This window comes from Tannerella forsythia (assembly GCF_001006485.1).
Lineage (GTDB): Bacteria > Bacteroidota > Bacteroidia > Bacteroidales > Tannerellaceae > Tannerella > Tannerella forsythia.
Genome location: NZ_JUET01000070.1, coordinates 57,672 through 115,342 on the forward strand (window position 1 = coordinate 57,672; position 57,671 = coordinate 115,342).

At 47.8% G+C, this 57,671-nt stretch carries 42 protein-coding genes and 1 pseudogene (2 of these 43 cut by a window edge); 18 read left to right on the forward strand and 25 right to left on the reverse strand.

Annotated elements, in window-relative coordinates; genetic code table 11:
- The 3 genes in view from dxs to Tanf_RS05550 are tightly spaced (at most 6 nt apart) and all read left to right on the forward strand, a layout consistent with a single transcriptional unit that may run on beyond the window.
- Positions 1 to 1,590: the 3' portion of a 1-deoxy-D-xylulose-5-phosphate synthase gene (gene dxs, locus Tanf_RS05540; protein ID WP_014223970.1), read on the forward strand. 339 nt of this gene lie to the left of the window's left edge; 1,590 of the gene's 1,929 nt are visible here — the last part of the coding sequence; the start codon falls outside the window, past its left edge; it ends in the stop codon at positions 1,588 to 1,590.
- Positions 1,587 to 2,927: a Trk system potassium transporter TrkA gene (gene trkA, locus Tanf_RS05545; protein WP_014223971.1), complete on the forward strand. Its 1,341-nt coding sequence runs from the start codon at positions 1,587 to 1,589 to the stop codon at positions 2,925 to 2,927. Before dxs ends, trkA begins: the two co-directional genes overlap by 4 nt.
- 6 nt (positions 2,928 to 2,933) lie before the next feature.
- Positions 2,934 to 4,391, forward strand: a complete 1,458-nt coding sequence (locus Tanf_RS05550; RefSeq protein ID WP_046825189.1) for a TrkH family potassium uptake protein — start codon at positions 2,934 to 2,936, stop codon at positions 4,389 to 4,391.
- Between the two features lie 143 nt (positions 4,392 to 4,534).
- On the opposite strand, the gene Tanf_RS05555 is transcribed toward Tanf_RS05550, so the two are convergent.
- The 3 genes from Tanf_RS05555 to Tanf_RS05565 form a co-directional block, all read right to left on the reverse strand.
- Positions 4,535 to 5,023, reverse strand: a complete 489-nt coding sequence (locus Tanf_RS05555) for a DUF4625 domain-containing protein (RefSeq protein WP_041590593.1) — start codon at positions 5,021 to 5,023, stop codon at positions 4,535 to 4,537.
- On the reverse strand, positions 5,020 to 7,176 hold the full coding sequence (locus tag Tanf_RS05560; protein WP_371706629.1) for a TonB-dependent receptor: 2,157 nt from the start codon (positions 7,174 to 7,176) through the stop codon (positions 5,020 to 5,022). The genes Tanf_RS05555 and Tanf_RS05560 overlap by 4 nt, the downstream gene beginning before the upstream one ends.
- Positions 7,177 to 7,955: 779 nt before the next feature.
- A complete protein-coding gene (locus Tanf_RS05565) occupies positions 7,956 to 8,282 on the reverse strand; it encodes a hypothetical protein (RefSeq protein WP_052449021.1) in 327 nt (108 codons plus the stop codon).
- 307 nt (positions 8,283 to 8,589) lie between these two features.
- On the opposite strand from Tanf_RS05565, the gene Tanf_RS05570 reads away from it, so the two are divergent.
- Together Tanf_RS05570 and Tanf_RS05575 are read left to right on the forward strand one after the other, a co-directional pair.
- A complete protein-coding gene (locus Tanf_RS05570; RefSeq protein ID WP_014223976.1) occupies positions 8,590 to 9,108 on the forward strand; it encodes a L,D-transpeptidase family protein in 519 nt (172 codons plus the stop codon).
- A 481-nt stretch (positions 9,109 to 9,589) separates the two neighbouring features.
- Positions 9,590 to 10,963 carry an ATP-binding protein gene (locus Tanf_RS05575; RefSeq protein WP_046825190.1) on the forward strand — a complete coding sequence of 458 codons (1,374 nt, stop codon included), beginning with the start codon at positions 9,590 to 9,592 and terminating at the stop codon, positions 10,961 to 10,963.
- A gap of 882 nt (positions 10,964 to 11,845) precedes the next feature.
- Here the strand turns inward: Tanf_RS05575 and Tanf_RS14210 are convergent.
- A pseudogene (locus Tanf_RS14210) lies at positions 11,846 to 12,103 on the reverse strand (transposase); the annotation flags it as partial.
- A 575-nt stretch (positions 12,104 to 12,678) separates the two neighbouring features.
- Between Tanf_RS14210 and Tanf_RS05580 the strand changes: the two are divergent.
- The 5 genes from Tanf_RS05580 (at position 12,679) to Tanf_RS05600 (ending at position 15,968) form a co-directional block, all read left to right on the forward strand.
- A complete protein-coding gene (locus Tanf_RS05580; RefSeq protein ID WP_041590594.1) occupies positions 12,679 to 12,999 on the forward strand; it encodes a helix-turn-helix domain-containing protein in 321 nt (106 codons plus the stop codon).
- Between the two features lie 3 nt (positions 13,000 to 13,002).
- The gene (locus Tanf_RS05585; protein ID WP_014223982.1) at positions 13,003 to 14,271 is read left to right on the forward strand and encodes a type II toxin-antitoxin system HipA family toxin; all 1,269 of its coding nucleotides are present in this window, start codon (positions 13,003 to 13,005) and stop codon (positions 14,269 to 14,271) included.
- 215 nt (positions 14,272 to 14,486) lie between these two features.
- Complete coding sequence (locus Tanf_RS05590) at positions 14,487 to 14,711, forward strand: helix-turn-helix transcriptional regulator (protein WP_043895383.1); 225 nt, start codon at positions 14,487 to 14,489, stop codon at positions 14,709 to 14,711.
- Positions 14,708 to 15,043, forward strand: coding sequence for a HipA N-terminal domain-containing protein (locus Tanf_RS05595; RefSeq protein ID WP_046825191.1), 336 nt, complete (start codon positions 14,708 to 14,710; stop codon positions 15,041 to 15,043). Before Tanf_RS05590 ends, Tanf_RS05595 begins: the two co-directional genes overlap by 4 nt.
- A complete protein-coding gene (locus Tanf_RS05600; protein ID WP_046825242.1) occupies positions 15,033 to 15,968 on the forward strand; it encodes a HipA domain-containing protein in 936 nt (311 codons plus the stop codon). Before Tanf_RS05595 ends, Tanf_RS05600 begins: the two co-directional genes overlap by 11 nt.
- Positions 15,969 to 16,071: 103 nt before the next feature.
- On the opposite strand, the gene mnmE is transcribed toward Tanf_RS05600, so the two are convergent.
- From mnmE to uvrB, 3 genes are all read right to left on the reverse strand, one after another.
- The gene (mnmE, locus tag Tanf_RS05605; RefSeq protein ID WP_052449022.1) at positions 16,072 to 17,481 is read right to left on the reverse strand and encodes a tRNA uridine-5-carboxymethylaminomethyl(34) synthesis GTPase MnmE; all 1,410 of its coding nucleotides are present in this window, start codon (positions 17,479 to 17,481) and stop codon (positions 16,072 to 16,074) included.
- A gap of 80 nt (positions 17,482 to 17,561) precedes the next feature.
- Positions 17,562 to 18,413: an N-acetylmuramoyl-L-alanine amidase-like domain-containing protein gene (locus Tanf_RS05610; RefSeq protein WP_046825192.1), complete on the reverse strand. Its 852-nt coding sequence runs from the start codon at positions 18,411 to 18,413 to the stop codon at positions 17,562 to 17,564.
- The gene (gene uvrB, locus Tanf_RS05615) at positions 18,410 to 20,443 is read right to left on the reverse strand and encodes an excinuclease ABC subunit UvrB (RefSeq protein ID WP_046825193.1); all 2,034 of its coding nucleotides are present in this window, start codon (positions 20,441 to 20,443) and stop codon (positions 18,410 to 18,412) included. Before uvrB ends, Tanf_RS05610 begins: the two co-directional genes overlap by 4 nt.
- Positions 20,444 to 20,666: 223 nt before the next feature.
- On the opposite strand from uvrB, the gene Tanf_RS05625 reads away from it, so the two are divergent.
- Positions 20,667 to 22,337 (forward strand): choice-of-anchor Q domain-containing protein, encoded by a 1,671-nt coding sequence (locus tag Tanf_RS05625; protein ID WP_080948566.1) that lies wholly within the window; start codon positions 20,667 to 20,669, stop codon positions 22,335 to 22,337.
- Positions 22,338 to 22,697: 360 nt separating this feature from the next.
- Here the strand turns inward: Tanf_RS05625 and Tanf_RS05630 are convergent, their stop codons facing one another.
- A complete protein-coding gene (locus tag Tanf_RS05630; RefSeq protein WP_046825196.1) occupies positions 22,698 to 23,429 on the reverse strand; it encodes a copper homeostasis protein CutC in 732 nt (243 codons plus the stop codon).
- Positions 23,430 to 23,444: 15 nt separating this feature from the next.
- Positions 23,445 to 24,758, reverse strand: a complete 1,314-nt coding sequence (locus Tanf_RS05635; protein WP_046825197.1) for a UDP-glucose dehydrogenase family protein — start codon at positions 24,756 to 24,758, stop codon at positions 23,445 to 23,447.
- Between the two features lie 127 nt (positions 24,759 to 24,885).
- Here Tanf_RS05635 and Tanf_RS05640 point away from each other — a divergent pair, with 127 nt between their 5' ends.
- From Tanf_RS05640 to Tanf_RS05660, 5 genes are read left to right on the forward strand one after another with little or no spacing between them, the layout of a single operon-like run.
- Entirely contained in the window at positions 24,886 to 26,217 is a 1,332-nt protein-coding gene (locus Tanf_RS05640; RefSeq protein WP_046825198.1) for an O-antigen ligase family protein, read from the forward strand.
- An 11-nt stretch (positions 26,218 to 26,228) separates the two neighbouring features.
- Positions 26,229 to 27,467 carry a hypothetical protein gene (locus Tanf_RS05645; RefSeq protein WP_046825199.1) on the forward strand — a complete coding sequence of 413 codons (1,239 nt, stop codon included), beginning with the start codon at positions 26,229 to 26,231 and terminating at the stop codon, positions 27,465 to 27,467.
- Position 27,468: 1 nt separating this feature from the next.
- Positions 27,469 to 28,656, forward strand: coding sequence for a glycosyltransferase (locus Tanf_RS05650; RefSeq protein ID WP_046825200.1), 1,188 nt, complete (start codon positions 27,469 to 27,471; stop codon positions 28,654 to 28,656).
- On the forward strand, positions 28,646 to 29,707 hold the full coding sequence (locus tag Tanf_RS05655; RefSeq protein ID WP_046825201.1) for a radical SAM protein: 1,062 nt from the start codon (positions 28,646 to 28,648) through the stop codon (positions 29,705 to 29,707). Before Tanf_RS05650 ends, Tanf_RS05655 begins: the two co-directional genes overlap by 11 nt.
- Complete coding sequence (locus Tanf_RS05660) at positions 29,704 to 30,822, forward strand: glycosyltransferase family 4 protein (RefSeq protein WP_046825202.1); 1,119 nt, start codon at positions 29,704 to 29,706, stop codon at positions 30,820 to 30,822. The genes Tanf_RS05655 and Tanf_RS05660 overlap by 4 nt, the downstream gene beginning before the upstream one ends.
- Here Tanf_RS05660 and Tanf_RS05665 read toward each other — a convergent pair.
- The 13 genes from Tanf_RS05665 to Tanf_RS05725 form a co-directional block, all read right to left on the reverse strand.
- Complete coding sequence (locus Tanf_RS05665) at positions 30,811 to 32,007, reverse strand: glycosyltransferase family protein (RefSeq protein ID WP_046825203.1); 1,197 nt, start codon at positions 32,005 to 32,007, stop codon at positions 30,811 to 30,813. The two genes, Tanf_RS05660 and Tanf_RS05665, sit on opposite strands and share 12 nt — an antisense overlap.
- An 8-nt stretch (positions 32,008 to 32,015) precedes the next feature.
- Entirely contained in the window at positions 32,016 to 32,795 is a 780-nt protein-coding gene (locus Tanf_RS05670) for a LicD family protein (RefSeq protein ID WP_046825244.1), read from the reverse strand.
- 10 nt (positions 32,796 to 32,805) lie between these two features.
- Positions 32,806 to 34,212 (reverse strand): lipopolysaccharide biosynthesis protein, encoded by a 1,407-nt coding sequence (locus Tanf_RS05675; RefSeq protein ID WP_046825245.1) that lies wholly within the window; start codon positions 34,210 to 34,212, stop codon positions 32,806 to 32,808.
- Positions 34,209 to 35,036, reverse strand: coding sequence for a glycerophosphodiester phosphodiesterase (locus Tanf_RS05680; RefSeq protein ID WP_080948568.1), 828 nt, complete (start codon positions 35,034 to 35,036; stop codon positions 34,209 to 34,211). The genes Tanf_RS05675 and Tanf_RS05680 overlap by 4 nt, the downstream gene beginning before the upstream one ends.
- Positions 35,037 to 35,047: 11 nt before the next feature.
- Entirely contained in the window at positions 35,048 to 36,649 is a 1,602-nt protein-coding gene (locus tag Tanf_RS05685) for a GumC family protein (protein ID WP_014224004.1), read from the reverse strand.
- Between the two features lie 8 nt (positions 36,650 to 36,657).
- A complete protein-coding gene (locus Tanf_RS05690) occupies positions 36,658 to 37,467 on the reverse strand; it encodes a polysaccharide biosynthesis/export family protein (protein ID WP_046825205.1) in 810 nt (269 codons plus the stop codon).
- 308 nt (positions 37,468 to 37,775) lie between these two features.
- The gene (locus tag Tanf_RS05695; protein WP_041590597.1) at positions 37,776 to 38,237 is read right to left on the reverse strand and encodes an ATP synthase subunit C-like protein; all 462 of its coding nucleotides are present in this window, start codon (positions 38,235 to 38,237) and stop codon (positions 37,776 to 37,778) included.
- 41 nt (positions 38,238 to 38,278) lie between these two features.
- Positions 38,279 to 40,162, reverse strand: coding sequence for a V-type ATP synthase subunit I (locus Tanf_RS05700; RefSeq protein ID WP_046825206.1), 1,884 nt, complete (start codon positions 40,160 to 40,162; stop codon positions 38,279 to 38,281).
- Positions 40,159 to 40,779 carry a V-type ATP synthase subunit D gene (locus Tanf_RS05705; protein WP_046825207.1) on the reverse strand — a complete coding sequence of 207 codons (621 nt, stop codon included), beginning with the start codon at positions 40,777 to 40,779 and terminating at the stop codon, positions 40,159 to 40,161. Before Tanf_RS05705 ends, Tanf_RS05700 begins: the two co-directional genes overlap by 4 nt.
- A gap of 31 nt (positions 40,780 to 40,810) precedes the next feature.
- Complete coding sequence (locus Tanf_RS05710) at positions 40,811 to 42,136, reverse strand: V-type ATP synthase subunit B (protein WP_046825208.1); 1,326 nt, start codon at positions 42,134 to 42,136, stop codon at positions 40,811 to 40,813.
- Between the two features lie 6 nt (positions 42,137 to 42,142).
- Positions 42,143 to 43,900 carry a V-type ATP synthase subunit A gene (locus Tanf_RS05715; protein WP_046825209.1) on the reverse strand — a complete coding sequence of 586 codons (1,758 nt, stop codon included), beginning with the start codon at positions 43,898 to 43,900 and terminating at the stop codon, positions 42,143 to 42,145.
- Between the two features lie 3 nt (positions 43,901 to 43,903).
- On the reverse strand, positions 43,904 to 44,773 hold the full coding sequence (locus Tanf_RS05720; RefSeq protein ID WP_046825210.1) for a DUF2764 family protein: 870 nt from the start codon (positions 44,771 to 44,773) through the stop codon (positions 43,904 to 43,906).
- Positions 44,773 to 45,363, reverse strand: coding sequence for an ATP synthase subunit E (locus tag Tanf_RS05725; protein WP_046825211.1), 591 nt, complete (start codon positions 45,361 to 45,363; stop codon positions 44,773 to 44,775). The genes Tanf_RS05720 and Tanf_RS05725 overlap by 1 nt, the downstream gene beginning before the upstream one ends.
- A 264-nt stretch (positions 45,364 to 45,627) precedes the next feature.
- On the opposite strand from Tanf_RS05725, the gene Tanf_RS05730 reads away from it, so the two are divergent.
- Positions 45,628 to 48,789, forward strand: a complete 3,162-nt coding sequence (locus Tanf_RS05730) for a ligand-binding sensor domain-containing protein (RefSeq protein ID WP_046825212.1) — start codon at positions 45,628 to 45,630, stop codon at positions 48,787 to 48,789.
- A gap of 208 nt (positions 48,790 to 48,997) precedes the next feature.
- Positions 48,998 to 49,639, forward strand: a complete 642-nt coding sequence (locus Tanf_RS05735) for a response regulator (protein WP_046825213.1) — start codon at positions 48,998 to 49,000, stop codon at positions 49,637 to 49,639.
- Positions 49,640 to 50,303: 664 nt separating this feature from the next.
- On the opposite strand, the gene Tanf_RS05740 is transcribed toward Tanf_RS05735, so the two are convergent.
- The 3 genes from Tanf_RS05740 to Tanf_RS05750 all read right to left on the reverse strand — a co-directional run.
- A complete protein-coding gene (locus Tanf_RS05740) occupies positions 50,304 to 52,301 on the reverse strand; it encodes a fibronectin type III domain-containing protein (RefSeq protein WP_046825214.1) in 1,998 nt (665 codons plus the stop codon).
- A gap of 81 nt (positions 52,302 to 52,382) precedes the next feature.
- Positions 52,383 to 52,814 carry an endonuclease domain-containing protein gene (locus tag Tanf_RS05745; RefSeq protein ID WP_046825215.1) on the reverse strand — a complete coding sequence of 144 codons (432 nt, stop codon included), beginning with the start codon at positions 52,812 to 52,814 and terminating at the stop codon, positions 52,383 to 52,385.
- A gap of 276 nt (positions 52,815 to 53,090) precedes the next feature.
- On the reverse strand, positions 53,091 to 57,671 hold the 3' end of the coding sequence (locus Tanf_RS05750) for a TANFOR domain-containing protein (RefSeq protein ID WP_052449025.1). Its footprint extends 4,656 nt past the window's final position; 4,581 of the gene's 9,237 nt are visible here — the last part of the coding sequence; its start codon lies beyond the right edge, outside the window — the gene reads right to left on this strand; its stop codon occupies positions 53,091 to 53,093.

A 57,671-nucleotide genomic window follows, 5' to 3' on the forward strand; every position in this document is an offset into this window, starting at 1 on the left:
TACGACGCCTTTATCGCAGGACATGCCTCCAATTCCATCTCGGCGGCGCTCGGTATGGCAACCGCTTTTGAGATAAACAACGAACCCGGCCGTCACGTCGTAGCAGTCATCGGGGATGGCGCCATGACAGGAGGATTGGCCTTCGAAGGATTGAACAACGCATCGGCCAATCCCAACAATCTGCTGATCATTCTGAACGATAACGACATGTCCATCGATAACAGCGTCGGCGGACTGAGCCGCTATCTCGTCGACATCACGACAAGCCAAACATACAACAAGATTCGCTACGATGTATACCGTAAACTCCGAAAGCTTAATTTAGTCTCCGAAGACCGGCGGGAAAATATCCTGCGTTTCAACAACAGTCTGAAAGCATTGATCAATCGGCAGCATAACCTGTTCGAAGGATTCAGTATCCGCTATTTCGGCCCGGTCGACGGACATGACGTAAACAATCTGGTGCAAAAACTCAAAGACATCAAAGATATGCAGGGGCCAAAGCTATTGCATCTCAAGACCAGGAAAGGGAAAGGCTTTGAGCCGGCCGAACAGTCTGCAATCGAGTGGCACGCACCCGGTTGTTTCGACAAGGAAACGGGAAAACGCATCATTCCCGCACGGCTGAACCAACCGCAACTCTATCAGGATGTGTTCGGACATACGTTAGTAGAACTGGCTGAAAAAGACAAACGCATCGTAGGAATCACTCCTGCCATGCCAACAGGTTGCTCAATGGGCTTCATGATGAAAGCTTTCCCCGACCGCGCCTTTGACGTCGGCATCGCCGAAGGACATGCTGTGACATTCTCCGCAGGATTAGCCAAGGAAGGAATGATTCCCTTCTGCAATATCTATTCTTCGTTTATGCAACGCGGATACGATGAAGTGATTCACGACGTAGCCATCCTGAAATTGCATGTCATCTTTTGCCTCGATCGGGCGGGATTAGTGGGCGAAGACGGCATGACACATCACGGCGCCTTCGATCTGGCTTATCTGCGTCCGATACCCAACCTTGTCATCGCTTCGCCACTGAACGAAATCGACTTGCGCAACTTGATGTACACGGCGTATCAAACCTCGGACAGGCCTTTCGTTATCCGCTATCCGCGCGGCAAAGGCGAACTGGAGAACTGGCAAAATACGATGGAATTACTTCCCGTCGGAAAAGGCAGACAACTGCACGAAGGAAGCGATATAGCCGTGCTTTCGATCGGTTCAATCGGCAACGAAGTGATCAAAGCGGTCAAGACGGCCGAGAAAGAAGGCATATCGGTCGCTCATTATGATATGATTTTTCTCAAACCACTTGACGAAACGCTCCTGCACAACATCGGAAAACGATTTGCGCACATCATCACCGTCGAGAATGGGACCGTTATCGGTGGATTGGGTACAGCCGTTGCCGAATTTATGTGTGAACACGGCTATACGCCGCGCATCAAACGCATCGGCATTCCAGACGCATTCATCGAACATGGAAGTATTCCGGAACTGTTTCAGCAATGTGGTATGGATGCCGAGAGCATTCTCAAGGCAATCCGTCAGAGTCGGAAACGAAACGAACCAATTACGGAAGAACCATGAGAGTCCTTATTGCAGGTGCAGGAGAGGTCGGCACTCATCTGGCCAAGATGTTGTCGAGAGAAAGGCATGACATCACCCTCATGGATACGGACGAACAAAAACTGGCTTTTGCTCGCTCAGGAATGGAAATCCTGCCGTTTACAGGAAACCCGACATCTCTTCACGACCTCGAAGAAGCCGGTGTAGACAAGGCCAACTTGTTTGTCAGCGTGACACCGGAGGAAACCGCAAACATCACAGCCTGTATGTTAGGGCACAACTTGGGCGCCGAAAGGACATTTGCCCGAATCAACAACTATGAATATCTCTTGCCCAAGAACAAAGAACTGTTTCAGAAAATCGGCGTCGATTCCATGATTTACCCGGAGATGCTGGCAGCCAAAGAGATTGTGGAGGCCATCAAACGCCCGTGGACACGTCAGTATTGGGAGTTGTTCGGAGGGAATCTGATCCTGCTCGGCATCAAGGTACGTGACGACGCACCGATCATCAACCAAACCCTCATACAACTGCTATCGAACAACCGGAAGCTTTATCATATCGTCGCGATTCAGCGAGGACACGAGATGATCATTCCCGGCGGAGGAGACCATATCGAATCGGGCGATCTTATTTTTGTCACGACAACACGTGAATGGATCGAAGAAGTACGGATAAAGACCGGCAAACAAAATCCGGAAGTAAAGAATATCATCATCATGGGAGGAGGACGCATTGCCATCCGGGCCAGCCAGTATATGCCGGATAACATCCACATCAAGATCATCGAAACCGACCGGGAAAAGTGTGTGCAGATATCGGAAAAAGTACCTAAGAACGTGCTGATTATCCATGGCGACGGCCGCGATACCGACCTACTGCGACAAGAGGGCATCCTCAATACACAGGCGTTTATCGCCCTGACGGAAAATTCGAGCACGAATATTCTGGCTTGTCTGGCAGCCAAACGATTTGGGGTTTATAAAACCATCGCACAAGTCGAGAACCTCGATTATGTTCCGTTGGCTTCGAAGATGGATATCGGTTCAGTCATCAACAAAAAACTGATCGCAGCCAGCCATATCTATCAGTTTCTTCTCGACGCCGACGTCTCGAATGTCAAATGTCTCGCTTTCGCAAATACCGATGTGGCGGAGTTGGTAGCCAAGCCCGGCTCGCGTATCACAAGAAAGCCGGTGAAAAACCTGCATCTGCCCAAAGACATGACGCTCGGAGGATTGATCCGCAGCGGCGTCCCGATGATGGTGGAAGGCAGTACACAGATTCAGGCCAACGACCGTGTGATGGTCTTCTGTTTCGAATCGGCCATGCGTAAACTCAAAGACTATTTCAACTGAGAAACGATGTTTAAACTGAATGTCCGGTATATTGTCAAGCTACTGGGGATGACTCATCTCCTTGAAAGTTTTTTTATGCTGGCCGCAACCGGAGTCGCCTTCGGATATGGCGGACGCGATTTCTACCCGTTACTCATCTCGACGGGGATCATGTCCGGCACCGGGCTCCTCCTGTATCTGATCGGGCGGAAAGGAAATGATTATCGTTCCGGACGCCGGGAAGGGATGCTCAGCGTGTCATTTATGTGGACGATGTTTTCCTTTCTCGGCATGCTGCCTTACCTGATAAGCGGCTATATTGACAACGTCACGGATGCCTTCTTCGAAACGATGTCCGGCTTCACTACTACCGGAGCAACCATCCTGACCGACATCGAGGCCCTGCCGAAAGGACTGCTGTTCTGGCGCAGCCTGACCCAATGGCAAGGTGGTATCGGGATCATCGTGTTTACCGTTGCCCTGATGCCGATTTTTGGCGGTACCGCCTCGCAGCTGTTCGATGCTGAGACCCCGAGCATCACACACGAGCGCTTCCTGCCACGCATCACGCAGGTAGCCAAACGCCTTTTCGGAATTTATCTGTTGATCACAGGCGTTGTCTTCGGGTTGCTCTGGATCGGCCCGATGAATGCCTACGATGCGATCAATCACGCACTGACCACCGTTTCGACAGGAGGATATTCAACTAAAAATGAAGGTGTTGCGTATTGGCAATCGGCGTATACCGAGTACATCATCTGTTTCGGGATGTGCCTCGGCGCAACAAACATCACGCTGCTTTATTTCTCGTTACGCAGACACTGGCATAAGCTCGTGCGCGATGAAGAACTCCACTGGTTTTATGGTGTGATCGCTACGGCCACTGTCATTGTAACGATTTGGTTGTTGGTTCACCAGCACGAAACGAGTATCGAAAAAGCATTTCGTCAATCACTCTTTCAAGTAGCCTCGCTGATCTCGACAACCGGCTATCTGACGGCCGACTATTCAACCTGGGGCGCTTTCTTTACCTTCATCATGCTCTTTATTTCGGTCGTGGCCGGATGCGCCGGATCAACCAGCGGCGGACTGAAGATGGGACGTTTTGTCATCCTGATCAAGAACATGCTCAACGAGTTTAAGAAGCAAACGCATCCGAATGCCGTGCTTCCGATCCGAATGAGTGGTCAAATCATCCCATCCCATATCGTACAGCGGGTTTCAACCTTTGCATTCGTCTATATGGGCTTGATTCTGCTCGGAGGAGTCGTATTGGTCCTCGACGGGCTGAACTTTGAAGAGGCACTCGGCATATCCGTCAGTGCAGTGGGCAATGTAGGGCCTGCCCTCGGGCAATATACCGATGGCAATTTCTCCGCCCTGTCGGCTTTCCCCAAATGGATCCTCTCGTTCCTGATGATGATCGGACGTCTGGAAATTTTTACCGTCTTGACGATTCTCCTACCCGGCTTCTGGAAGCGATAAACCCAAAGTGGCAATGTGTAAAAAAGGGGGCCAAACATTTTGTTTTGATCCCCCTCCTCTTTTTGAAGTTGTCACAGAATCTTCCGAAGGCGGAAGCCCCCATAACAGCTACTATCGCTACGTTTATTGACTGTTACGCCCGATTAATGTTCATGATGATGACCGTCATGATCGGGCGCGTCTTTGCTCAGTACAATATTACGTTCGGGAATCCGCTGTTCGTTTCCGGCAGCATCGGTACAATACACCATCAGGTGATATTTCCCCGGTGTGGCGTTCTCCGGAATTTGGATATCGTGATGATGGATATGTGCGTTTTTCTTCCCCGACACATCATAGCTTTTCTTAAAGGAAAACGCCACCGTGCCATCACCCGATTTAGTATGGGTATGATTGTCGAAATTACTATGTATTTCGATCAGATACGACTTCAGCATCACATCGTCCGACAAATCCATGTCGAAATGCACACCGTGCTTATCGCCGATTTTTAACACCGCACCCTCTTTGGGAGCATTCAACTTGATCTCCGGTTTCGTTACATCCGCTTTCTCGTCTTTGTCGCAAGACACGAGCATGAATGAACTGGCTGCCAATAGACAGACTGCTGAAAAATAAAACTTTTTTCTCATTTTAATAGTTGGTTAAATGGTACTTTAATATATAATTGGAAGTTTCGTCCCGGTTCGGGGATTTCAACCTTCCGATAAAAACTTAAATGATTAAAATATTTCGCATCGAATAGATTGCGAATGCTTAGCGACAGCTCGACCATCATGCCTGCTACAGCAAAGTCCATGCTCGCTCCGGCATGGAGCAGCTGAGCGCCCGGTGTCGCGTCTTCATTGCGGGCGATGCGGTGCTGAGCAACAATGTTCTGCCACTCGACATACGAGCGGAAGCGTTTGAAGCCCCAACTCAGTGTTTGACGTATGGAGAGCGGCGGCGAAAAGTTGAGTGCCGTATGCGTATCACGATTGCGGGTATAAACATACTCACCGGCGAAACGGTAGTGTAACCCGCGCGACAGATCGAGATCGAACGCAATTTCTCCACCCGCAAACAATGCCCGCGCGGGGGTATAACGGTAAACCTGCCCGGCATGAGGTAGCGCTGACCACTCGCCCGTGGGCTGAAGATAGATGTAACAGTCGAAGAGGCTGACGAAGGGCGACACGGTCAGTTCAAGCCCTGGCCGAGTAAGGCTGTAGGAGGCATCGAATTGCCAGCCGCGCTCGGAGCGGAGGGTCACATCGCCCTGCTCGTGACGGAAGGTACCGTGATGGACACCGTTCGAGGCCAGTTCGTTGGCGCCGGGCAGGCGAAAGCTGCGCCCGATGTTCGCCTTGAACAGATGAAGCGGCGACGGATTCCACACGATGCCGGCCGAGAAAGAATAATCACCGAAAATACGGTTTACATCATAACTTCTTTGTTTATATCGTTTTACCTGTTCATTAATATACCCTTGGCGACGCAGATATTCGCCCAGAAAAGGATCGTCGGAGGGAGCGATATCTATCTTCCCGAAGTCATAACGCGCACCGCCGTTGAGCGCAAATTCATGGGTGGGACGGTAAGTCGACAGCCAGTATCCGCCCGCGGCAAAACGCGTATACTCGGGCAACAGAAAGGCGTATCCGGCGATATCGTTCTTTTGCGCCTGCACATCGAGCCCGGCCGTATGCTCCCACGACAGATGATGCAACAGACGCGCTTTGAGTGCACCACTGAATGTATGCAGACGAAATTCCAGCTCCTTATCGGGGTCTTGCGCAGGCGGAAGTTGCGCATCGTAATGGGTGTGAAAGGCACTCCATTCTTCGCGATGATTATACTGATAGCCAAAGTCGGCCGAGAGGATGAGATCGTCGGGCGTGTATTGTTGATGTGTCATCACTTTGAAGTGATTGACGAGGCTGTAGGGCAACGCAATGTCACGGCTGTTGCCGTCGTCCTGCAAACGTGAGAGGTCCGGGGCACCGTGTGCACCAGGAAAAAAGCCCATCTTCTGAAAAGCGTTGCTGACCGTCACATTCATCCGATAACGGTTTCTTCGGTATCCCCCGAAGAAAGAAGCGTTACGTTCCATGCCGGCCGTATTCTTGAGCCTTCGACCATAGACGGGGATTTTGCGTGTGAGGTAGACAATTGTGTCGGCAGGTATACGATAGTCGCCGTAGCGCTGTTCGGAGAAGCGTGCCCTGACGAGCCACGCGCCTTTGCGCAGGCCAAGCATCAGCGATCCTCCCAGCGTGCCGTTGAGCGATTTGCTGAGTATCACGGCCTCACCGAAAAGCTGATCCACTGCCGGCCACGTGGCCGGCAGAATTTCGATGACGCCTCCCATGGCATCACTGCCGAAGATGAGCGACGACGGACCTTTGCGCACCCTGATTTCTTCGACATTAAAAGCATCGATCTCTAATCCGTGGTCGCTGCCCCATTGCTGCCCTTCCTGCTTGATCCCGTTCTCGGACACGACAATACGATTGAAGCCGAGGCCACGAATGGCGGGCTTGGAGAAGCCTGCACCGATATCCATCGAACGGACGCCGGGAATCTTCTCCATCGTTTGCACGAGGTTTCCCGTGAAATGACGGTTAAGAAAGTCTTTCCGCACCACGTCGATCGTGAGAGCGGTCATCTTCTGCTGTTGCCGATGATACGATTCCGAGACTACAACTTCGGACAAGGACACGTGCTTCATACTGTCGGGCGCTTCGCTCTGGGCGTCGACCGAGCATACCGCAAAAAGAATCAGCAGCAGCAAACTATATCTGATATTCATACAAAATTATTACGTTAGCGATCGGATAAACCGCAAGTTTCACTCATTTAATGGTTAATGGTTATTCTTTACTACCTTGACGACCTTGTTACTTTTTTTCATTTTACCACAAGTTTTCATTCAGCGGTCAGCATTCGTCATTCTTCGTTTTTCTGTTTTTAGTCTATCAGCCAAACAAATCAACATCCAAAACAATCATTACATCGGCTTACAACCCTGCGCCGAGATGTGTACCCTTTTTCTCCCAACGCTTCGCATTGAGCTGAATTAACACACCTCTATTTATTAATTGTTAATTGTCATGCAGGGTACATGATTGGGGCTGTACCACGCATAACCATTGACGATTAAACATTAACAGTTAACCATCGAAATTATTTCCACCTGCGAAGATTAAACGCCCCAGGGGCATACATGGGCTGAAAGTCCGTTCTATTTCAGCCCCATCCCATAAAGGGTAGGGTATCGATTCCCCTGTCTTGTTTTTGAGGGCTGTAAGCCTGATGCAATTTATCAGTTAGCATTCAGCTTTCAGTCAACAATCGAAACATTTCAACAATTAAACAACTCAACATTCAAATGCCCAAAGGGCAGGCATCTAATACTCAAAAGGCTGAAAGCCCGATTTAGTTTAATGGTTAATTGTTAACGGTCAAGAGTTATCTTCCGGGTACATGACTTGGCATGCATTATGCATAGCCAACTAACAATCATCTATTTACAATTATTATATCGTGTATCACGCATAACAATTGACAACTGACCATTAATAATTAAATGTACGGTGGGGCACGCAGAGCGTAAGCGTAAAGAAGCGGACGGATGGTTTCACAAACAGCTGCCACCGGTTTACGCTCAGCGGTGAGAAGGGTAAAGAGACGAATCCGGAATATTTCACTTTGTGTGAAAGGCAGGAGATTGAAGAGGCAGATGAAGCAATCGTCATCCGACGAGGTGGTTTGCGGATTCTCTCCGTGCGTGCAACACATATCATACCCACACGCCTCGTGACGGTGAAATGCTTTCACCACAAAGACGGGTAGCAACGCAGCCAGCAGCAACGTCGCGATGACATATCTTCCTTTTGCACCTGTTATCACAATCTTCCTGCAAAGTTGAAAGCGCAAAGTAAAATAATATTTTTCAATGATGCAAATCTATCCAACCGTCAGTTGGAAACAAAAGGCGAGACCTCTGCAAAATACCTCTTTTATTTGCCCAATTCAACTATTTTTAATATAAGAGCTACGCAAAAACCATTCTCTCGGCACCGATAAAGACTGAAAGCAACGTGTCTGAAGCAACGATTCGTTTTCATTGCATATCTTTGCAGAGATTAATTGCCAATACCCGGTGCAGATATAGGCTGGGTAGGGTGTTTTCTGTCGGTTCTATAAGACATTGAATATGAAGTGCGGATGGATAATAGGAGTAACGATCGTCGCAGGGATGGCGGGGCTGTGGCTCTTGGGAATGCATGATAAACCGCTCGCCCCATCGCTCACGGTCAATAAGATTGTCGTCGAGAAAAGCAAACGGCGACTGAGTCTCTACTCCGGTGAGACTTTGTTGAAGACGTATCCGATCTCACTCGGAAAGTATCCTCTCGGACATAAAGCATTTGAAGGAGATCAGCGTACGCCCGAAGGAAAGTATGTGATTCATGATAAAAACCCTCACAGCGGCTATTACAAGAATCTGGGAATCTCCTACCCCAACAAACGGGACATCGCACATGCGAAAGAAATCGGGAAAGCTCCCGGCGGACATATCAAAATACACGGACTGAAGAACGGCTGGGGCTGGATCGGAAAAATACACCTGCTCAAAGACTGGACAGCCGGCTGCATCGCCTTGACAAACGAAGAGGTGGAAGAGCTCTATCAAGCCGTACCGATAGGAACCCCGATCGAGATTAAACCGTAAATATATTCTCACCGAAACCTTTGCAGTGTTTTTTTGTCGATGAGATATGCTAATCGTTGGTAATCCCCATTTACTTGCCGATACGGCATATTAGACCAATTGACTACAATGGTTTGAAAATCAAATGATAGAAATGTCTGATTTTGCTTTTTTTTCTGCGCTGAACTTTTGCAAAGATCATGCGTTTTTCCGGTACAAGAAAACAAATGAAAAGACTTTGATAAAAAAGGCGATGTATCGGATTTTTTTGCAGTCAGCCGGATGATGATATTCTATTTACGTTTCTTTTCAGATGCTTATTTTTAAGAAACAATATGCGTTTTTGTGGCAGAAATCTGTGGACATATGCAAAAATATTCTGTAAACTATGCTTTTTGAGAGAAAATAGTATTTACAACAAGTTATTAGAAAAATACTTGGCTTGAAATTTTATATTATGCTATAAAAACATTATGTTTGCGATACATAATAGATATAGAATATGAAATTCGTTGATAGAATAGAAGAAACGGCACGACTGAAGGACACTCTTTCAAGAGAGAAGTCTTCGTTGGTCGTAATGTACGGTCGCAGACGGTTAGGTAAGTCAACGCTTATCAAAAGGGTGTTGTCGGACAGTGATGTATATTTCCTTGCCGACCGTTCAGAAGGGCAACATCAGAGGACTTTGTTTGCAAAGGTGGTAGCACAAGTATTTCCTGATTTCGATAAGTTAACTTATCCAGATTGGGAGTCTATATTTCGTGCCGTTAATTATCGAACAGACAAGCGTTTCGCTCTGTTCTTGGATGAATTCCCGTATCTGGTGGAACAATCCCCGGAACTGCCGTCAGTGTTACAGAAATTGGTTGATGAAAAGCAGTTGAAGTATAATCTCGTACTTTGTGGTTCATCCCAAAATATGATGTATGGACTCTTTCTTGATTCTACAGCACCTTTATATGGCCGTGCTGATGAGATAATGAGACTTACGCCGATACGCTTACCGTATATTCAGGAGGCTTTGCACCTTGACGCGGTGAGTGCCATTGAAGAGTATGCTGTATGGGGTGGTGTACCTCGTTATTGGGAACTAAGAGAAAACAGAAACTCACTTGACGATGCGTTGTGGCACAATATCCTCTCTGTAAATGGCACTTTTTACGAAGAGCCAGTAAAACTGTTTCAGGATGATGTAAAGGATATTGTCAAGACTTCTACAGTCATGTCTTATATCGGCTCCGGCGCAAATCGTCTTTCTGAGATTGCTGCCAGATGTAATGAGCCGGCAACTAATCTGTCACGTCCATTGAAGAAGCTGATTGACCTCGGATTTTTGGAGAAAGATGTTCCGTTCGGAATTGACGAAAAGAATGCAAAAAAGAGCCTATATAAAATAGCCGACCCATTTATGGCATTCTACTATCAGTTTGTTGTACCTAACCGTTCGTTCATCGAGATTGGTCGTCGTTTGCCATTAGAACGAGCTTTGGCAGCCCATTTCTCGGAGTATGTGAGTATGCATTGGGAAAAACTATGCAGGGATGCTGTAACGGGAAATCAGGTTAACGGAGTTGTTTACGGCAAAGCAAAACGCTGGTGGGGACCGGTTCTCAACGAGGATAAAAAGCCAGAACAAATAGAGATTGATGTAATGGCAGAATCACTTGATAAAAAGTATCTCTTAGTAGGTGAGTGCAAATGGACAAATCCAGAGAATGGTAGACAACTTACAGCCGAACTTCTCCGTAAAACCAATCTGCTGCCATTTGCCAAGAATTACACGATTTTCCCGGTCCTATTTCTTAAAAATGCACCGAAAGATGATGTCGGGAATGCGATGTTGCCGGAAAATGTTGTTGAGTTGATGAGGTAAATTCATATAACGCCTATCCATGATGGCGCGGAATCTTTTCTTCTGTCAGATAAACCCAAATTACGCGATACACTGTTCGGCGTTTACCATTAATAATGGACGTGCGAATGTACGACAAAGGTTGCGTCAGGCTTACAGCCCTCCGCCGAGACGCGATACCTTTTTCCCCAACGCTTCGCATTGGGCTGAATTAACACGCCCTTTCAGGGCTCTTACAGCAGTCAGCCGTCAGTTCCGCATTCCTCCTTGGAAGGGGGGAAGGGGGATGTTCATATCGGCGTTATGACGGGTGAACACAGAGGTTCGCCCCTACATGAACTGCCCTTTCCTCTACCCTGTCATTCAGAGCGAAGCGATGAATCTCCTTCCTTCTCCAAGTGAGATTCCTCACGGTGTTCGGAATGACAAGGAGGGGCGTTCAGAGCACTTCCCTTGTCATCCAGAACGTCAGCGATGAATCTCTTTTCCTCTTCCTCGCGGGATTCCTCACTGCGCTCGGAATGACAGGGGTACATGTTGTAGAGACACAAATCATTGCGTCTCTACGGTGCGTACTGCGTTCATTTGCGTCCATTTGTGAAATTTGTGTTCGGACACCGTGTACCTTGTACATAACCATTACCCGATAGGGCTGAAAGCCCGCTTTATTTCAGCCCTATCCCGCAAGGGTGGGGTATCCATGCCAATACCTTGGTTAAAGGGCTGTAAGCCTGACATAATCGTTAGCGGTCAGTATTCAGCAATCAGTCAACAAATCAACATGTCAACAATAATGCAATGAAGGAGGCTTATCGGCAAATTCGTATAGCAGAAATATATGCAACTCGCGTAGATTGGATGACGAGTGGCAATGATAGCGAAGAGAGTTTTCATGAACGTATAAAAACAGAACTCGTCCAGATAGTTTTGTAAAAACTCCGGCTTAATGTCATGAAATGTATTTAGTAATTGTCGCTTGGCATTGCTGATGGCGATATGAACCCAAGGGAGTCATTCTCCCACTTTTTCTTTTGGGATAACCTGAGAGTGGTGTCGTGGTACAAAGTTTTCTAACTCCACGTAAGAAGTAGAATCATCCGTGTCGATTTGATTAGCTCCGGAGGCTAACTGCTGAACCGCTGCATTAATGGTCTCTTTTTCCCAATAATGATCCGTGCCGCCGCATTTGGAACAAACAACACCTACTTAGCCGCAATACTCCTTGAATTTTTGCTTACAGCTTTCTTCATCAGGAAATTGGGATATAAAATCGATGAACGTCATATAACTTGATTTTTTTTACAAAGACAATCATTCTTGGGTAATTATACGGATATTCATATTGTTTTTATATAAATAACTAAATCTACTTGCCAATACAGCATCATTACTCCTCTATCACTTAGGCGATTAGCCATTTAATCGGTACAAGGCACCCTAAAATAAATGAAAAATCAGTTTTATATAACTGTTTTATAGGTAGTTACATACTTGTACCGCATAGCTTTGTTCTCAGTCTTTCAACCTTCTTTTTAGTGGTATTGTCTATTAATCAGCTAATTACAATACCTCCCATTTGTTTTTAGCACGCTTGCTCACTACAAAAGTACCCATTTCGGAGCATATCAAAGCAAAATGATGCAAGGAAAATACTCGACATACTTATTTTGTCCTCCAACAATTATAATAGTGAGATTAAAAGCGTATATTTGCGCACTATATGATACATTGAAGATATGGCAAAGAATACAATGGGGACTAAGTTGCCCCGAAAGTTAGAGCAGAAGATGCAGATTGTGGGAGAGCAAATCAAGTTGGCTCGACTACGTCGTAATCTTAGTGTGGCACAGATTGCAGAGCGTGCCACTTGTTCCCCTTTGACCGTCTCTCGTATTGAGAAAGGATCTCCTACTGTGTCTATCGGGATCTACTTGCGAGTACTCTATGCCCTGCAACTCGAAGACGACATCCTTCTCATCGCCAAAGACGATGAACTGGGGCGTCGCCTCCAAGACCTCTCTCTCATCAATCGCCGTCGTGCCTCCAAGAAAGAATAAACTATGCGGAAACTACTTGTATATGCTGATTTTGATTGGCTGAAAGAGCCGATGCTTGTTGGAGAGTTGAGCTACGAGTCTTTGCGAGGCACTGACAGCTATGGCTTCCGATTCGATGAAGAATGGCTACGGACACAGGGTAGTCTGTTTCTAAGTGCAGACCTTAATAATTACTCGGGCGTACAATATACAACAGGTGGAAGTGATATTTTTGGATGCTTTTCAGATGCGTTGCCCGACAGATGGGGGCGAACATTGCTCAATCGAAGGGAGCAGATTTTAGCACAAGAGGAGAAACGCCCTCTTCGTCGTCTTACTTCCTTTGATTACCTCTTAGGAATTGATGATTATTCCCGAATGGGAGGCTTTCGCTTCAAAGAAAGTGCAGATACAGAATTCATCAATAGTACACCATCGCTAAGGATTCCACCCCTGACGGATATTCGGGAATTGGAAGCTGCGAGCAAGGAGATAGAACAAAGTGAGGAACGGAATGAACTCCCTGACAAAAGATGGATTGCACAGTTGATTCAACCTGGCACTTCTCTTGGTGGAGCGCGCCCCAAAGCAAGTGTGGCAGACACTGATGGTTCTCTATGTATTGCTAAGTTCCCTTCTCGTAAGGATGATTATGATGCAGAGTTGTGGGAACATTTCTGTCATTTGCTGGCAAAGAGGGCTGGGATTACTGTTGCCGACACAAGGGTACTACAAACTTCAGAGACCTATCATACGCTAATCTCCCGACGTTTTGATAGAACAGAGCAGGGAAGACGTATTCACTTTGCCTCGGCTATGACGCTCCTTGGATTGCATGATGGTGATAATGCCATGAATGGTTATGGTTACTTGGATATTGTTGATTTTATCGTTCGTCATTGTGCGGATGTAGAACATAACCTCAGAGAACTATATCGTCGTGTTGCTTTCAACATCTGCATTGGCAATAGTGACGATCATTTCCGAAACCATGGATTCCTGCTTACTCCCAAAGGTTGGACACTTTCTCCTGCTTATGATATAAACCCGACACTAAGTAAATATCAAAGTTTGTTGCTTACGGCTACTTCTAATGTGGCGGATCTCTCGCTTCTCAGAGATGCTGCTGAGGATTATATGCTGAGCAAAGAAGCTGCTAGTAATATCATCTCAGAGGTATGCGATGCCCTGAAAGATTGGCACCCTTTGGCTGCTCAACTGGGAGTATCCAAGAGAGAAATAGCCGTCTTCACTGATCGCTGGAAACTTTCAGCAAGTCATTGTGCAAAATAAATACCCCCGAAAAGGGGTATAATTGATTCCTATTCCTTATATTTGCCACTGATAAGGTATATAATGACTTTGGCGGAGTGAGTCGTGCATAGTGATATACCTTGAATATGTACCCAAAAGAGACAAAATGGGTACATATCCTTGAGACGTGTACCCGAAAACGGCATTTTGGGTACATATTCAGAGTATGGGACTTCAAGTAATTGATATAAATGATGCAAGCAAAGACAATCATAGCGCAGTATGTGAAAGAGATGCGCAAGAAATATAAACTGACACAAGTAGACCTCTCCGAGAAAGCAGGAGTGGGGCTACGCTTTGTGCGTGAACTAGAGCAAGGCAAGACCACGCTTCGCCTCGACAAGGTCAATAAAGTATTCGAACTCTTCGGCTCGGAGTGTGGTCCTGTGCCGATTAAACGAGATGGAGATGACGTATGAAACAGGCTATTGTTTATTGGAAGACGCTCAAAGCTGGCATCCTCACAGAAAGTGATGAGGGTTATTCCTTTGCTTACGACAAGGACTATCTAGCTATGCCCGAAGCTCAGGGTATAAGCCTGACAATGCCTTTGCGAGAAGAACCTTTCCAAAGCAATACGCTTCATCCATTCTTTGACGGACTTATTCCTGAGGGATGGCTGTTAGCTATTGCTCAGAAGAATTGGAAGATAGACGCAAGGGATCGAATGGCTTTGCTGTTGGCTTGTTGCCGTGACTGCATTGGAGCGGTAAGTATCGAACCTCTAAATGCGACTGAAGATGAAGAATAGATGCCTATACTGCTACGAACCTTTGGTTGATGGAGAGGTGGATTACCATGCCAAGTGTTGTCGCAAATTGTTTGGAACACCCCAAGCACCGATATTGCCCTATACAAGTAGCGAAGTACGAGCGTTGGCAGACGAGGTTGTTCGTTCGCAGACCACAGTGACAGGTGTACAACCCAAGCTGTCTCTCGACTTTGATCAGATGAGCCATTCGCCCAAGCGCTTTACCATTGTGGGCTTGTGGGGACGATTTATTCTTAAACCTCAAACAGAGCGTTATCCGCATCTCCCCGAGTTAGAGGATGTGTCGATGCACCTTGCAGAGATTGCCAAGATTGAAACAGTTCCTCATGGACTGATGCGATTTAGCGATGGCGAGCTATGCTATATCACTCGTCGCATAGACCGAACAGAGCTGGGCGAAAAACTCCCAATGGAAGATATGTGTCAGCTATCAGAGCGTCTGACCGAGTATAAGTACAAAGGCTCACACGAGCAGATAGCCAAGCTCATCACCAAGTATAGTTCTGTGCCGAAGCTTGATCTTGTCAAGTATTGGGAGCAGGTACTCTTTTCGTGGCTGATAGGTAATGCGGATATGCACCTCAAGAATTACTCGCTCTATGCGCCAATAGGCAACGAATACCAACTAACACCCGCCTATGATCTGCTGTCTACGGCACTTGTTATTCCTGAGGATACGGAAGAACTTGCACTGACCCTCTGTGGCAAAAAGCGCAAACTCACTCGACAACACTTCCTCGAAGCGATGACAGCCTCAGGACTATATGAGAAAGTGTGTGACAACATCTTCGCTCGCTTCCAACACATCCTCCCCGAATGGGAAGCCTGCATCCGTCAGAGCTTCCTACCGAAGGAGATGCAGGAACAATACATCGAGTTGATTAGATCAATATCTCTCAGATAGATAAGCACAGTTAAACACAGATTGGGACAAGGAGAAGAGAGTTTTGGGAGATGTCCTGTCCTGAATTTAGCCTACGCATTTTAGTTGAATGATGAATGTTATTTTACTTCCCGATACAGAAGTGGGCGAAGATGTAGTGGAGGGTGTCGTCGCTGGTGATTTCGCGGCCGGTGATTTCGCCGATGGAGGTGATGGCGTGCCGGAGGTCGAGTGTTAGCAAGTCGGTCGAGAGTCCCATATCGAATCCCGAACGCATGTGCTGAAGCGCGTCGTAAGCCTCACGCAGGAGCTGATGATGACGGGCATTGCTCACAATGAGATCGGCTTCGTTCGCCTGAGCACAGTCCATGATCTTGACCAATTCTTCCTTAAGCTGATCCATTCCTTCGCCTGAGCGAGCCGAGATAAACAGGGGTTTTTCGGAGCAATCAAGGGAATCGCACAGCACCTGATCGAGATGGTTCCGTTCGTCTTCGGGGAGGTTCTCGCTCTTATTGAGGAGGACAAGCATCGTTCGTTCCCCTCTCTTGAGCCAAATCTCCCGGATATGATCGAGCTGATTCGCTTCCTCAAGGCGAGTAGCGTCGAGTACGCCGAGGATAATATCTGCCTCCTTGATTTTGCTTCGGCTACGCTCAATGCCAAGACTCTCGATGGTGTCTTCGGTCTCTCTCAGTCCTGCCGTATCGACGAAGCGGAAGAGGTAGCCTCCGATGTGCATCGTGTCCTCGATGGTGTCGCGCGTGGTGCCGTGAATATCGCTCACGATGGCACGCTCCTCGCCCAGCAAAGTATTGAGCAGGGTACTCTTACCCACATTAGTCGTGCCGACAATCGCCACAGGAATCCCACGCTTGACAGCATTGCCAAGGCGATAGCTATCGATGAGCTTCTTGAGCTTGAGCTCGATTTGATCGCAGAGGGCAAGCAATTCGGTACGATCGGCGAACTCCACATCTTCTTCGGGGAAATCCAATTCCAACTCCATCAGCCCCGTTAGGCGAAGCAATTCCTCACGCAGAGCATTCAATTCCTCGCTATATCCACCACGCAGTTGCTTCATCGCCATCTGATGCTGCGCCTTGCTTTCGCTGGCGATGATGTCCGCCACCGCCTCGGCACTACTCAGGTCCATACGCCCATTGAGGTAGGCACGGCGAGTAAATTCGCCCGGTTGTGCCATCTGACAACCTTCTCCGACGAGGCATTCTAACAGTCTGCGCCTGATATAGACAGAACCATGGCAGGAGATTTCTACCGTATCCTCGCCTGTAAACGAATGGGGAGCCCGGAAATAAGTCAGGACGACTTCATCGATTAATTCATCTCCGGCTATCACTTCGCCATAATATGCATATCGAGGTTTGACAGACTCGGCGACAGGCGTTTCCCCTCCGCATCGAAAGAGCCGAAGCGCAATAGGCAACGCTTCGGGACCCGATACGCGTATCACCGCAATACCGCCCACACCGGGGGCAGTCGATACAGCGCAGATGGTTGATTTGTCCAGCATGACGTATAATGATAATTTACGAGCAAAGATACTTCTTTTCGTGAAAGAGCAGAAAAGCGGGAAGAAGAAGTAGCGCCGTTTTACGGTTCCTGCGGACGGACAATCATCACGCCCGTTGTCCGTTTACCGTCCGTCACATACGTCTGTAGCGACTCCGGATTAACGATCACCTTTCCGGCCGAAGACGAGGCATGGATAAACGTCAGCATCTCGCCTTCGCGGTCAACGAATCCGACGTGCGAGATATCCAGCCCTTCGATATTCGTCACGAAACAAACGATATCTCCGTTTTGCATGCCGGAGCCGCAACGTTCGATTTCTTTTTCGGGGATACAGGCATACGTCTCACGCGATGAGATTTCTTCCTCCTTCTCACGCATCACCTCTACCCATTCCGGATGCGCCTTTAACTGCCTGTATTTGTCGGGATGCGCAGACATGAACGACATTTTCAGGCGATACGGCTCACCTCCGATCGCGGACGTTACGTCTCGAACAATCCCCTTCCGCTGATTCTCATAAATCCAGTCGGAGAAATAATGCAAGCGATCGGTGTAATCGTGTATCTCGCCTTGACGATAGCGCAATTGTTTCAGTTGCCCGGCATACGCTTCGAACGAAGGATTACCGGCTTTCACCGTGCGTGCCAATGCGAGGACAGACTCGACGAGCGTCGTACAGTCGAGCTCACGCAAGTTGATCACGAGCCTTTCCGGCTCTTTCTCAAGTGTCGAACCCACGTAAGGCCGATCCTTGAAGAACTTCGCCGTCTCGACAAGGAGGTCGCCTAACGGCAAATGCTCTTTCCCTTGCATCGCTTGCACATACGTATCAAAAATCGCCCGGTCTTCCGGAGTATAGTCGGCCTTTTCCTGAGCTGAGCAAGCCATACACACGAGCGTACTCCACACAAATACCATCCATTTTTTCATTTTTCTTCTGTTTTTTGATCCAACATATCTTGTAATTTCAACATTTCGTCACGATATTGCGCTGCCTCGAGGAAATCGAGTTTCTTCGCTGCCTCGGTCATCTGTTTCCGCGCCTGCGCAATGGCCTTCTCCAATTGCGGCCGCGTCATATACTGCACTACGGGATCGGCCACCAGCGACGGTTCCGGCTCAACGTAAGCATACGTTTCGGTAGCTGTTTGCAGACGTCCACCACCCAGCACCGACACGGTGTTTTTCACGATCTGCTTCGGTGTGATGCCGTGCCGTTCGTTATAAGCCAGTTGTTTTTCGCGCCGGCGATTCGTTTCGTCGATCGTTTGCTGCATGCTGTCGGTGATTTTGTCGGCATAAAAGATTACTTTTCCGTTGATATTACGCGCAGCACGTCCGGCTGTTTGAGTGAGCGAACGGTGGGAACGCAAAAATCCTTCCTTGTCGGCATCGAGCACAGCCACAAGCGAAACCTCGGGCAAGTCCAGCCCTTCGCGCAGCAGATTGACGCCAATCAGCACATCGAAGAGCCCCTTACGCAAATCGTCCATGATCTTCACCCGTTCGAGCGTATCGACATCGCTGTGAATATAGTTACAGCGCACCTCCATCCGCTTCAGGTAATCCGTCAGCTCTTCGGCCATGCGTTTGGTGAGTGTAGTCACCAGCACGCGCTCGTCGGCTGTGGCACGCTGTGCAATTTCTTCCATCAGGTCGTCGATCTGGTTGAGGCTGGGACGCACTTCGATGATCGGGTCGAGAAGTCCCGTAGGCCGGATAAGCTGCTCAACGACTACTCCCTCACTCTTCATCAGCTCATAATCGGCAGGGGTAGCACTCACATAGATCGCGCTCGGCGTCAACGATTCGAACTCCTCGAAGGTCTGCGGACGGTTATCCAACGCAGCCGGAAGACGGAAACCGTATTCAACGAGCGTTTGTTTGCGCGAACGGTCTCCGCCGTACATGGCGCGTATCTGGGGCACCGTTACATGGCTCTCATCAATGACCAGCAAAAAATCTTTCGGAAAATAGTCTAACAGGCAGAACGGACGCTCTCCGGGCTGACGACCGTCAAGATAGCGGGAATAATTCTCGATGCCGACACAATGCCCCAGCTCCTGTATCATTTCGAGGTCATACGTCACGCGTTCTTCGAGACGTTTGGCTTCGAGCGGCTTGCCGATATCCTGCAAGAACCGGACCTGCTCCCCGAGATCGACGTGTATCTGCCCGATGGCTGTACGGATACGCTCCTGCGTCGTAACGAACAGATTTGTCGGATAGATGTTCAGCGTATCCTGCTCGTCGTATTCATGCCCGTCGACCGGGTTAAACGATGCGATACGCTCTATTTCGTCACCCCAGAACTCGATACGGTAAGCCAGCCCGTCGTAGCTTTCGATGGCCGGAAAAATATCGACCGTATCGCCGTTCACGCGAAAACTGCCGCTCGTAAACTCCACTTTATTATTCACATAAAGCGCATCGACAAACAGGCGAAGCATCTTGTCGCGGGCAATCTTCATCCCTTTCTCCAGATAGACGACCTGCTCTTCAAAAGCACGCGGATCGGCCATGCCGTAAAGACACGAGACGGACGAGACGACGATCACATCGCGACGTCCGGAGAGCAGCGAGGCCGTAGCACGCAGACGTAACTTATCGATTTCTTCGTTGATCGCCATATCTTTCTCAATGTATGTATCGGTTGTGGGCAAATAAGCCTCCGGCTGATAGTAATCGTAGTACGATACAAAATATTCGACAGCGTTATGCGGAAAAAACGATTTGAATTCGCTATACAACTGTGCGGCCAGCGTTTTGTTATGGCTCAGGATCAGTGCGGGCTTACGTACTCGTTCGATGACATTGGCCACGGTAAAAGTCTTTCCGGACCCCGTCACTCCCAGCAAGGTCTGATACGGCACTCCTTCACGGATGCCTTGGGCAAGCGCCTCGATGGCCTCAGGCTGGTCGCCCGTCGGCTTATATGACGAAACAAGTTCAAAATCCATGATTTTTCGTACAATAAAAGACAAAGATACAAAAAACCTCGCGAAAGAAAGAACGTACGGTACAGCATTGAAAAAAATCGGCCACCTCCCTGTTTCGGCCATGCAAAGTTTTGTCGCTCAAGGGTGGGGTTTTGTACAATATTCCGTCATATTGTTGCATCTTTCTGAAATAATACAGTCCTTTGTTCTTTCACATGCACCTTAATTAAGTTACAAGGAACTTATGAAATATAAAAATACACTGATTATATGTGCTTTGCTGTGTGCCATACCTGTCATGTCGCAGACGGTTTATCATGTCCATGCGACAAAAGGAAACGATGCTCATGACGGCAAATCATGGTCGAAAGCGTTGGCTACGCTCCAGACGGCATTGGATAAGGCACAGCCGGGCGATGCCGTGTACGTTGCGGCCGGCACCTATCATCCTACCCGGCGAATCGGAGAAACACTGGCTCACAATCCCAAACAAAAGACAACCGACCGTCATCGTTCGTTTATGGTTCGCGGCCGTATCCGTTTATACGGAGGTTTTCCGGCCGATGCTACGGACCACACGACGATAAAAGATCGCGACTGGAAGATGCACCGTACCATTCTGAGCGGCGACTTTAACGGCGACGACGGGGGCGACTTCTCAAACATGAGCGAGAACGCCTACCATGTGCTCGTTCTGCTTGATGTCGAGTCATCCGCAGAGGTCGAGTCATCCGCGGAGATAGACGGCTTTACCATCACCGGCGGTCATGCCAACGAAGAGAACGGCGTGTTGATCGGCGAAACGCCGGTATCTTCTGAATTTGGTGGCGGCATTTATGCCTATACGGCATACAAAAACTTATCGCCTCAACTGTCGAACCTCACCATCGAAGGGAATAAGGCAGTCAAGAACGGTGGCGGTATGTTCATCTACTCAAAAAATAACGAAGCCAGTGTAACTATCCGGCATTCCACGATCCGAAGGAATCAGGCCAGAGGATCAGGCGGTGGCATCTTCAACAGCGGGAAAAGAGTTGCTTCGCCCGAATTAATAAACGTGTCCATCGTCGGGAATCAGGCCCAACGGGAAGGAGGCGGATTCTACAGCCTTTGCGAGGACCTTGTATCGGCGCCTCATCTGACGAATGTGCTGGTTGCCGGAAATGCTGCTCGTAACGGGGGAGGAATGTTCTGTTATTCGTATGCAGGAAACGTCGCTCCTTCTCTGACGAATGTAACCATCTGCGGCAACAGGGCTACGGCCGAAGGAGGAGGTATCGCGTGCTCAGCCGGGAGAGACTGGACGAAAATCGGGATATCTTTACCCGTGTTCTCGAACACGATTATCTGGGATAACCAGGCGCCACACGGCTATCCCAACTTATACAACAACGGCGCTACGGGAAGTATGCCTACTATGCATGAAAGCTATATCGAAGGAGAGCCGTCTCCCTTTATGAATAAGATTAAAACAAACGATTTCGCGCACATTGCGAATGGCTTCGCAAGTCATGTAGCGCCCGGCTTCGCCCCGACTACAGAAGGGGATTACCGTCTGAATCAAAACAGTCCGTTTATTGATAAGGGAAAGAATATTCATTGGTCGATTGAAACGGATTTGGCCGGTAATCCACGTGTATACGGCAAGAGCATTGATCTTGGATGCTATGAATATCAGGGATATGATCCCAAAGATGCAGGTATGATAGAGGAGGATCATCGGATATGGGCATCGCACGGTCAGGTAACGATTCAGCTCGACCGTCCGGCTACGATCCGAATTTATACGGTTGAAGGCCAACTGATCCGGCAATATAACGACGAGAAAGAGGGTACAAAAATCGTAAATCTCCCCAACGGCATTTACTTCATTTCGCTTAATGGAGAAGGCAAAGCCAAGGTGATTGTCTACTAACAACGAAACCGTGTCAAAAACACAGGCCGCCTCATTTTTATTTCAGTCTCTCGGACGCAAAATTTACAGGCAGTAGAAAAACGGCAGCGCAGCAGAAAGGTCCATTTTATACCGTTGTTGTGCAACAACGGAGCAAAAACAGCTGTTTGAACGCCGGATACTCAGTTTCCAGAGCAAAAACAGTTGTTTGAATGCCGGATACTCAGTTTCCAGGGCAAAAACAGCTGTTTGAATGCCGGATACTCAGTTTCCAGAGCAAAAACAACTTTACGGATGCTTCAGGGTTGTTGTCATCCCAAAAGCCGAATCGGTTTACACAGCCCGGCAAAAGCATACGCACTTTTATACGGATAAACAAGATCAGATATACAATGCCACTTTGCGGCGATCTGTCTGCACCGTTTCAAATTCGGATGTAACAGCGGTGCTACCCATAGGCACTCTCTCTTTACGATACGTCATGGAACTGTAGACAACGCTGCGTGCCGAAGTATGAAACTCCGTTGCTCCCGTTTCGGCCTCGATCCGGGCAATGTTATGTTCACGCACCCCACAGCCGGGCATGATGATGATGCGTCCGGCGGCACGTTGCACCAGCTTGCGGAGCATCGGGATGCCGCTCACCGCGTCAGGCTGTTGGCCGGACGTCAGGATGCGGTCACATCCCAGTGCAATGAGTTGCTCAAGCGCCACAAACGGCTCACGGCATACGTCGAATGCCCGATGACACGTGACGGATAGCGGTTTAGCAGCCTCAATGAGACGTTGCATCAAGGCGATATCGATATCGCCGTCCTGAGTCAGACAGCCAAACACAACGCCGTGAACGTTCAACTGTTTGGCCATTTCAATGTCATACAGCATGGCCTGCACCTCGGCCGGAGTATAGAGGAAATCTCCGCCACGCGGCCGAATAATGACGTTGATATCGATCTGCGAAGTCAGCGCCTGCGCTGCCCGTATCTCTCCATAGCTGGGGGTGGTACCGCCTTCAGGAATAGCAGCGCACAGCTCCACACGCCGTGCCCCTCCGGCTTCAGCCTCCACACAGCTCTGCGCCGAATTTGCGCATATTTCAATGATTCGTCCCATGCTCTTCGGTTAGGTTTATCGACCGATGCAGTGGTACGTAAACCCTGCTTCTTCGATCTCATGCATATTGTAAATATTACGTCCGTCCAAGATCAACGGCATCTTCATCTGTTGTTTGATTCTAAGCCACGACGGCAAACGAAATTCTTTCCATTCCGTCACAATCATCAACACATCGGCATCGGTCACCGCCTCATAAATATCTTTCGCATAATGAATCCGGTCACCGATACGGCGTTTAGCCTCCGGGACAGCTACGGGATCGTAAGCCGTCACGCGGCATCCGGCCTTCAGCAACAGATCAATCAGCACAAGCGAGGGCGCTTCACGCATATCGTCCGTCTCCGGCTTAAAAGCCAGCCCCCACATAGCCACCTTCTTACCTGACAGATTCCCTTGATAGTATTGCTCTAACTTCCGGTATAATACCGTTTTCTGATATTCGTTCACGGCCTCGACCGCCTGCAATATACGCATCGGATAATGATGTTCGTCGGCCGTACGAATCAAGGCCTTTACATCTTTCGGAAAGCACGACCCGCCATAACCACAGCCGGCATAAAGGAAGCTGCTGCCGATACGCGTATCGGCACCGATCCCTTTGCGCACCATATTTACATCGGCGCCGATAATCTCGCAGAGGTTAGCCATATCGTTCATAAAACTGATGCGTGTGGCCAACATGGCATTGGCCGCGTATTTCGTCATTTCGGCCGAAGGAACATCCATATAGATGATGCGGAAGTTGTTCAACATAAAAGGATGATACAGCTTTTCCATCAGATTTTTCGCACAGTCTGACTCTACTCCTACAACGATACGGTCCGGGTGCATAAAATCTTTAACAGCAGCCCCTTCTTTTAGAAATTCCGGATTGGAAGCTATATCAAAGTTAATCGATACGCCACGCTTAACCTGTTCGTCGAGAATCGTTTGCTTGATCTTCTGTGCCGTTCCGACGGGCACGGTACTTTTTGTTACCACCAACAGGTATTTCGTCATGGTCTGCCCGATGGTACGCGCCACATCGAGCACATACTTCAGATCGGCGCTCCCGTCTTCATCAGGCGGCGTACCGACGGCGCTGAACACGATTTCGACCTCGTCGAGCACCTCCCTCAATTCCGTTGTAAAATGCAAACGTCCTACTTCGTGATTACGGACGACCAATTCCTCCAACCCGGGCTCATAGATCGGGATGATCCCGTTTTTCAGGTTCTCAATCTTACGGCGATCGATGTCCACACAATAGACCTCCATGCCCATCTCTGCAAAACAGGTACCAGTCACCAGACCGACATATCCCGTACCAACGATCGCAATCTTCATGCTTTTTTCATTTTTTTCAAACGGGCGTAAAAGTAGTGTTTTTTTTCGGGACTGCCCCTTTTTTGATGCTGCTTTTTTCAGTATTTAGAAAAAAACATCGTATTTTTGCGACCCAATAAGGATCGGCATGGAGGTTAGACGTATTATACGAAATATCGCGCATCATTATTTTTTCTACTTATTTGCGTTTACGTTATTTTTCGGAGTGTCGCTGTATCATACGGCAGCATTGGGATTCACGGTCGAGTTGTCCGGTATCTTGTTACTGATCTTTTACGGCCTCTTTCTTTACCTTACGAAACAGCGGAATTTCCATCCCGCCGCCATCATCATATTGACCGTTCTGCTGCTTTATCTGGGTTACTCCTTCTATCTCTCACACAACAAACCGCAAGCCCTTCTGCTCGATTTTCTGATACAACTCAAGCCCTACATCACCTTCTTCATCGTTTCGCAATTGGCGCCATCCCTTTCAGACATGCAAAAACAACAAATGGCACGGTTATGCCTGCTGCTTTGGTTGCTCTTCCTCCCTATCGGAGCCTATGGATTATTCCTGCCCGATGTGTACCGGTCTGTTATGAATCGGCCTGAAAACTTCGTGGCAGCCGTCGCCTCCCTCTCGCTCGTTTATCTGTATTGCAGCGACTTCTCGACAACAGCACGGCGGACATTCCTGCTCATGCTCTCGGCCTGCCTGCTGGCCTCCCCGCGATTCATCGCTCTTTTCCTCCTGATATGCGGTATTGTTCTCTACTTCAACCGCCGCAGTATTTTGAAATCTTGGATAAAGACGGGAATTGCAACAGGCGTTATCATCTTAATTGCGACGTATATCTTCTACATACAGCTCACAAGCTGTCTTTTGCCATCAGACGCACAGGGTGACGGTCTCTCGGCCTTAGCTCCACAAGCCATCATATACCAATCATCGCTGAAGGTATGGCGAGACTTTCCCCTATTCGGTAGCGGATTGGCAAGTTTCGCGACCTATGCTTCCGGATTGTATTACTCTCCCCTCTATGCCGAATACGGACTTCATACCGTATCGGGACTTGCCCCGCAAGACTGGCACTCCGTTTGTGATACGTATTACCCGTCGCTTGTGCAGTTCGGCCTTACAGGCATCGTCCTGTACCTGATTTTCTGGACATATATCGTCTGCACTTCTTTATGGAAATATAAACGGCAAGGGAATCTTCAGTACTTTGTAATCGTCCTGATTCTGGCTTGCACCCTATTCATCGGAAACATTTCCGACTCGTTACTCACCAGTCATAAAGGATATTTTATGATGATGTTTTTCGGCCTATTGGCAGGCAATCCGAGGCAGAATGAATGCCTCACGAAAAGAATACAGGCGATCCCCGACGAACTTCTCTCCAAAGAGCCTCTGTGGGAAGACTGCATAGAAACGGGAACAACATCCTCAGTAAAATATCCCGATAAAGCGACATAGAAAATTACCGTATGCAACAAGACTTTATAAATAAAAACTTTTTCAGGCTAATGATGTTCACGCTCGTCTTGGGGGTGATCTTCTACGATCTTTTCAATATGGCCGGATTCAGCTATATTGATGAAATCTGTGCACTTCTTTTATTTATTTTATTCGGAATAAATGTCCTTCGATCGAAGAATTGGGCATTTGATAAAATATTCCTGCTTATCTTGGGAATATTTCTGTTCTATCTGGTCTACTCCCTGTATATTGGTTCCAATAGTCCTCGAGCCATCCTGATGGATTTCGTTATACAGATCAAGCCTTATTTGGCTTTCTTCTGTGTGTATTCCATGCGGCCTGTCTTGAATGCGAATCAGAAGAAGATTCTACGGCAGTTGGCGATTTTATTCAGCCTGTACCTGTTATTGATCGGAACAGGAGACTTGTTTATAAAAGACTTGATGTTAAACATTCTGTCTCACACTTCCCGCTTCGCTACTGCAACATCCATTTTAGCCCTCTTGTATCTCTATTTCAGTGATTATACGAAAAGAGACAAACTCATTTTTATCTTACTCTTATCCATCGGTTTATTCTCCGGACGTTCCAAACTCTTCGGTTTTTTGGCGCTCTGTACGCTTATAATGCTGTATATCAACAAATCGTTTGAGATGAAATTCAATATAAAGAACACGCTTTTCTTACTCTTTGCAATCATAGTAACCGCTGTCGTAGCCAAAGATAAAATTGAACTGTATTTTATTACAGGAGGCTTCGGCGGTGGACGAGGTGTAGAAGATTTATATGCCCGCATGGCGCTTTATTATTTTTCTGTACGTATCTTCAGAGACTATATACCTTTCGGTTCAGGCTTTGCTTCTTACGGGACATACGCTTCAGGAGAATATTATTCTCCGATATACGCAAAATACAGCATGGAGCGTATGCATGGGCTAAATGAGGCTGACCCCAGTTTTATTGCTGACACCTATTACCCGGCATTAGCCCAGTTCGGTCTTGTCGGACTGTTTCTTTTCTTTCTGTTCTGGTATTATTTAACGCATAAAGCCATTATTTCCTTTCGTAAAGGATGTCAGAAAGAAGCGGTCATTGCCATCATCATTATCGCATTCTTTTTAATCGAGTCCATCTCGGATGCCACTTTAACCCACAATAGAGGTTTCTTTATGATGATGTTGTTGGGATTAATCTTTTCAGATATCAAGTATAAATTGAATACGACGCCCCTTGAAAAAGTAAAATGATATGGCACGGATACTTTTAGTCAATAAATTCTACTATTTCAGGGGTGGAGACTGCACGGCCGTACTCACTACAGAAGAGTTATTAAAGAAACACGGGCACGAAGTGGCCGTATTCAGTATGCGTTATGCCGAAAATCTCCCGACAGCGTGGGAAGAGTATTTCCCTGAAGAAGTCAGTTTTTCCCAAGCCGGCCTTACACAAAAGGTCAAAGCCCTCAAGCGGGTATTTTCAGACACTCAGGTGGTCAAAAAATTCAACCGGCTTCTTTCCGACTTCCAACCCGATATCGTGCACCTGCATAATATTCACTCATATCTATCTCCGGTCATTGCACAGACAGCCCATCAAAGAGGTATTCGCGTGGTCTGGACGATGCACGATTATAAATTAATTTGTCCTACGTATCTATGCTTACGAGAGAACAAGCCTTGCGAACTTTGCTTCAAGAACAAAGCCCACGTCTTTAGAGTTCGATGTATGAAAAACAGTCGTGCAGCCAGCTTGTTGGCATGGATGGAGGCCGTATATTGGAATCGTATCAAGCTGGAACGCATCACAGACCGATTCATCAGTCCCAGCTCTTTTTTAAAGGAGAAAATGGTTGCCGCAGGTTATCAGGACAAGCAAATAGAAGTGCTGCACAATTTCATGTATAAACAAGTACCTCCTTGTTATCAGAAAAAAGAGTACTATTGCTATGCGGGCCGTCTCTCAACGGAAAAAGGTGTAAGCATCCTGCTCGAAGCAGCAAAAGAGCTGCCCTATCCGTTAAAAGTGATCGGGGGAGGACCATTATTGGAAGATTTCCGTAAAACATATCCCTCGGATCATATTGAGTTTTTAGGATACCTTCCACAGGAGAAGTTGTTCCCGCTCATTCAACAAGCTCGCTTCTCGGTGATCCCATCGCTTTGCTACGAAAATAATCCGTATGGAGCGATTGAATCGCTTTGCTTGGGAACACCTGTATTAGGCGCTACGATAGGCGGCATACCGGAGTTGATTAAGGTCGGAATAAACGGGGATTTATTTCCCCCCGGAGGTATCAAAGAGCTACGTGCCAAAATTCTTGACTGCTTCGAGCATTTTACGGAAGATTACCCTTTTGAAAAAATAGCGATTGACGCACAAAATAAATTTTCTTCCGAAACGTTTTATGTAAAACTAATGAAAATTTATGGCTATTAAGATATATCCTCCTACAGATATGTGCATTATTACGACGTATCGTTGTCCGATGCGATGTAAGATGTGCGACATCTGGAATAATCCGACCGAAGTAAAAAAAGAGATTCAACCGGAGGAATTGGAAATTCTGCCCCATGTAAAATTTGTAAATATCACCGGAGGAGAGCCATTTGTCAGGCAAGACCTCGAAGCCATTGTCAAGGTTTTATTCACGAAGTCGCCACGGGTTGTTATCTCTACATCCGGCTGGTTTGAAGACCGAATCATCGATCTGGCAAAAAAACATCCCCGCATCGGAATCAGGGTCAGTATTGAAGGACTGTCTCAGAAGAATGACGAATTACGTGGAAAATCAGGAGGATTTGACCGTGGACTGCGTACGTTACTTCTATTAAAAGAAATGGGAGTGAAAGACATCGGGTTCGGTTGTACGGTCAGCAACAACAATTCGACCGATATGCTTTCTCTCTATCGACTGTCGAAAAGTCTGGGCATGGAATTTGCTACGGCAGCGTTTCACAACTCTTACTATTTTCATAAATACGATAACCGGATCACGAATAAGGACAAAGTAATCGCCGACTTCGAAGAGTTGATTGCCATGCAATTAAAAGAAAATCATCCGAAATCATGGGCACGCGCCTTTTTCAATAATGGGTTGATAAACTATATTGAAGGAAACCGAAGAATGTTGCCTTGTGAGGCCGGCTTAGTCAACTTCTTTGTAGACCCGTACGGCGAAGTCTATCCATGCAACGGCTTGGAGAAACGGTACTGGATGGAGAGTATGGGAAATATCCGGCAAGCCTCTTCCTTCAAAGAGATCTGGGAGAGTGAGCAAGCAGAAAAAGTAAGAGCTCAAGTACGCAGCTGTCCAAAAAACTGCTGGATGGTTGGCACTGCTTCCCCTGTGATGAAAAAGTACATTCGTCATCCGCTTAAATGGATGCTGAAGAATAAAGTACGGAGTCTTCTTCACCAACCTCTTTGTCTGGAGCGTAAATGGTATGATGTGGGGCAGGACCCAACACAAGGCGATCTGAGATTATGAAGATTGTTGTCACCGGACTGAGAGGGTTTCCCCGCATACAGGGAGGAGTCGAAACCCATTGCGAAGAGTTATGTCCCCGGTTGGTCAAACTGGGATGTGACATGACGGTTACCAGACGGAAGCCTTTCGTCAGAGAGGCTTCTCCCCTTACCGTTTATGAAGGCGTAAAATTCAAAGATTTGAATACGCCTAAAAGACAAGGGTTGGAGGCTGCCGTTCATACGTTCAGAAGCGTCTGGTATGCCTTTCGGACGAAAGCCGACATCATCCATATTCAGGCAATTGGGCCTTCGATTGCCATTCCTTTTGCCAAATTACTCGGGCTCAAGGTCGTTGCGACCCACCACGGCCCCGATTACGATCGTCGGAAATGGGGACGATTGGCCAAGTTCGTTTTACGGTTTGGAGAGTTTTGTGTCGCCCGATGGGCCGATGAAGTAATTGTCATTTCAACAGTCATTCAAAACCTCCTCAAAACGAAGTATCACAGAGAGAATACTCATCTCATATACAATGGAGTTAATCCACCGTCCACTCCTATCAATGAAACCGATTACATTCGTCAGTTGGGCTTAAAACCGAGAAAATACCTTTTAGCGGTCGGGCGTTTTGTCGAGGAAAAGAATTTCGACAAACTCATTCTTGCATACGCAAAAACGACGTACGCTTCTGATTATCGGTTGGTAATTGCCGGAGATGCCGATCACGAAAACCATTATTCAAAATCTTTGAAGGCCATTGCAAAGAAACACCATGTTATTCTGACAGGCATGATTAAAGGCAATCCTTTACAACAGCTATATGCGCATGCCGCATTATTTGTACTTCCCTCATCACATGAGGGACTGCCTTTTACGCTGTTAGAAGCCATGAGTTATCAGATCCCGGTATTAGTGAGTGACATACCGGCTAATAAGGCTGTCAATCTCCCTTCCGATTGCTATTTTCATTATAGTAAAAACGGCATCCTCGCGCTAAGTGAAGCTATTGAAAAGAAATTAGAGAATCCTGTCTCTCACACGTATGATTTAACCTCCTATAATTGGGAGCATATTGCCTGGCAAACGTATAATGTATATTTAATGCTATCGGAATACCCGCTCTCACACCGGTAGGAGACCGATATCCTGATATAACGATCTTAATTTCTCTTCATTATATGTCCATATCCGGTTTTGAAAAACATAATCTTTCACGATCTTGGAATTGAAATCATAGTCCCTGCAATAAGTTGTCACCGCCTTATCCAATTGATCGATATCCTTATCCGTCAATGACAAACAAGGCAAGATAATTCCCTGTCCGGCGTCACGTATCATATCCGGTACATCGCCCGCATATCGTGAAGCAATCACCATGGCTCCCGCAGCAAAGTATTCAGCACTCTTCGTGGGTGATGCATTCGTATTCACCGGACTGTCTTTACGCAAAACAAAACCTGCATCAATCAGTGAAAGATACGCCGGAACTTCCGATCTAGACAACTTTTTTATCATATAATTTCCTTTCATCGATCTCAATTTATACTCTACCTCCGTGGTATCATCACAAGTATATAAACAGAAGAAATAACGGGAATTTTTTCTGTACAATTGTAAAATGATCGTGATCGTCTCTTCGATACATTGCCAAACATGCAAACCTCCCGAATAACAAAGAACAATTCTATCCTCCAACATATATTTACGTCTCATACGTTGTCGAATATCGGATGGCAACTCTCTAAATGGCTGTGCATCAAAGTTACAGGGCAATACATAATTGACTGCATTAGAATCACAATATACCGATAGATTCCGATGCAGATTTTGAGAAACGGTAATCGTTCGTACCGATCGCTTCAAGGCATACATATTATCTTGTTTGGCACAGTTGATATTATAATTTGAAAAACTTCTCATCTCAAGCTCCGGAACAAAATCTGCGTGAAAATCTGTGACAAGCGGTATTTCAGGCACCAATTTTGTAGAAGAAACGGAGTGCGTTAATTCTGCCTGAATAACATCTATTTTATAATATCTACACACCATCCAAACAGCCAGCGAACGCAACCATGCAGCCAGCTTATTCAAATACAACCGATTGGGCAGAGAGTAAATATAGAAAACTTTTCGAGAAGCAGCATGATAGCTTACTTTTTCTTTGAATATACGCCGCAATCCCCTGGTAAAAAACGCGATGAAATAAACATTAAATCCTATATTATCTAAAGATTTAATCATATTCATCGTTCGTATTTTATCCCCTGTATTTTGTCCTAAGGGATAAACATGCTGTATAATTAACAAATTCTTTTTCATTTATTTATTCAAAAGCTGATTGATTGAATATGAGATTCTATCTTATCCAAATCAGGAAGAATATGATATTCACCGTATTGAGCCCTTAAGACAGTATCCCATTTAAGAGGCACCGGAAATAGTCGATCCTCAAAATGCTTCGTCGAGGAACAAATATACGATTCTTTTTCAAACTGTGTATTAAAAAATGATCCTAACGGATAACTTAACCAGTCTCTTCTCAGTAAAAGAGAAAACATATTGAATACGGGAAATAAAAACCGATAGAGTAACATATAAAATGACCCGGTCAATATCGGTTTTATTCTTCTTGTCGGATTCAATCCGGCAAAACGAATCAATATATTCTGCAAATGATTGGCAATATAATGGAAAAACGGTACGGCCGGTTCCAAAAAGAATATATCTATATATATTCCCCTGTATCGATAATATATATCATTCTCATTCCATTCCCGAATCTGTGTATTCTTCATCCGAAGTTTGGCATATGGAGCAATATAATACGGGTCTGTTTGATGACACTGGAGCACATAGTCAACAGAAGGCTCATTGCGTAGCACATTCAGTAAGCGTCGAAAATCTTTTTTCATCAAGATGATATCCAGATCATCGTCCCACGGAATAAAGCCCTGATGCCTCACGGCTCCCAATAAGGTCCCCCCCGATAGATAATAGGGAATATCATGCTTCCGACATAGTTTATCTACATATTTCAGCATCTCCAACATTTTAAGCTGATGCTTCCTGAGTTGCGTTCCTTCGGCATTTATCTCTGAAATATCCATGCTCTTTCTTTCATTGGGTATGGCCATATATCTTTCGATACAACGTATATAGGAAGTCCCGTTGATAGATCGCTCCGAAACAGAAAAAAAGAATGATCCCCAAGACATTGATCATCATTTCTCCCTGATAATAGATATATCCCGAAACAATCAACGCAACGGCAAAGATAGCAAGAAATAGATAATTGAGCCGTATATGCACCATGCTTCGTATCCAGAAAAATCGCATAACCACATTGAGCAAATAACTAAGGATCAATGACATAATTGCCCCGTGAATTCCCCATCGAGAGATAAACAAAGGCATACAAATCATATTTACAATGGCTGCCGTAACAGTTGAATACATAATCACATTCGTTTTTTTCAGCGCAGCATAGATTTGTCCCATAAAGCTACTTACTACCGCAATGCCGGCCGAAAGAATCGCCAACGGGATAATCGAAAAAGCCTCGGCATACTGACTATCGATCATATAGGGAAACACGATATAAGAAAAATGAATCAGACACAACATTCCGATACATAAAAAAGAAATCAGCAGGTTGATCGCTCTGCTGTAGAAAAGGCCCAGAGAGGTACGGTCTTCATTTCCTCTTTCGAAAGAAACTTCCTGCCAAGCCATATTAAAACACATGGCAACCAGGTTAATGACAAGTGCAAATTTGACCGCAATTGAATAAACACCATTCTGCTCCAACCCTAACAACCTTGAAATCATTACATTTCCATATCCGGTAAGAAGCCAGAAAGCCAAAGAATTCAGGCATAACGGCAACGAAAATTTATACAAACTGAAGAACAATTTCCGGTCATAAAGAGAAAATGAAAGTTTCCGGAGTACCGGCACATGACACTCTATCACAATAATCTGAGAAAGCAGCCCCAACATCGCAGCAATATACAAAATCTCTATGTTCGCATGAAAATATTTCAACCCTATAAAATTAATGATTGCCGTAATCAGCGTAGCTACAATACCTGATCCGGCAAATAAGAGATTCTTCTTAAAAGCACGCGCCATATACCCATATAAATTATTAAATACCAAACATATACCATATCCGTAGATATATATAAAATATGGAATGTCATTGAAGAACCATATCCCCCAAGAAATTATGGTATATAGAACCAGCGATACCATAAAAATCAGAAAACCGTTAAATATAGGTCTATAGGCTGTTTCCGTTTCCTTCTGATCGTAGATAAAGCGCATAATACCCACGTAGATATCGAGAAATAAAAATGAAATAACCAAATTGAGATACGTATTTGCTACATCATAATATCCGTATTCGTTAGTATTAAGGTATTCGGTAAAAACCGGTAACATAAGGAAACCGATCAGCTTTGTCAACACATTGCCTAAAAAATAAAGACTTGATGATTTGAAAAAGTCTCTTAACAAACTCATTCCGATGTTTTGTAATATAACATATTTCTCATTCGGATCCCCATCCATAATTCGGGATCATCCGTAATAATGCCATCCACAATAGAATATAAACCGGCCGGAATAATTTTCTGTGAGTTCAATGTATAGGTGATCACCTTCTTTCTCTTTTGATGTATCTTACGAACTATTTCTGCATCAAACGAATTATAGTCGATCAAGATGGTCGAAATAAATTTATTCTCCAGCAAATCGTCCAACTGCTCTCTCCTGTTCAACAAGTATTGGCAAGTAATAGTCGAGTCAATTTCATGAATAGCCTTAAGACAATTATAGCCGAATGAGATAACCACCACATGTTTATACAAATCCTTTTCTCGGATCAACTCTGCCAATTTGAATGGCAACTTTGTATTTTCATAATCTTTGACTTCCAATATCAACGGAACCCTTTTATTTACATGGTCGACCACTGCTGCTAAAGTCGGAATTCTCTCCGTTGATAAAGAACGGTCTGAGTTTCGTAATGAATGTTGTTGGAGCTCATCCAATGTCAAATCTTTGATCTTTCCCGAACCATCAGTCAAACGGTCGATTGATTCATCATGAAAAACGACTAATGCTCCATCTTTCGACATTTGAATATCTATTTCTATCGCATCCACCCCGGCCCTCATCGAACCTTCAATGGCTTTCAGACTGTTCGGCGGCCCATACGGACCTCCGGCATGAGAAATCACGGCAATATGCGCCATCGATTGCTCCATATCGACATACGTCGTATGACAACTATTCAGAAGAAAGGCAGCAAATAAAAGCCCTACGAGCCCACCTCTTTGCTTCATTGCTCACACCATCATTGATCCGTCTTGTCTCCACGCCGATATTCTTCCTTTATGGAAGCATATATGTCGCGGCACTCTATCCATGTTACGGGGATGATCAAGGTCAAGACCAGTATCGCAATCGCAGCGTACAACTTACGGGGTCCTACTGACTTCTGCAGCATATACGCCTTATCCACTACACGGGCACGCTCTGTTTGTTGTCCGATAGCCAATTCTATCTCCTCGCGCTTTTGCAAAAGGATCAGATATACCCCCTGAAGGATTTCCTGTTGACGCTTAAAATCCACATATTCACGCTCCAGAGCCGGTACACTGCGCATTTTATCAAGCAATTGCTTCTCTTTTCCCTTCAAGTCCTGCAAGACGATCTGATAGCCTTTTTTCGAGTTGTCAATCATTTGATACACCCCTTCACGCAGTTTATCTACCTGATCGCTCACGCTCCGAAAGGCGGGGTTCTTTTCATTCGAATTCTTCAAGAGACGATTACGCTCCACGATGGCTTCATTATAAACGGAAATCGCTCCTCCTTTTTCACCATCGGCAGACAGCAGTGAAGGAATCACATTATACTTATTATTCGGATTTTTAATATAATCGTCCATCATCTTTATCACTTGCGACTCAGCCTCGACTTCGATGATCTTTACCTGTAATTCCTTCATCTGCTCGGCATAAAACATCACATCAGACTCCAAAAGCGTCATTCTGTTTTTCGTCTTATACCCTTCGATATTGGCTTCGACCTGTTGCAGTTCGGCCATGATATGGTGAATCCGACCATCGATAAACGTCAGAAGTTTCATGTTTTCCGTTCGCCTGAATGATCCGGCATCCTTATTGTATTCACGAATCAGGGTCGTCAACATGTCTTTTCCACGTTCTTTTTCATGATCCCGACAAGTAACCTCAATAATGTTTGAAGTCTTCGAATAATCTTCCACAAGGAATCCGTCGATCATTTCTTCGGCAAGCCAGCTGGGTGGCATACAACGTATTTTCAAACCGAAGGACTCATTTTTTTCTTTCGCATTCTTATTGTAATCGAGCACAAAATGGCTTCTCCCGATCGTTATCTCGGCCGGTAGCGATGTGAATGTAAACTTCCGGCTATCCGCGCTGTTCGCAACTTTCACCTTAATCTTCCCGGGGTTGACCGACACCGAGAAACGGTATTCATCGTCCAAAGCGGCCAACGTTGCAGAGTCTGGAGTAAGGACGAGCGGTGCATCTTGATACATCTTATAGAAAGAGTACGGCTTCGTATATTCCGCATATAGCCCCATGTCGAGAATCATCTTACAGAAAAGCTGATTAGACGAAAGAATCGACATCTCATCATCAATACTGATACTCCCGGCTGATCCTCCGCCGATGCCGAACGACTTCATCAATCCGGCCGCTTCACCCATCGCCAGACTCGCTCCGCCCAACGATTGTTCTTCCTGTATTTGAATGCGTGTTTTAAATTCATAGGTACGAGGATAAAAAACCAAATACAATATCGCCGGAATAAAAGAAAGAATAAAGACAATCAGGAATAATTTCCAATGACGCAGATAACGTACAATAATTCCTTTCAATCCGATTACTTCATCGTTATTTTCCATAAGTTCATTCATTTTCTTCTAAGAGCAACTACAATGGTGGTAATAACCGATACTGCGGTAAGTATGGTAGAAAACATCGTCAACGTATATTGTTGTGCCGAGCTGAAATTGGCATTCCGCTTCTTTGCTTTATTCGGCTCTACGTAAACAACATCGTTTTGTTGCAGATAAAAATAAGGCGAAGCAAAAATATTCGGGTCGGCAATATTCAAACGTATAATCTCTTTTTTACCGTCATTATCCCGAATCAGGAGAATGTTCTCACGTCGGGCATTAATCGTTAAATCGCCGGCCATGGCAATCAGGTCCAGTATCGAGACCCGGTTATTCTTGATCGTATAAACATTCGTTCGATTGACTTCTCCCATGATCGCTACCTTGAAATTTACAATCTGCACATTGACTAACGCTTCCGGCAGTCCTTCCTTAATCATCTCCTGCAACTTCTCGTTTGCTTCGTGAAGTGTCAAACCGGCCAAATGGACACGCCCCAACTCCGGAAAGATGATATACCCCTCCTTATCGACCAGATAGGTATATACGTTTTGTACGGTGGCAGCATTAACCTGCTGTTCTCCCTGCATGTAATAGCTATATGCGGGCGGATTATAAGGAGCTGCGACCGAAGGATCTTTGGATGACACATTAATCGTCAGCAGATCATCCGCACAGATTTTCGGATTATACGTCTGCGTCATCAGCTCCCGCTGCTTCGCCGTCAATTCATCTATTCCCTGAAAGTATGCGACATTCCGAGGTGTACTGCACGCCCCCAGCATCACTACCAGGATCAACATCAATAAAACTTTATAATTCATAGCTATTCTTCTTAACAAGGGCACAAAGATACAACATAAAGTTTATTCAACAGATGTTTCAGGTTTTATTCATCCGATTTCTTTTCATATTTAGAGCCCCTATAGAATCATAAAAGATTGGTTTATGCCTACGCTTAAGATTAGAAAAAGAAACCACATTGAAATATCAAAAGAAATATAATGAGAAGGAGATGTGCCATACCTCAAACATCCATGGCACATCCCATTCCTATTGTTAAAGGGGCACTATCAGTAAAAAAACAAAAAGACATGCTCTTTCGTTTTTTCACTCTACTTGTTACCCCATATTAAACAATTGCACTCCCCATCAGATATACACCGGCCAAGGCCACAATCGCATATAATTCGGGGAATACCGCTAAGATCAGCGTATTCGTAAACACGTTATGTCCCTGTCCGATTGCGGCAATCCCATTGGCACATACGCCTCCCTGGCGCAATGCCGAGAATAACGCGACAAATCCCAACGATAAACTGGCCCCGAATATGGCAGCAGCCTGGAAAGCCGTGATCTGAGGCGTCAACACCCCAAAGATGGTCTGAAACATGAAATATCCGGCAAACCCGTACAATCCTTGTGTACCGGGAAGAGCCGTCAACACGATAAAGTTTCCGAAGGCCCCGTCATTTTTTTTCAATGCGCCCACAGCCGCATTCCCGGCAATGGTTACCCCATAGGCACTCCCGATTCCCGACAAGATAAGCATTACTGCGATGCCTACATAAGCTAACAATAAATTTGCTTCCATTACATTTAAAGAATTAGTTATTTTAAAGAATTCGTTTTTGTTTATTCGTTCCTCATTTTTTTAAATGGCTTATACTCCAGTCCCCCTCCTTCATAACCCGAATTTTTGAAAAACTCCACAAAGGTAAGACGCATGGGATGGACAAGTGCGCCTAACACGTTCATAAAAATATTGATCGCATGTCCGATAACGAATATCAGCACCATTACTACCGGACCGAATACAACATGATCCGGGCTCATCCCGACGGCCAAACTATTGAATACACCGGCCAAAATGCCTCCCGACAATCCCAATGCAAACAAACGTACATAAGAAAGCACATCTCCGAGCAGGCCGGTGGCCATATTGTATGTATCCCATAATCCAAGACCGACATTGAGCAGAAGATTCTTTCCGGGCGAATTGACAAAGAAGATCAAGAGCCCCGCCAAACTCAGAACAATCAAGTGATTCGTCCCGAACATCGGCATGGCCTGCGGCCATAAAAAAGCGCCCCCCATGCTGACTAGCAGAATAATCCATCCAACGGTAGATAAACTGTAGACAAACCCAAACTGTTTGGCTTTGTTCACCGCCTTAAGACACATCCCGAAAATAATCTGGATAACCCCCAATATCAAGGATAAAGAGAACATCTTATTATTATCAAAATAAATCTTCTCTTTTAAGGTATCAAAAAGAGGAATGCCCCAGTCGTACAAATTGGCTCCGAAGAAAGTTCCTGTCAGCAGTCCGCAGAGGAATGTAGCCATCCCCAACAACTGTACTAATGATAAGATTCCCTTCATGGACGGTTTCAATGTCTTCCCTTTTATCATCTTTACAGCTGTTGCTACAACAAGAAGAAACAATCCGTATCCGGAATCTCCCAGGCAGAGCCCGAAAAAGATCATAAAAAAAGGAGCGAAGAAAGGAGTCAAATCCAACTCACTATATTTGGGCAGCATATAGAGTCGGCTTATCGATTCAAACAACCGACTGAACCAATTATTTTCCAGATCTATCGGAATATTGTCCTCAGGAGTGATATCCAATTTCCGGAAATAGTAGTTATTTCGATCCAGTTCGGCCTCAAGGCTCTGCTCCTGCGCTGCCGGTATCCACCCTTCGAGAAGCATCAGTCGATCGTCGGCCTCACGGTTTGTCTGCACCTTGGCATTGCCCCATGCATATTCGTTCGACAGCAAACGGTCGTATGCCTCCAATGTCTTGTAGTCCTTGGTGGCGATTTGGAGCATCTCCTCGTTCAGTTCCGCCTTTTCCTGTCGTTGTGCCAGAAAATCAGCCTGCAAGTCTTTCAACCCTTTTTCCGGCATCTTCACTCGCTCAGCGTCGATCTCCAACACCGTTCCAACAGGTGTAATCGTGACAAAATACGCTACCGACTGTACTACGCTGATCGGAACAGCGTTATAGGCCTCTCTCCAAGCTTCATCGTAGCGAGATGCCGGACATGAAAAGAATGTTACCTCATAGCCCGCATCGTGTAATCGATCGAGATTGGCATAGTCAAACTCGCCCCAAACTGCCATGGCAGCCATATCTTTTTCCACCGCTTGTTCAGCAGCCTGTGCCTTTTCGATACGGTTGCGCAAGTCTTCAATACGGTTTAGCAACATACGTCCTTCCTCCACGGTTACGGGTCGCTCGGGCGCGATCTCCAACTCCGGTTTCAGCTTGCTTTTCGTGCTCTTGGCCTCATCCTTGAGTTCTTTGAGCCCATCCTCCTGCACTCGCTTCAGATAACGCAGTTCATTCCGCAAACGTTTTCGTTCGGCCAGCAACTGTTGCAAACCTTCATCCTCTTTCTCCGAACGTTTTTCCTGAATATGCACCACGCCCATACCACGCAATCGCTCAAGAAATTCGTCGTATTCCTTATGATACACCATAAAGGCGTATTTGCTCATTTTTACGATCATGCTTCTACCTCCTTTTCTTTCTGCGCATTCCGCTTTTCCTGATTGTTACGCATGATTTTCTGCGATGATTTAGAGAGACTTTCCTCGTCTTCCATAAACCGTTTGACCTTCCGGATGGCATCTTTATAGCCGGGGATCTGTACCTTTTCGAACAAGTTGAGTTTCTGCGTCGTCTTACGTCGGGCACGTTCGAGCATATTCAGTTTGAGGTAAGTAAACTCCACCTCGATACCGGTTGTAGCCAGTGTCTTTAATAATTCGATCCCGTCGGCAAACCACGATGGCATGTTAAACAGGCTGTATTGTGCCGTCTCGAACTCGATCCCGTCCAGCACCGGCACCAATACACCGGCGATTTTCTTGGAAGAGAGTCCGACGTTCTTCACCGAAATCAGCTCCGGTCTGAACTCGTTCCAAAGCGCCATCATGAAATCGTACGTACGGATTTCCTTTTCCAGCCGGTCTTCCTGCACCGCGATTTCATCCTTCGTCCGCTTCACCTCCATACGCAAGGCGCTCTCCTTACTTTTTATGGTAGGGAGCGCACGTTCACGCACTTTCAACTGTTTATTGAGCGTGTGAAGCGAAGTCTTGTTGTATTGAAATTTAATCGCCATATCGTTTTTCGTTCATCTCCTGCACAAGGCCTCAACGGGCATCGCGCCAATACTTATCTACCAGCTCCTGCTTGATGTTGACTTCCGTCTGTTTGAAGTGTTTCGCAAACAGCGTCCATGCCACATCCAACATTTCCGTCGTGTCGAGATTCACGTCGATCGCCAGCAATCTCTCCGAATAATCTTTGGCGAAAGCCAGCGCACGTTCGTCGTAATCGGTCAGATCGAACCCGTTCTCCATTTTCGTCTTGGCATCAGCCGCATCGGCATAGAGACGTACGGCGGCATTCATCACCTGCGGATGATCCTCGCGTGTCTTTTTACCGGTAACGAGCTGTTTCAGACGCGACAGTGAACGGAACGGATCGACGATAACCTTACCCACATCGCTGTCACGACGCAAGTAAAGCTGTCCTTCGGTGATGTATCCCGTATTGTCCGGCACAGCGTGAGTGATATCGCCTCCGGAAAGGGTTGTTACGGCAATGATCGTAATAGATCCGCCTTCGGGGAACTGCACCGCCTTTTCGTAAATTTTCGCCAGATCGGAGTAGAGCGATCCCGGCATGGAATCTTTCGACGGAATCTGGTCCATACGGTTCGAGACGATGGAAAGCGCATCGGCATAGTTCGTCATGTCGGTGAGCAGCACCAAGACTTTCTCGTTTTTTTCGACTGCGAAATATTCGGCCGCCGTCAGTGCCATATCGGGTACCAGAATACGTTCTACCGAAGGGTCTTCCGTCGTGTTGATAAAGCTGACGATGCGGTCGAGCGCTCCGGCATTGCTAAACGTATTTTTAAAGAACAAATAGTCGTCGTTTGTCATTCCCATGCCTCCCAATACGATTTTATCGGACTGAGCACGCAAGGCAACCATCGCCATCACCTGATTGAAGGGCTGGTCAGGATCGGCAAAGAACGGAATCTTCTGTCCGGTCACGAGCGTATTGTTCAGGTCAATACCGGCAATCCCCGTAGCGATCAGTTCCGACGGCTGTTTACGTCGTACAGGGTTCACCGAAGGGCCACCGATTTCAACCTCACGACCTTCGGGAACGGGACCACCGTCTACCGGATCTCCGTATGCGTTAAAAAAGCGTCCGGCCAACTGATCACCCACCTTCAGCGAAGGAGCTTTGCCCATAAATACGACCTCCGCATTGGTACGGATCCCCTCGGTACCGGAAAACACCTGCAGGGTCACTTCATCGTTGACCATCTTTACGACTTGCGCCAATTTCCCGTCGACCGTAGCCAGTTCGTCATATCCTACGCCTGTGGCTTTCAGAGAGCAGGTAGCCTTGGTTATCTGTGTGATTTTCGTAAATATCTTTTGAAATGCTTTTGTTGCCATAATGGATTATTTTTTATTTTTTTCATCGACCAATGCTTCTATCTGCCTGTCATATTCGAAGAACTTATCGCTCTTGTACTCCGCATAGTTCATCTGCTTAAAGAGGTTAATCATCCGTTTGAAATATTCGGAGACTTGCAGGAAGTCTTCAAAAGCAAAGTCGGTGCGACAGATATTGATGACTCTTTTCAACATGTATTCCTGCCGTTCGAGCGGACAGACGGAGTCTATCGCATCGAAAGCATCCTGTTGCAGGATGACGAAGTCGATCAGCTCCGATTTCCAGAAAGTCACGTGATAATCGACCGGAACCCCATCGTCACCGAGAATATCGATTTGTTCCGAGATTTCTTTTCCGCGCAACATACGCGTTTTTACTTCATTGACCATGCCGATCCAGTCGTCCGAAATATGCTTTGAGATATATTCGCCGAACTCCGGATATTCGAGATATTTCGAGTAGCTGTCGATCGGATTGACGGCCGGATAACGTTTACGGTCGGCACGCGCCTGCTCAAGGGCGTAAAAGCACCGGGCTACTTTCTTCGTATTTTCCGTTACCGGCTCTTTCAGGTTTCCTCCGGCAGGCGATACGGTTCCGATAAAGGTTACGGAGCCGGTTTGGTGATTATTCAGCACCACCATCCCGGCACGAGCGTAGAAGTTGGCTACGATGGCAGACAAGTCCATCGGAAAAGCATCGGGTCCGGGAAGTTCTTCCAACCGGTTCGACATCTCACGTAACGCCTGCGCCCATCGCGACGTAGAGTCAGCCATAAGCAGCACTTTCAGTCCCATGCAACGGTAATATTCGGCGATCGTCATAGCCGTGTAAACGGATGCTTCACGTGCGGCGACAGGCATGTTCGACGTATTCGCGATAATAATCGTACGCTCCATTAACTTGCGTCCCGTATGCGGATCGATCAGCTCCGGAAATTCGACGAAGATTTCCACCACCTCGTTGGCACGTTCGCCACAGGCTGCAATAATCACGATATCGGCTTCGGCCTGCTTCGATATGGCGTGCTGCAACACGGTTTTTCCCGTACCGAACGGGCCGGGAATAAAGCCCGTCCCCCCTTCTACGATCGGATTCACCGTATCGATGATACGCACGCCTGTCTCAAGCAGCTTATAGGGGCGCGGCTTTTCTTTATAGCAAACGATCGGCTTCTTTACCGGCCATTTCTGTATCATCGTAACGTCATGATCTTGCCCCACCTCATCGGTCACGACAGCGATCGTATGCGTTACCCGATATTGTCCTTCGGGAACCACCGATTTTACTTTATATTTTCCTTCGAAAGTGAAGGGCACCATGATACGGTGCGGCTGCGAGTTTTCATCCACTTCGCCGAGCCACGAGCCGGCCTCTACCGTATCACCCGTATGTGCCAACGGTTTAAAATCCCAAAGCCGCTCGTCATTCAGCGGATACGTGTACTCGCCCCGTTTGAGAAATACCCCGGTCATCTTGTCGAGGTCGTTCTGTAATCCGTCATAATTGCGGGAGAGCATACCCGGCCCCAGCGTTACCTCGAGCATATGCCCCATAAACTCGGCCTCATCGCCGACCTTCATACCGCGCGTACTTTCAAACACTTGCACATATGCATTTCTTCCGATGACCTTAATAACCTCGGACATCAACTTCACACCTCCGACGGTGATATAACAGATTTCATTCTGGGAAACAACCCCTTCAACCTCCACAGTCACTAAGTTCGAAACGATTCCCCTTACACTACCTTTCGTCGTCATATCTTATTTTGTATTATTTCTTTTAAATTCGTCCAATACCCCGGCACTCTCTTTTTTCATGGTTTCCACCGTTTGTCGGAAGGTCTTTTCGCCCGCCGCCTTATCAAGCGCTGTCCAGCGTTCGATCATCTCGACCCGCAACAGGTAAGCAAAGACGCTCTCGAAATCGAACGTCTTAAAAAATGTATGTTCTTCGAGCCAGTTCCATTTCAGAAGGTCTATTTTTTTTTCACGCATAAGCAGATTCGTCTCTTCAGTCATACGGAGTAATTCGGGAAGATAATCGATGGTGTCACTCAGTCCGAAATCGCGTGTATTGGAGGTACGCAACACTTCAGCCACTTCATTGTCACCGACCAAGAACAGCTTCCTGTCCAGATCGTACTTGCGGCAGTTGATGGCAGTCAAAATATTCCCGATATTCAGATTCAGTTCGAACCATTGAACCATAAAATCGTTTTTCACCTCCATGGCATATCGGTAATAACGGGCCGACAATCTGTCTTCCCAGGGGATATCGGACGTTTCGCCTTTCTCCATCGCCACTATATATTCTTTTATAAAGTCCCGGATATATGCAGGAACAGCCGCATACCGAGGTGGCGTTTCATCTTCTCTCAAGGCCTGATAAAGCTGCTCAATGGCTTCGTACGGGATATTCCCCCGTTCGTCCCACGGCATCTCTTTCTTCTGAAGAAACGACAACACATTCCGGTTATCGTACCGGAGAAAAAAATAAACAAACCGTTTTTGATCGCCTGCCGACAACATCGGCATGACTTCGTGTTTGAAATCAGCCACCGTATACATACGCTTACCATCATCGAGCGCAATATCGGGCAGCCCGGCGATTAGGTAGTAATATTTGCTCATCAGAACAGGATATCAATGAGTTGAGGGCGCAAAAACTCCTTGAAATAGGTGATAAATTCTTCTTCTCCAAAGCTGATCTTATACGAACCGTCAGCCGGAGCAATGGAGAAGGACGTCTTCCGTCCGTTCACTTCTTCGATGGTGACACCTTGATTCAGCAGGTCAACGGCATTGGCTTGGAAGTACAATGTCAGCGCTTTCGCATCGGAGGTCTGAATGGAGATCGCACCGTTCTTCGTCCATTCCCGGGCTATTTCGAGCATCATCTTTTTCATAAAGTCCGCATCCGTCGATGCGGCTTTCACATTTTCGGAAGCCACTTTACCGGTGATCAGATTCGTGACTTCGCTCTTCAACGCTTCCACAGCCTGCGATGCAAACATTTTCAGCTCCGATACCGTATTTTTCTTCCATTCGGCCGCCTCTTTGCGGGCTTGGGCCACGATCTCTTCCGCCTCTTCGCGAGCACTCTGCAGTATGTTCTGTTCTTCTGCCTTTGCTTGCGCAATAATACGGCCGGCCTCTTCATTCCCTTTTTCCACGCCTTCCCGATAGATTTTGTCGGTCAGTTCCTGAATTTTAGCATCCATAAATCTTGTGATTCATTTATTTATTGTATGTTCCGGGTACAAAAATAACATTTTTCTTTTAAATCCTTAATGGTTTACGGAAACGAAAAACGTAAAAAAGAGCATTTATAAATGTGTATATCTCAATAAATCCCTGCAAAACAAAACAGAAAACAAAAAATAGCTTATCTTTGCCACAAATAGAACAAATACGCCGGAGAAACTGTCAGACTCTCCATTTATCGGGTAAGGCGCTGTTTTTCGGGCAAGCTAAGAATTGAGCACATGCGATATCTTCTGCACATCTGCGCGTTTGTTATCGACGGAATCCGTTTCCGTCTCGTTCTTTGCATGTATACCGTTTTATGGTTCTTGTCATTCTTCGTTTCCCCGGCTTCTGCCCAACCTGTTCCCTTACCCCTGAATCCCAAAACCGAGGAATATTTCTTCGAAGAGGTAAAATTGCCGGGCGGTACTCCTATTCGCGACGTGATTGCCCTGCAGGAAGATCGTCAAGGCTTTATCTGGCTGGCCGGTAAACACGGCCTGTTCAGGTACGACGGACACGATTTCAAAATCTTCCGCCATACGCCCGGCGATGACAAATCGATTGTCGACACCGAGCTCTGGTCGCTTTACATGCTGGGCGACACCTTGCTGTGTGTAGGGACGACCCACGGCGTCTCACTGATCGACATCCGGACAGATCGCATCACCAACCTGCCGAACGATACGGAGGGCAATCCGGTCGGCTATGTCAGTTGTTTTTATCAGGATGAGGCGGGAATCCTGTGGATCGGGGGACTGGAAGGGTTATACAGTATGAAGCCGGATTTGTCGGGCATCGTCCATCACCCTCTTCCCCCTGTGACGAAAGAAAAGTCACTCTTTGGCAACCGGGTTTACGATATCGTTTCTCATACGATGGACAGCAACCGGCTGATGCTGGCGACCGTTGCCGGACTGGTCAGCTTCGACAAAAAGAAGAGCGCCTTTCACCAACTCCACCCCAATACACAAGCCACCTCCCGGCACTCGCAACCGGGAGTATACAAGTTTGTAAAAGAAGGAAATTACCTCTGGGTATTGAGCTGGATATCCGGAATGCCCCGTTTCGACATGGCCACTGAGCAATGGGAAAATCTGGCATATCCTAAACCGGGCGACCGCCTCGAAACCACCTCGAACGTATGGGCGGTAAGTGATTTTATGGAGAAAAACGCAAACGAGCTCTGGATATGCGACTGGGATCGCGGGCTTTTTATTTTCGACAAAAACGAACAACAACTGAAACCGCTTGAAGGCAGATCGAATTGTGAGGCTCTCAAGAACCCCCGCATGAGCATATTCATGCAACGCGACAGCACCCTGTGGTTAGCCAACTACGATGGCCTGTGGAGGCAGAACCGCAAAAAAAATCGCTTTCGCCGTGTGAACATGCCATACAGCTATTCGTGGATCATGCCTGTATGGCATGACGAAACAACCGAGAATTACTATTTCGGAATGGTCCATCAAAGCTACGGAATAGCTGACTGGAGCGCCCGGACTCACTCGTGGCATTTTCTGCAAACGGAAACCGACCGGCGGGAGGAATTAAGTACTTACGATATTTTTAAGGACCATCGCGGAGTCCTCTGGGTTGGGACGTATCGGCGGGGTTTGTGGTATGTAGATCAGGAAAGCCGGCAACTGAAACGTTTTCTGTTGCCCGACGGCAAGCAACCGGAAGCTATCGGCCGGACGATATACAAGATTTTCGAGGATAGCCGGCACAATCTATGGATAGGGACTGGAAGAAGAGGAATCGCATGTATCAATGCACAGCGCAACAACCTACGTAGCTTCCTTCATGTGCCGGGCGATTCGACTTCGCTGATAGACGGCACGCACTTCAGGGCGATTGCCGAAGACTCATACGGGCGCATCTGGATCGGAAACCATCGGGGATTTTGCACGTTCGACCCCCCAACCGGAACATTTTCGCAAGAGATTCCCTGCAAGCTGTATGCGACCGGTATCAAACCCGGTGAGACCTACTCGATTGTAACAGACACCACCGGCACGATGTGGATGACCATCGTAGGACAGGGCTTGGTCCGAATCAGAGAAAATCAACAAGGTACCTTCCGGTTCAGAACGTACCAGACTGACGACGGGCTGAAAGACCTCTCCGTACGGTACATGACCAAGGACAGGGAAGGCAACTTGTGGATCGTAAACAACGGATTGCTCTATTTCAACCCCTATGACGAATCGTTTATGTTGACCGACACCCAAAACGGATTGATCGAAAACCTCGGAGGCGACGACCGGATTAACATCGATGGTTATGGCAACGTCTTTGCCGGCAATCAGGTTGGCACCGGATGGACGAAGGAGGCGCAGAGTCTGGCTCGGTCGAACGTGGTGAATCTGCTTATCGAACATGTCTTAGTCAACGGTGAATCGTTCGACTGGAAAATGGAGGACGAGGTGCCGCTCCGCCTCTCTTCGATGGACGACCAGCACAATCTCACCTTCCGCTATACCGCCGTCTGCTTCAATGAATACGAGCAAGTACGTTACCGCTATCGCCTCGAGGGGCTGGAGTCGGAGTGGAATCCGCCGACGAAGAATCTCGAAGCGCGCTACACCAACCTGCCTCCCGGGAAGTACCGCTTCATCGTCGACGTGGCATACAAAGGCAACTGGCTCGGATACAACCGAACGGTCCGCTTCGAGATACGTCAGGCCTTTTGGGAAACACCGTGGTTTATCGCCATGCTACTCCTCGCCGTAGCAACGATTATCGCAGCCATCTACCTGAACCGGCGCCACCATCTGGAAAAACAAAGAAGAATCCGGCTTAAAATCGCCTCCGACTTGCACGACGACATAGGCTCCACCCTCAGCAGCATCTCCATCATGAGTTCTCTGCTGCAGGTACAGCACCCCGAAGATGACAGCTGTTCCTATACCAGAGACATGCTCCACGAAATCGGGACGAACGCACAAAATATGCTTGAGTCCATGGACGATATTATCTGGTCCGTCCTCCCCGCAAACGACGAATTTCGAACCCTCATCCTTCGTCTTCGCGAATATGCCATCCCACTCTTCGAATCGAAAGACATCCGTTTCAGCATTACGGCACCCGAAGCCCTGTATTCACAAACGATCGTCATGGATAAACGACGCAATATTTTCCTGATTGCCAAAGAGGCTGTGAACAACCTCATGAAATATTCCGAATGCACCGAAGCCTTGATCGAATTTGCCTTTTCCCGTTCCGTTCTCCGCTTAGTCATCAGCGACAATGGTAAAGGCTTTGACCCCTCAAAAAAATATGACCGGAGCGGTCTGCCCAATATGAAGTTTCGTGCCGAGAAGATCGGAGGGAAATTGAGCATCCGCTCCGAAGCAGGAAAAGGAACGAGCATCAAACTCACGGTAAAAATAACGTGACGCTCTCCCAATAAATTCCGTCTGACTAATCAAATATCATAAAATTCACCGAATATGTTTGCAAATCAACGAGATGTAGAGTCAACAAAAAGGTTTCACGCCATTCAAGAACAAACCGTTAAAAAAGCAAAAATCATATATTTATATGATTGACAAACGGCCCGAAATGATGTAATATTGCAGAAGTATATCATAATCCCCAAAAACAATGGAAAAGCAGATAAAAGTAGCCGTATACGAAGACAACTACGCATTGCGAGAAGGTCTGACATACCTGATAAAAGGTTCTGAAATGATGCAGTTTGCAGGAGCATGGGGCGATTGTCTTGATATCCTCAAAAACTGTGAGAACGAACGTCCTGATATCATCATCATGGATATTGACATGCCTTACCTCTCAGGCATCGAGGCTACACGATTGGTAAAGGACGCCTATCCCGAAATCAATGTTATGATGCTCACCGTGTTCGAAGACCGGGAAAAGATTTTCGATGCGCTGTGTGCAGGAGCGACCGGTTATCTGCTCAAGAAAATGTCGGCCGTACAAATCATCGAATCGATCATCGAATTAGCTAACGGCGGATCGCCCATGTCGAGCGAGATTGCCCGCAAAGTACTCGAATTTTTCGCCCATCCCGATAAGAAGAATAAAAACACCTACGACCTCTCCCTACGTGAGTTCGACGTACTCAAACGGCTGATCGCAGGAGACAGCTATAAGATGATTGCGCAAAACTGTAACATCTCCGTCGGCACGGTCTGTTCACATATTCACAGCATCTATCACAAACTGGCCGTAAACTCCAAATCGGAAGCCATAATCAAAGCGATCAAAGAAAGACTGGTATAGCCGCTCCCCCCGCAAGATGCGGCTTTCGATAGCTTGAGCGGTCAGCCCTGCAAATTCTCCCTTTGAAGGGATAACATCCCCCTTCGCTACGCTCTTCCCCCCTTTGAAGGGGGGCTGGGGGGATGTTCTTCTGCGTTTGGGACACCGTCTTTTGTCATTCAGAGCGTCAGCGATGAATCTCTTTTTGTCACTTTTGGCTTGACCCAAAAGTAACCAAAAGGTCAAGGCTTCGTGCGCTTCACACGCCTTCGCGACGCTTGCAGGTCGGAAAATCAGGTAACTCGCTTCGCTTCGGACAGCCTGATTTTCTTTCGCCCTGCTCGCTGCTCCGTCGGCTCACCGCCCGAGGCCCAAGGGACGAACGCCGAAATGAATGGTCAATGGTTAATGGTTATTTTCTAAATACATGATTCGGCGTGTACCCGGCATAACAATTAACCATTGACCATTAACCATTGATTTGTCATTCAGAGCGAAGCGAAGAATCTCTTCCCTTTACCCCGCGAGATTCCTCACTGCGTTCGGAATGACAAGAGGAGGTGTTCGGAATGACAAAGACTGTTATTTGCGTTGATTTGCGCCCATTTGCGAAATTTGCGTTCGGATAACCCTGCACCACACAAAAAAAGGGCGAACACTGAGGTTCGCCCCTACACGGACTCCATCAATTCGCACCCATCCATTGGACGACTTCGCTTTCGACGCCGTTCGTCCCCGTACAGGTGACGGTGTAGAGATAAATCACCTTGTCTTCCTTGACCGAATCAAAGTACGACGTCTCGTTCTTCTTCATCTTGGCAAGCAGGCGAGGCGGCTGATTCTCCTGCACCCGATAGACCTTATAACAGTCGATGTTCTCCTGCTCCGTCTCTTCCCATGCCAGGCGGTAGCCGCCGTTCGTCTTCTGTACCTGCAGCGAGGAGATGGAAAGCGGCTTGACGACCGGCACTTGGCAACTCGACACGACTGACGGAGAGCTCTCGAGGCCATGAGCTCCGATGGAGAATAGTCGGTACTCGTATGTTAGGCCTTCTTTCACATCGGCATCTTCGTAGTAGTTCATCAACATCTTATTGGTGCGGACCGGCTTGAAGTGTTGTGACGTATCTGCCTTGTTAGTGGGGGCGATGCGTCGTTCCAGCCGATAGCCCATGACGTTCCGATCGAACTCCTCGGCCATGTCCCACGACACCCACACCCGCTTGTCGGCAAAGTGGGTCGTCAGGTTTTGTGGCGCGGGCAGGCGGATGTTGCGCATCGGGGTTACATAGACCCGTTCGGAGAGCGGACTGAGGTTGCGGCTGGCGTTTTCGGAGCGTACGGCGTAGGTGAGCATCGTACAGTTGACGTCGTTCACGGAGTCGGTGTACGTCACGAGTAAGCTGTCGGAAAGGATAGCGGCGCCGACCTGTTGCAGGGTCGTGTCGCCCTCTACGGAGCGCATGATGTAGTAAGCCTTTGTGTCGCCGTCTGGGCGTGACCACATCAGTTTCACGGCTCCCATGCTCACTTCGGCACGTAGGTCGACGGGCGCTGTGGCTGGCTTGTCGCCGTAGTACCAGCCCATCGCACTCATGCTGAGCGGACTTTCGCCGTAGGCATTATTGATCACGACTTTGTAGGAATAGATCTCGGACGGGATTACGTCTTTATCCAAGTAAGAGGTGTCGCTTGGCGAGACGCTGAGCAGGTAGCGATAGTCGAGGCTGTCGCGGAAGCCAGTGGCCTTGTAGATGTCGATGCTGCGGAGGAACTCCGGCTTGGGGAAGTGCCACGTCAGGCGGATGCCCCCTTTATCTGGATGCGCATTCAGGCCTGCGTAGTTTGTTTCGTCGAGGTCGGTCAGGTTGGTGATGCGGATCGTGTCTGAGGGGCGCCCCGGATTGCCGTAGATGTCATACGGCTGCAGGCAGTAGAGGACGAGGCCGCGGCGCACGGCGGCGGTGTCGGTGACGATGGCTGTGCTCACATCGTTTTCGCTCCGGAAACCTACGCGGATGGACAGCGGGACGAGGTCTGACTGCAGGTAGTAGCCACGCATGAGTTTGGCGGCATACATATCCTGCTTGTTGCCGATCGTGAAGCTCAGGTCGATCCGGTCTCCCTTCACTTCGTGTTTGCCCACCTTGATCGCGTAATCGCTTCGCGGGGTCAGCGGATAGGAGACGGTGGCTGTGACTTTCTCTTCCGGCTGACGGCCGGCCTGCAGGGTGACTACTTTATACTCGTACTTCTGGCCTTTCTCGGCTGTGCCATCGTACCAGGTGACGCCCAGGGCCTCGCGATACATCGGCAGGGTGCCGAAGAGCGGGATGGAGTCGGCGAATGACGCCTGCTGCACGAGTTGCCAAATCATTCCCTTCTTCTTCTCGTCGGTGGAGAGCTGGTAGACGGGGTTGTGCACGTTGGCCAGCACCACCTTGTTGAAGAAGGCGTCGAAATGGTTTTCGCAAGCTATCGTGGCCATCTCATCCCACGTTTTACCGCCTTTGGCGCGACGAAACACCTGATAGGCGAAGTCGCGTGGGATGCGATTGCCGCAATTCACATAGATCCCCTCTGGGCCGGCTACGGCGTTGGGGTATCGTACTTGTCCTGCCATCGAGGTCGCACCACACAGTACGACGACGAATAGGATCATTATTTTCTTCATCTTTTTCATGTCTTTCTGTTTTTTTAAATTATTTCTTTATCTGTTTGTTATCTTTTGCGTGGAACATCCCCCGCCCTGTGGGCACCCCCTTCAAAGGGGGGATTGCCGGAGACCTTGTATTCCCCCTTTTGAAGGGGGGGAAGGGGGGATGTCCTTTCTCTGCAATAACTCCTCGACTGTTTCTTGGAGTCTCCATAATACATTCGATATATCTTTCTTTATCTCTTCATTCGTAAAGCGTATAAACGTAACATCGTACCTCTCCATGCAGTGTTGCCGTTTCAAGTCTTCTTCCTCCTTGTACCGGTGGATGCTTCCGTCTACTTCGATGGCAAGGCGCAGCTCGTGACAATAGAAATCGACAATATATTCCAATATGGGTACCTGCCGGTGAAACTCGACGCCTAAAGCGCGTCTTCTGATATGCTTCCACAATACGAATTCGCATAGCGTATTTTTACCCCGTAATCTCCGAGCAAGCTCCTTTAATACCGGATTATATGGAATGATTTTGTTCGTCATCGTTTCGTCTTCTACGTTCTGTTATTTTATCTTTCCTTCATCTGTTTCGCACTACCCTACTTACCCGTCCTGCGGAGAGCAATTGGGAGGATAACATCCCCCGCCCTGTGGGCACCCCCTTCAAAGGGGGAATTGCCAGGTACCTTCTATTCCCCCTTTTGAAGGGGGGAAGGGGGGATGTCTGTCCGAGAAATGTGCTTTCCGGCCGCCGCTGCGGCTTCGGAGTGCAAGGTAGAGACGCCCTTTGGACAGGCATCTCTACACCTGATGCGACTTTCAATCGCATGCTCCACTCTTCTCCGATTTTACAGGCGTGCATGAACCGGGGCTTTGGCACCTTCCCAGCCCGACGGAGGCGTTCTCGATGCGCAGGCTGTGCAGTGGATCTTTCAAATCGATGGCAGCCGAGAATCCGGCATGCACCGCCTCACTAAAAGAAATTTTATGCGGAATGGGGGAAGGATCGATACATCCGACAAGGATGGGGATAACTCCTGCATAAATGGGCAGTTCTTGTTTCACACAGAAGGAGAAATCCAAGTCGCCGCAGACGTTCAATCGCGTCGTATAAGGCGCCCGGAACGCCATTGTGGCTTCGCCCTTCACCGTTGCTGCAAGGCGTGCGTTGATGCTGGTACACGTATGAGAGTTCAGGTATGCTTTCGCTTCGAGATAGAGCATGGCAGAAACGCCAATCTTCTCATTGCCCGGGAGGAAGCTGCCCCATACGGCGCCTTCCACGCCTGCATTAAATTTCACTCCGCCACTTACAAGTTTCAGATTGAATTCATAATCGAAAGTGGTGAGCGGAACATTCATAGCCCCCATGGCGTAGAATCCACGGAGCTTATCCCCGGTAAAGTCGCACGGCAACTCTTTCCGCTTCGAGCGCGACAGCACCTGCTCCCAAACCTGCGAGGGTACGGGCCGGTCGTAGCTGCCGAAAATCATTCCGCAGGCCACCCTACCGAACGGCGAGGCCTGGAATTCCCCACCTCCGGCAAAGTAGAACCCGTAACGGCCGACGGCCATGGCGAGATCGCCGGAGAACTTGGTGCCACCCACATTCTTCTCCTGAATATGCATGTTGCCAGTCAGCTCCTGCCGCGGATGGTCATACACAAACTTGAAGCCCACGAAGCCATCCTGCGGGACGCCCTCTTGCTGCGGATTGCGATCGGTGCCGACCATTTTGATCTGCTGCTTTTGGGGGTCGACCTCCGTATCCGTTCGCAGCTCACCGCCAAGAACGAAGTAGAGAGGCGCCGTGCCGAAGCCGCTCTTATTGCCATAGGCATCGGAGGGAACGAGCTTGAGGCGCAAGAAGTCCCAGTCGTTCTTGTCCGGCTTGATCACCATATCGGCCCTTTCGACACGAAACTCGGCATCGCCCGATCCAGGTTTGCCGCCGCCGAGACAGATAGATTGACGCAGCTGCTTTGGGTCTTTTAATTCCATCCAGATCCGGTAGTTACCCGGCGAAGTGCGCTGCTTACGAACCACGACCTGGAGCGGATCGAGCGCACCCGGCTCTTCGATTGTGCCGTGCAGCTCAGCCAAGCCTTCAGTCGTCCTTTGCAGATCTTTCCGCGACTTCAGCGATTTGAATGTCCCCACGTTGGTGAAGCTGATGTCGCTCGTCTTGATTTCGAGGTTGAGTTTGCCACTCTTCTTCGTGTACAGCAACTTGTGATTGATGTTGGTCGGGATGCGCGGTATGCCGTAGTCGATCGCCCCGTCTAAGCTGAACGCATCCTCGTACGAATTGATGGTGTAGGGCAAGAAGTCGACCACATCGTGCAGTCGCATCTTTTCACAGTCAGGGGCGAAGCTGAGAATGTCTTCCCCGCTGCTGAGGAGGCTGATCATTTGGAACACGAGCGGGTGAGCAAAGCCCGGCAAGCCCTTGATGCTGCCAGCCGGTTTGCCGACGACGCTGAGTTTCAAGTGCGGCTTCAGATCCCTTCCGCACATCGAATCGGGTCCGAACTGAATCTGGCTCGATCCGATATCGATGCTGGAGATGTTCTTGCCCAACGGTATCTTATCCAAGGCAAAGCCATCTAAACGGAACATGTCTTTGTTCAAAAGGAAGTCGTTCCCTCTCAGGTCAATTTTGCCCGTTCGCACCACGAAATCGTTCGATGAGATGCCCCCTTTCGTGGCATCCACCACGCAATTCCGCACCTCGATGGTCCACTTCTCGAACTTCACGTCGATCTTATCGAGTTTCACATCGCCCTCCACGTCGCTGGGGGTGATCTTCACTTCGGGCAGATCGAGCCGGATCGTGTCGATCTTGTTGAACGGTTTGAACAACGGATTAATAAACCACACATCGGGCTTGAGGCGAATCACGCCGTCGGTTCCGAGGCGGCTCCTGTTGATGGGCGAGGTGGCGTCAAACTCAACGAACTTGAAGGCCACCGGACGGAAGTCAGCGTTGTGGATAAGATACTCCCGGCCTTTTTCCGTTTCCGTTTTCCACGCGTTCATCTTCTCCTCGCTCACGTAGCTTTTGAACGAGGTCACTTGTCCGTTCGGCCGTCCGTCCTGCGCATCGCTGAGGTAGAACTGCTCCTTCTCGAACGTAAAGTTCGTGCTGGCGAAGGTGAACGAGGTGGGTTCAATCTGCGCCTTGGAGCGGATAAAGCCGCCCGTCAGCCCCTCTTTGGAGATGTTCAGGAAGGCATCGCCAGCGTTGGCCAGTTGCACCCGGTAGGAGTGATCCTTCCCCTTCAGGTCTACGTTCATCACCTTCATACCGATGCTGAAGCCCTCGCCCGGCACTTCAAAGTACGGGCGCCCCTTGGCGTCTTTCTCGGAGTGATTGATCCGCACCTTCAGGTCTTTAAAGGCCGGATTCTGATCCATAAGTTCTCGCTTTCCGAAGCGTCCCGGCACCTTGTCCAACTGGATGCTGCCCGAGATCCGGTAGTTATCTCCGCCGTCTTCCTTCACGTCGGTCACGGTCACTTTAAAGCCGTGCAGCGTGCTGATATTGGCTTTGTAGAAGATGTCGAGGTCGAAGTCGACAGTTGCCTTGCCGTCGATGTCAGCAAAGGAGGCCTCCGTGTCTTTACCTAACAGGTTGGCATACTCCTCTTTCTCCTCCGGCGCTCCGCAATGGATCGTGGCGTAATACTTCCCTCCGGACGGCAGTCTGCTTTCGTTCTGCGTCTTTCGGACGTTCTTCGAGCTGCTTAGCTTCTGTGCCGAACTGTTGTTGTCCGAATCGCCAATCGCCTTGATGCCGCGCAGCGTATAGCGTCCGTCGGCATCGGCCGTCACTTCTCGCTTATCGTCGCCGTTCATCACCCAGATCTTCGCCTCGGGCACCGGCTTACCGTCTGAAGTGACGCGACCGCTCACCGTAGCGCCTTTCCGCATCCAGTAGTTGTATTCAACGATATGCTTGCTCTCGTGATTCGTCAGCTCGCCCGAGGAGGCGATGTAATCCGAGTTCTCAGGCGGAATCAGTTCGTAGTGGAAGTTGCCATTGCTCGCATTCTTGAACTTGAACTCGACCACGCCCTTGTCGTTCGTCACCTGCTCTTTCACACCCGGCGCGTCGATACGCACAGTAATGCCCGAGAGGCCAGACTGCTTTCCTATGTACTTCCCATTGATCGATTGTCCACTTCTGGTCGAGGCGCTATGTTCCCCTTGCTTTTTCGGATGCACAACGATCCGGATGCGGTGCTTCCGCTCCATGACGACGACTTTACCCACGTCGTATTTCCCTTCCGGCATTTCAGGGATCAGTATCGTGTCAGTGAAATAAGCTCTGTTCACCGGCTGCACAAACAGCGTATCGGTATAGCCCGATGGCGCGGGAACGGAGAATCGGTTAGAGCCACCAAATTCCTTTCCACCGAAAGTCCGGTGTGTCCTGCTGCGCGTAGTAAACACAATCGCTTCTTGGGGGTGTCCCTCTTCATCCACCACATAGCCGGTAATCGTTCCGCTGGGCTTCATCAGGATTTGCGGGAAAAACAGCTGCTGCCCCATCTTAGGCTTCATCGGCTCAGTCGGGAACCAGAAATCTTTCTTATTACCACTGATTTCCGTCTTCCCTTTCCCTTTCTGCTCAAACAGCGCCAGCGTGTAGCCTTTCGCTATTACGGATAGCTGATATTGTGACGCCGAAACCCATCTGACTTCACTCTTAGCTATGATGTTTTTCTTTTCCTGATCCCAAACATTTTTCTTCTCCTCATAGTCATAATTAGGAATCAAGTTGTCGAATTGGAAATACCCGTGTCCTTTTGCCTCAGAAACAGATCGCGTCAACAGTAAGCCCTCGCTTGTCTCATCATAGGGCCTAATAGGCTGACCTACTCTACCTGTTCTCACATATCCTTCAACGTGTTTCTTATAGGAATATCGCAATCTCACTTCGCCATCCTCTACCGATCGCTTCGTGTTTTCAGAATCCAGCACACGGCCCGAAATAATCGGTCTTTTAGCCTCCAAGGTAATGGGACACTCACACGTCTCCTTCTTAAATCCCGTTGTAAAAAGGTAGTCTCCATAGGACGACTCATACACTCCTTCACACCCCTTTTCGATAGTAACTACTCCTGTCTCTCGGGCTTTTTCACTACGTCTCTCGACCTCTCTTCCTATATAATCTTTGGGGTAACGTATCTGGTCGGGATAGAAAGCGTGTTCACCGGTGCTGTCGCTCGTACTCACTGCGATAAGCAGTTCGTTTACTTCTTCCTCACGCATCGTGCCATCATTTCGAGGAATAAGTTGCCACCTGTGTTTGGGCACAGAGAAAACGCAGCCATCCTCTTTTGGCTCTGCAGTTTTTTCCTTGACGACTATACCCCCTGCGCCTTCGCCATTGTA

What these genes read in the sequence shown, in the direction of transcription:
- Tanf_RS05665 (WP_046825203.1), bottom strand. Translation starts at nt 32,007, where the DNA reads ATGAAAAAGAATTTGTTAATTATACAGCATGTTTATCCCTTAGGACAA.
- Tanf_RS05550 (WP_046825189.1), top strand. Translation starts at nt 2,934, where the DNA reads ATGTTTAAACTGAATGTCCGGTATATTGTCAAGCTACTGGGGATGACT.
- Tanf_RS05585 (WP_014223982.1), top strand. Translation starts at nt 13,003, where the DNA reads ATGCGGAAACTACTTGTATATGCTGATTTTGATTGGCTGAAAGAGCCG.
- Tanf_RS05655 (WP_046825201.1), top strand. Translation starts at nt 28,646, where the DNA reads ATGGCTATTAAGATATATCCTCCTACAGATATGTGCATTATTACGACG.
- Tanf_RS05730 (WP_046825212.1), top strand. Translation starts at nt 45,628, where the DNA reads ATGCGATATCTTCTGCACATCTGCGCGTTTGTTATCGACGGAATCCGT.
- Tanf_RS05685 (WP_014224004.1), bottom strand. Translation starts at nt 36,649, where the DNA reads ATGGAAAATAACGATGAAGTAATCGGATTGAAAGGAATTATTGTACGT.
- Tanf_RS05555 (WP_041590593.1), bottom strand. Translation starts at nt 5,023, where the DNA reads ATGAGAAAAAAGTTTTATTTTTCAGCAGTCTGTCTATTGGCAGCCAGT.
- Tanf_RS05675 (WP_046825245.1), bottom strand. Translation starts at nt 34,212, where the DNA reads ATGAGTTTGTTAAGAGACTTTTTCAAATCATCAAGTCTTTATTTTTTA.
- Tanf_RS05595 (WP_046825191.1), top strand. Translation starts at nt 14,708, where the DNA reads ATGAAACAGGCTATTGTTTATTGGAAGACGCTCAAAGCTGGCATCCTC.
- trkA (WP_014223971.1), top strand. Translation starts at nt 1,587, where the DNA reads ATGAGAGTCCTTATTGCAGGTGCAGGAGAGGTCGGCACTCATCTGGCC.
- Tanf_RS05740 (WP_046825214.1), bottom strand. Translation starts at nt 52,301, where the DNA reads ATGAAAAAGATGAAGAAAATAATGATCCTATTCGTCGTCGTACTGTGT.
- Tanf_RS05600 (WP_046825242.1), top strand. Translation starts at nt 15,033, where the DNA reads ATGAAGAATAGATGCCTATACTGCTACGAACCTTTGGTTGATGGAGAG.
- Tanf_RS05630 (WP_046825196.1), bottom strand. Translation starts at nt 23,429, where the DNA reads ATGGGACGAATCATTGAAATATGCGCAAATTCGGCGCAGAGCTGTGTG.
- Tanf_RS05645 (WP_046825199.1), top strand. Translation starts at nt 26,229, where the DNA reads ATGCAACAAGACTTTATAAATAAAAACTTTTTCAGGCTAATGATGTTC.
- Tanf_RS05660 (WP_046825202.1), top strand. Translation starts at nt 29,704, where the DNA reads ATGAAGATTGTTGTCACCGGACTGAGAGGGTTTCCCCGCATACAGGGA.
- Tanf_RS05680 (WP_080948568.1), bottom strand. Translation starts at nt 35,036, where the DNA reads ATGAAGCAAAGAGGTGGGCTCGTAGGGCTTTTATTTGCTGCCTTTCTT.
- Tanf_RS05745 (WP_046825215.1), bottom strand. Translation starts at nt 52,814, where the DNA reads ATGACGAACAAAATCATTCCATATAATCCGGTATTAAAGGAGCTTGCT.
- Tanf_RS05700 (WP_046825206.1), bottom strand. Translation starts at nt 40,162, where the DNA reads ATGATCGTAAAAATGAGCAAATACGCCTTTATGGTGTATCATAAGGAA.
- Tanf_RS05650 (WP_046825200.1), top strand. Translation starts at nt 27,469, where the DNA reads ATGGCACGGATACTTTTAGTCAATAAATTCTACTATTTCAGGGGTGGA.
- Tanf_RS05640 (WP_046825198.1), top strand. Translation starts at nt 24,886, where the DNA reads ATGGAGGTTAGACGTATTATACGAAATATCGCGCATCATTATTTTTTC.
- Tanf_RS05670 (WP_046825244.1), bottom strand. Translation starts at nt 32,795, where the DNA reads ATGGATATTTCAGAGATAAATGCCGAAGGAACGCAACTCAGGAAGCAT.
- Tanf_RS05710 (WP_046825208.1), bottom strand. Translation starts at nt 42,136, where the DNA reads ATGGCAACAAAAGCATTTCAAAAGATATTTACGAAAATCACACAGATA.
- Tanf_RS05720 (WP_046825210.1), bottom strand. Translation starts at nt 44,773, where the DNA reads ATGAGCAAATATTACTACCTAATCGCCGGGCTGCCCGATATTGCGCTC.
- Tanf_RS05575 (WP_046825190.1), top strand. Translation starts at nt 9,590, where the DNA reads ATGAAATTCGTTGATAGAATAGAAGAAACGGCACGACTGAAGGACACT.
- Tanf_RS05725 (WP_046825211.1), bottom strand. Translation starts at nt 45,363, where the DNA reads ATGGATGCTAAAATTCAGGAACTGACCGACAAAATCTATCGGGAAGGC.
- Tanf_RS05610 (WP_046825192.1), bottom strand. Translation starts at nt 18,413, where the DNA reads ATGAAAAAATGGATGGTATTTGTGTGGAGTACGCTCGTGTGTATGGCT.
- Tanf_RS05580 (WP_041590594.1), top strand. Translation starts at nt 12,679, where the DNA reads ATGGCAAAGAATACAATGGGGACTAAGTTGCCCCGAAAGTTAGAGCAG.
- Tanf_RS05635 (WP_046825197.1), bottom strand. Translation starts at nt 24,758, where the DNA reads ATGAAGATTGCGATCGTTGGTACGGGATATGTCGGTCTGGTGACTGGT.
- Tanf_RS05570 (WP_014223976.1), top strand. Translation starts at nt 8,590, where the DNA reads ATGAAGTGCGGATGGATAATAGGAGTAACGATCGTCGCAGGGATGGCG.
- Tanf_RS05695 (WP_041590597.1), bottom strand. Translation starts at nt 38,237, where the DNA reads ATGGAAGCAAATTTATTGTTAGCTTATGTAGGCATCGCAGTAATGCTT.
- Tanf_RS05690 (WP_046825205.1), bottom strand. Translation starts at nt 37,467, where the DNA reads ATGAATTATAAAGTTTTATTGATGTTGATCCTGGTAGTGATGCTGGGG.
- uvrB (WP_046825193.1), bottom strand. Translation starts at nt 20,443, where the DNA reads ATGGATTTTGAACTTGTTTCGTCATATAAGCCGACGGGCGACCAGCCT.
- Tanf_RS05735 (WP_046825213.1), top strand. Translation starts at nt 48,998, where the DNA reads ATGGAAAAGCAGATAAAAGTAGCCGTATACGAAGACAACTACGCATTG.
- Tanf_RS05590 (WP_043895383.1), top strand. Translation starts at nt 14,487, where the DNA reads ATGCAAGCAAAGACAATCATAGCGCAGTATGTGAAAGAGATGCGCAAG.
- mnmE (WP_052449022.1), bottom strand. Translation starts at nt 17,481, where the DNA reads ATGCTGGACAAATCAACCATCTGCGCTGTATCGACTGCCCCCGGTGTG.
- Tanf_RS05625 (WP_080948566.1), top strand. Translation starts at nt 20,667, where the DNA reads ATGAAATATAAAAATACACTGATTATATGTGCTTTGCTGTGTGCCATA.
- Tanf_RS05715 (WP_046825209.1), bottom strand. Translation starts at nt 43,900, where the DNA reads ATGACGACGAAAGGTAGTGTAAGGGGAATCGTTTCGAACTTAGTGACT.
- Tanf_RS05705 (WP_046825207.1), bottom strand. Translation starts at nt 40,779, where the DNA reads ATGGCGATTAAATTTCAATACAACAAGACTTCGCTTCACACGCTCAAT.